The organism is Streptomyces sp. NEAU-YJ-81 (assembly GCF_017592595.1).
In the GTDB taxonomy this organism is placed as follows: Bacteria; Actinomycetota; Actinomycetes; order Streptomycetales; family Streptomycetaceae; genus Streptomyces; species Streptomyces hygroscopicus_B.
In genome coordinates this window covers 115,344-171,781 of record NZ_JAGFNO010000015.1, presented here as the reverse complement: position 1 = coordinate 171,781, position 56,438 = coordinate 115,344, and the positions used below count along the sequence as shown (strand labels likewise).

Below are 56,438 nucleotides of genomic sequence, written 5' to 3'. Positions count from 1 at the left end.
GAAGTGCTCCTTGACCGGTTCGGCCAGCCAGCCCCGCAGCGCGTCGTCGCCCGCCTCGGTGATCGTGTAGATCTTGCGCCGCCGCCCGGTGTCCTCCTCATGCACATCCAGGAGCCCTGCCTCCTGAAGCCTCTTGGGCTCCGCATACAGCTGAGCGTGCGGGAAGTTCCAGAAGTAGCCCACAGACCGGCCGATCGCACGCTTGAGGTCGTAGGGGGTGGACGGGCCACGCATCGCGATCATCCCGAGAACCACGTACGACGTCGTCGAGAGCCGGAGTGTTGACATGGTCTGAATCGTACCGTGCACCCCCCGCGGCCCCTCCGAGAGGAGGCGAAGCCCGGAGCCCCCCGGGCGCGCGCGGCGCGGGATGGAAGACGATCGACAGCACGGGACCGGCGAGCGAGCCCCCCGGGCGCGCGCGGCGCGGGAAGAGCGCGAGGAGAAGCCGTGACCGGCGTCCGGGCGCCAGACGTCGGAACCCCGCAATAGACGGCGCTTGCAATGAACGGCGTATGCAATTATTTTCTCGGAGTCACGCCCAGTGGGCGGCGCGCTTTCCCACCGACCGGGAGAGCGCATCACATACCTGAGAACGGAATGGTTGCAGCGATGACCCGGACGCCCGAACAGATCTTCCACGACCACGGCCAAGCGCTCGGCTCAGGAGACTTGGACAAGATCAGCGCCAACTACGCGGAAGACGCGGTCTTCGTCACTCCTTCCGGCGTGCTGCGGGGGCGCGACGGAGTGAAGCAGGGCATTGGCACCTTGCTCAGCGATCTCCCGGACGCCGCATGGGACTTGAAGCCTCAGTTCGCCGATGACGTGCTCTTTCTCGAATGGTCGGCCGCCACCGCCCATGCGCGAGTGGAGGACGGAGTCGACACCTTCGTCTTCCGTGACGGCCTCATCCAGGCCCAGACCGTGCGTTACACCCTGGTCACCGAAGACGGCTGAGCTACGGGGCGGGGGCGGCGCGGAGCGCGGTTCCGCGCCGCGATGGATGCGGTGAGTGGAGAGGTGAGCGGCTCCGCCGTGCAGCCGGTAGCGGTGCGACATGCGGCCATCCCTGGGGCCGGTCAGGGCCCGATACCTGAACGCAGGGATGAAGGCACGGATGCCGTTTGAAACTTCAAGAATACCGGGATACAGTACGACGGCTCCGCTCCCCCACCGCATTCGACATCCACGCCAAGAGGTGGTTGACATGCGCGCGTCGCATTTAGGTGAAGGTTGTACGGTCCTGATAGAGGATCAGGCGCTCGATGAATTCCTCGAGGTGGCCGTCGGTGAATACCGACGCATCACCTCCGAAACACCACTGCCGTGCTTCGCTCTCCTCGTAGGTTCGGCAGACCATGCGGCATTCACCGTCGAGCGCGTCGCGTTCGGCCGCAATGCCCGTACCACCGACCCGGCCGCGCGCCGTGAGTTCACCGAGTCGATCGTGCCGCTCTTCGGCCCGGCGTACGAGAACGAGACACGTGGCTGGTGGATCGACTCCCACGACCTGCTGAGGGCCTCGCGCGAGGCCGAGGCCGACGGTCTGGAGATCCTGGGGTCCGTGCACATGCACCCCGACTGGCATCGCATAGGCCCGCCGGAGGAGCGGAAACTCATCCTCAGCGAGCGCCCCACCCCGATGGATCAGCACGTCTTCGGCAACACCGGTTGGCCCGTCAACCTCATCTGCTACCTGGAACGTCGCGGCGATGTCATGTACCACGCCCTCGCCGCCTGGGCGCCACCCCCACCCGAGAACCCTCACCAGCCGTGCGTTGAACTGCCGCTGCGGATACGGACCAACGCCGTGGTGGGGGTGTGAGGCCGGTGACCGCGACCGACGACGAGCGGATCCAGGGGCTCTGGGATGCCATGGCGCGCGGCTGGGCCGAGGGCGACGCCCACTCCTTCGCCGCCGTCTTCGCCGAAGACTGCGACTTCACCACAGTGCGCGGTGAGAAACCACCCGGCCGAGCTGGTATCGCCGCCGGTCACGACCAGCTCTTCCGCACCGCGTACCGCTCCACTCGTCTGGACGCGCGGGTTCAGTCCATCCGCTATCCGCGCCGGGATCTGGCCACGGTCAACGTCGAATCGACCGTCGTCGCCTCCGACGGCACCAGCCTCGCCCGCACCCATGCCCTCGCCGTCGTGGAACGGGACGCGGCAGCGGGCGCCGACGGCACCTGGCGGATCACCGCTTTCCACAACATGATTCCTGCCCCCCGACCGGCCACCCCGCCGGCCTCCGAGAACTGAGGGAATTACCCATGTCTGACGCGTCCACCCCGGGCAGGCCAAAACTGCGGCATCTGGCGCTCGTTGCCCGCGACCCCGAGAAGCTGGCCGAGTTCTACAGCGAAATCTTCGGCATGGAACTCTTCCACCGGGACCCCGACGGCAGTTGCTTCCTCTCCGACGGGTATCTGAGCCTCGCCCTGATCAAGCATCAACTCGACGGCGACACCCCATTGGGCATGAACCACTTCGGATTCCACGTCGCCGACACATCCGAGATATCCGCCGCACTGGTCGCCTCCGGCGCCGAGGAGCCCGCGGAGCGCTTCACCAACCGCCCCTTCGCCGAGTATCGGGCCATGGATCCGGAGGGCAACTGGTTCGACCTCTCCGCGCACGGCTTCGGCGGTCCCCGCCCGGCCGCCGAAGCGGGCGAGTAACGGGGCCCAGGGGCGGGGGATTCACCTCCTGCGTCCCCAACCGGCGTATGCGAAGCTCAGGGGCCGTTTCCGCGCGGACGCGGGGGCGGCCCTCCGGCATGAGGTTTCGCCTCACCGCTCAGCACACGGCCGGACGGGCGGGTCCCGCAGGATGGGGATGAGGTGGTCTCAGGCTTCGGGGAACATCCAGCGATGGAAGAACGACTCGCGGAAACCGTCTGGATGGTGCGCCGAGTCCCAGCGCAACGGCACCGCCGGACCGCTGCCACGGTGCAGTTCGCCGGTGAGCGCGTAGTCGGGGTGTACTCCGTCGTCGCTCATCGTCGTGGTGAACTCGAACGCGAACCGGTCGCCCGGCCGCACCGGCAGGCCCTCCTCCGACAGCGCGGCGTAGACGGGGGTCCAATTGCTCCACTCGAACAGTGAGTCGATCGGCACGTCGTCCTCGGCCACCCACAGCCGCATGCCCAGCGCGAGCCCGGAGAAGCTGCCCGGCCGGGTGAACGTCAGCTCGGCGGTGTCGACGCCCTCCGGCCGCAGATCGCCGTTGAACTCCAGCGGCTCCACCTCGACGGCGCCGGACAGATACGACCGCTCCCGCACCTTCGGGACGTCCTGCAACCCCGCGAGACAGACCCGCAGGTCGAAGGGGCGGCCCACCGCGGCGAATATCTCTTCCACGAAGCCGAAGGCGGCGGGCGGAAAACCGGGCGGTTCGCCTCCTGTCGCGCTGCCCAGGTCCAGGGCGACGGCCGTGGTGACGCTGCGGTGCGGAATGAACATCCCACCGGGCTTCACCAGGCGCTCCCGCGCGTCCCGCAGCACCGGCCCCGCACCCTCCGAGCCGCCGAGCGTGCCGATGATCTCGGAGACACACATATCGACGCGTTCGGGCAGCTCAACCTTGGTGGACAGCCCCTCGACCACCGTGATCCGGTCGGCGAAACCCGCCTGCTCGATGTTCTTCCGGGCAATCCGCGCGGACTTGGGGATGACCTCCACGGCCCATACATGCCGCGCTCCGGCACGGGCTGCGGCCAGCGCCCACACCGCGTCCTGCCCCGTGCCGATATCGAGCACCGTCCGGCCGGGAGCAAAGCGCCGGACAGCCCGGGTGTACCGGCTCATCCGACGCTCGTCCGCGAGCATCACGTCGTACACGAAGTCGCCGTAGACCGGGTACTCGCCGACCGAGGGGAACAGCCATATCGGTTGACTCGGCTCGTCGACGCAGGCACGCACCGGCACCTTGTGACCGGGCGCGGCCAACTCTGCCACGTAGGAACGTTGCATCCTCAGTCCTTCGCCAGATCCGCGGCCGGAGCGCCGCGGCTGCTCCGAACGCTACGGATGTGGCGGCCCGAGATCGTCACCGCACGGTGGACATCTGCGCGTAGCTCGCACGGGGGACAGACCCTGATGTTTTCCCAGGTCATGACGGTCGAACCGAATCCCGGGGCCCTACAGACCGAAGGCGCCGCCCTCGATCAGGATGAGCAGGCCGAGGGCGATCAGCACCAGCGGCAGCAGAACGTGGCCCCACCGGCTGAGCGCCTTGGCGATGACCGGGCGGCTGGCGAAGAACCGGCCGACAAGGCACCACACGCCGACCAGGGCGAGGAAGACGACCGCGTACACGCTCATCCCGCCCGCTCCGGCGGTGGCGAACACGGGGACGTAGACACCGATGTTGTCCCCGCCGTTGGCGAAGGTGACCGCGGCGACCTCCAGTGCTCTGGGCCCGCCGCCCTCCGCCCCGTGACCATCCTCGTCGTCGCCCTCGCCCCACTGCTTCCATGCCTGCCAGGCCGCCTTGAGCCCGAGGGCGAGGGGCAGCAGGCCGAGGTAGGGGATGGCCCTCTCGGGCAGGAAGGTCGCGCCGAACGCGGCGGCGGCCGCGACGGCGAGGATCGCGGCGAAGCCCAGGTACTGGCCGAGCACGATCCGGCGGGCCGATCCGCGGTGGCGGGCGCGCTGGGCGAAGAACAGGGACAGGATCAGGATGTCGTCGACGTTGGTGACGGCGAACAGGCCGACCGCCTGCCCGACGATGCCCGGATTCACGGATGGATGACCTCTCGCTCGGCTGCCCGGCGACAGTATCCGGCACGCACCGCTCCCCGTATGCCGCAGGCCACTTCACCCCGGCCCCGGGGGCCCAAGGACGCCAGGGCGGGCGCATGGCGGCTAGCGGCTCTTGCCGCACAGGGCCGCGTCCACCGCCCCCTGGAGATGGCGCAGGCTTTCGTCCTCAGCCGCCCACGTCGTGGTGTAGACGGTCATGGTGCCGCGGCCGGACGTGGCCCGGCCGCCGGCCACTGAGTCGCCGGGCAGATCGCCGCCATGGCCCCAGTAGACGCCACCGCGGCTGAGCGGGATCGAGGCAATGCCGTAGCCGTAGGGGCTACCCGCCGGAGGTCCCCGGGTGTGAAGACAAGCCCGCCGGATGCGCCGAACTCGTAGTACCCGGGGAGCTCGGTCACATCCATCCGTCCGGCCTCCGGATACGCGGGGTGCACCCTGTAGTTGCGGGCGTGGGTCCCGCGCAGGGACAGTTCGCCGGGTGCGGGCCAGTAGGTGTCGTTCAGGCGCGGTGGACGCAGAATGGTGCGCTCGATGTATGTGCGGAAGTCGACCCCCGATGCCTTGTCGATCACCATGCCGAGCACCGGGTAGTTGGTGTTGGAATAGCCCCAGTCGGTGCCGGGCTCGAAGGCGGCCTTCTCCTTGAGAGCGAGGGCCGGACAGTCCTCGGGCGTGCCGGGCCGGTTCCAGTCGGCCGGTGCGGAGTACTCCGGCAGTCCGCTGGTCTGCTGGAGTAACTGCCCTACGGCGATGGGGTGTTCGGTGAGCGGTGGCACGTAGGTGCTCGCGTGATCGTCGAATCGGCTGGTGCTCCTGGACGACAACACACACAGCAGCTACGACTCCCGGGAGACCGGCTACTTCCCCGCAACCCACGTCCTCGGCACCGTCATCAGGCCCCGTCCCCGACCCCGTCCGACGTACGCATAGGACGCGGGGCCACTGCGAGGTCCGGGGCGGCACCCCGCCACCTCACGCGCCACCCTGGCAGCGGTGCGGCGTCACCGTACACAGCCTGGACTGGCCAGGTACCGCGCGAGATATGGGACGGGTCCCGGCACGGATCCGTACGATGACGGGCATGGTTCGCATGACGCGCCGCAGCATACTGGTCGGTGTGCCGACGTCGGCCGGCACGGTTCCAGGAGATGCTCATGACGCGACAGTGCTGGTTCTGCGCAAGCGATACCACGGCCACGCGGCACGATCGTGTCGTCGGGTTGCACAGGGATGTGCAGTCCAACCCGACCTGGTATTTGGGCATCCGCACCAAGTGGCAGAGCAACAGCGTCCGTGTGCCACGCTGTGAGCGGTGCCATCACGGCCACATCTTCGAGCAGTTCATGATGGCGCTCTCCATCGCCGCGCCGATCGCATACGCCGCCAGCGGTCAGTTGGACACGCTTCTCAGGATCCTGCCGAGCACATCGGCCGGCAGAGTCAACGCGGTGATATGGGCGGTGGTGGCCTGCCTTCCCACACCGGTGTGGATCGCGACCCGCCAGGCGTGGCTGCCCTGGAACCGCCTCGGGCCCCGCCATCTGCGCCACGCGCGCCGCCACCCCGCCGTTCAGCAGCTGAGGGAGGACGGCTGGCATTACCGGCCGGGGCCCTTTCCGTATTGGCAGAACGCCAAGGACCCGGTCCCCGAGCGCCTGTCCGGGCCTTCTGCCCGTCCTCGGCGGATCCTCGGCCGCGTCACCGGCCTGCTCGGGCTCGCCTCCTCCGTCGTCACCGTCGTTCTGTACCTGCGGGACAGTGAGTTGGCGGCATTGTTCCTGGTGCTCGCTCTCGGCCTGTTCTTCCTCTCTTCGAAAATCGACCCCGAAGTGTGAACGCGGTCGGGACACGTTCGGATGCCCGCTGGAGGCACGGACACCCGTGAAGTGGCTGCGAACCGGCCCCTGCTCGCTGGTGGGATGGCCCCCATGGATATCACTGCGCCGGAATGGAACCACTGCGCTGACGGGGCCACAGAGGACGAGCCGGTCGGATGCACGGGTATCAGGATCGGCGGATTCGAGCGGTGAGCTGCTGGACGCACTGTGCCGGCCCGGCGAGGAGCGACCGCGCTTCGGACGGGCTCGATTCGACAAGGCGGTCTTCACGGCGGCCGACCCGTGAAGGCACGCAGGGCCAGCTCAATCCTGATCTCCTCGGTGTCCAGCAGCGACTGCAGTCGGCGTAGAACGATGTCGTCGATGCTGCGCTGGTCCCGCAGGCGGATCAGGGCGCTGCGTTCGACGCCGATCAGGGCGCGGCGCAGTTCGAGCCCGGCCCGCACACCGGTGTCGTCGGTATCCGGTGGTTCCGCCTTCTCGGCGGCGTACTGGCGCAGTTCGCTCAGGATGGCGTCGGCGGTCTCCGGCGGAGTTTTCAGACGCCTGGCGTGGTCGGGAAGTGCCTCCAACGCGGCGGCGATGATCTGACGATGGGCGCGGCGTTCCTCGGCGGTCTCGTCGGGATCGCCGTGCAGTCCCGACCAGCGGATCACCGCGCGCATCGTCGTCCCCTGGAGGACCAGCGTGACCAGGATGACGGTTACGGCGGTGAAGACCAGCAGGCCGTGTCCCGCGAGCGGCCGGCCCGCGGCGGTGGCGGTCGGGACGGCGAGTGCGGCCGCGAGCGAGACGGCACCGCGCACCCCGCTCCAGGCGACCGGGAACCTCTGCCGGGCGCCGTAGCGCAGCGTGCGCTGGACCGGGCGGCGGTCGACGGCGCGGATGATGTAGGGCACCGAGTACAGCCACAGCAGTCGGGTGGCGATCACTACACCGCTGACCAGCGAGGCGGTGATGACCGCGTGTCCCGGGGAGACGGAGCCGATCCCGCTGACGATGGCGGGCGTCTGGACGCCGACCAGGACGAAGAGGGCGCTGTTGAGGAGGGAGGTGCTCACCTCCCAGAAAGAGATGATCTGCACTCTGGAGCCCGCACTGATCACCTTGGGCCCCGCCTGGCTGAGGATGAGACCGCAGGTGACCACCGCCAGGACGCCGGAGACGCCCAGCACTTGCGCGGGCAGATAGGTGGCGAACGGAGTGAGCACGCCCAAGGCGTTTTCCACGCTGCGGTCACGCAGCCGCCTGCGCAGAGCGACCACGACGGCGGCGCATCCGCAACCGATCGCGGCCCCGCCCGCGTAGGCGAGCAGGAATCGCACGGCGGTGTCCGTCCAGGTGACGGCCAGCCCCTCGACGGCGACGCCGATCACCACGGCGTAGAGGGTGAGCGCGGTGCCGTCGTTGATCAGGCTCTCCGCCCGGAGGATGGTCCGGATCCGGCGGGGCAGCCCACGGGCGACCGTCGCCACGGCGATGGCGTCCGTGGGGGCGACGACGGCACCGAGGACAAAGGCGAGCGGCCAGGAAAGACCCAGCGCGTGCCCCACCGAGGCCACGGCGGCGGCGGTGGCCAGCACCAGACCGGTCGCGAGCAGCACAATGCCGCGCACGTTCGTCCGGATCTCACGGAGGGAGGTGGTCAGCGACTCCCAGTAGAGCAGTGGGGGCAGGAACAGCAGCAGGACCACCTCGGGCGGCAGGGCCGGCCCGCGGAAGTCGGGAATCAGGCCGATCAGGCAGCCGCCCGCCACCAGCATGACCGGCTCGTTCCAGCGCAGGCGGCGAGCCAGCCACGTCATGGTCAGTACCGCGGCGAGCACCACCACGATGACTTCGAGGCCATGCATCCGGTACCGCCTTCCCGCTGGGAGCGTGGTACGGGCCACGCCCCGGGAAGCCTGCCACCTCGAATCCGATCGGGGTCGCGCCTGACCACCGCCGAATGAGTACTCCGACGTGCGACTTCCGCCAACCGGAGCACTCGCTCACACGAATGTGTGACTGAGTGCGGGGAGATGGACGCGTCGGTCGTGCTGTGGTTCGAGGGGCACCAGCTTGGACAGCCGGGATGGCCACCGGGCCGCGATCAGCGCCGAGAGGAAGAGCACATGACCGCCTCGTACGAAACCATCAGCACCAGCCTGGACGGCAATGTCCTGTCCGCCACCTTCAACGCCCCGCCGATCAACCTCATCGGTCCCGAGGTCGTGCGCGACCTGGTCCAACTGCTCGAAGAACTCTCCCAACCGACGACCGCACGAGTGGTGGTCTTCGACAGCGCGGATCCCGACTTCTTCTTCCCGCACGTCGACCTGACCAAAGTGCCCGAATACACCGCCGAGGCCGCGAAGGCCGGAGGTCCGGGCGACGCCTCGCTGGGAATGCTGTTCCGCAGGCTCAGCGAGGTACCGGCCGTCACCATCGCCAAGCTGCGCGGCCGAGCACGGGGGGCGGGCAGCGAGTTCCTCCTCGCCTGCGATATGCGCTTCGCCTCCCGGGAGAACGCCGTCCTTTCCCAGCCCGAAGTCGGCATCGGCACCCCGCCCGGCGCGGGAGCGATCCAGCACCTCACCCGGCTGCTGGGCCGGGGCCGGGCACTCGAAGCCGTGCTGACGTCGGCCGACTTCGATGCCGAACTCGCCGAACGCTACGGCTGGATCAACCGCGCGGTGCCCGAAGCCGAACTGGACGAGTTCGTAGCCGGCATTGCCGCGCGCATGGGAACCTTCCCCCGCGACGCACTGATCGCGACCAAGGCCGCCATCAACGCCATCAGCCTGCCGACTCCCGCCCACGTACGCGCGGATGCCGCTCTGTTCCAGCAGCTCGTCCGCAGTGCGGCAACGCAGCAACGCACGGCAGAGCTGTTCAAGCGGGGCTTCCAGACCCGTGGCCGCACCGAGCTCGAACTCGCAGCCATGCTGGGCGACTTGAAGGCCGTCGACTGATGGGGGGCCTCCTTCAGCTCCGGGGTGATGGTGCGGGCGGCGGCGTCGGCGACCCGTATGCCGTCCGCTTCGGGAGCGCGCGTCACCTCAAGACCCGATGCCCTTGCCGGCACCGGTCACCACTGCGAAGGCCGACCGTGTCGCGTTGCTGGCGTCCTGTGCGATGCGGGCAGCCATCGGATCGTGCGCCGCCCGTTCCACGATCGCCCCCACGAGGGCCGAGGTCGTGCGGTTGCTCGCCTCCGGCCGCACCCGGGCCGTCAACGGTGCCGACTTCGTCGTACCGGGCTGGGGCATTCAGCGGCAGGTCGGCCTCCTTTCGGGTTGCGGGTCTGTGGGCGGGAATCCGTTGTGCGGCTGTGCCGGCCGATGGCCGGTTGACTTTGCGAGAGAGGGAGACGATCGCGTCTCCGGAGCGCTTCTTGTGAGGGCAGCCACGTTGATCAACAGGCGGAACGTACTGCGGGCGGGCACTGTGGGTGTTTGGGGCACGGAGGTGGCGGGCCTGCCATCATCGCCCGCCGCTGCCGCGCCACCCACCGAGGTGGCGGACCGGGTCAGCGAACGGGACTGGGAGCTGCTGGCTCAGGCGCTGTCGTCCCGTTCCACCCTCTATCGGCCGGGAGATTCCGGCTACCCGCCGCTGGCGCTTCCGTTCAACCACCGCTACGCCGGGATCCGCCCCGCGGGGATCGTGGCGTGCGCCACGACCAGGGATGTCCGTGCGTCGGTCCGCTGGGCCCGCGCGGTGGGGCTGCCCGCCGTGCCTCGTTCCGGGCTGGGCCACAACTACGCCGGGTACTCCGCCACCACCGGTCTGCTGCTCAACATGGCCCGCATGAAGAGCATCGTCTCCACCCCGCTGCCGGGTGCCCGCTCGCGGACCCGGACCTACGGACGGATGAGGGTCGTTCACGACGCGGGCACCCTCACCGTGGGAGCCGGCGTCACCAACGCCGACCTGCACCCGATGCTGGAGGACGGCGGCATGTTCGTGCCGACCGGCCGCTGCCCCACGGTCGGGGTGGCCGGGCTGGTGCTGGGCGGCGGTATCGGCTTCAGCGACAAGATGTTCGGCCTGACCTGTGACCGGCTGGTCTCGACGACCGTGGTACTCGCCGACGGCCGCGTGGTGGAGGCCGGTCAGGACTCGCACCCCGATCTGTTCTGGGCCTGTCGCGGCGGGGCGGGGAACAACTTCGGTGTCAATACCTCCTTTACGTTCCAGTACGAGCGGTTCCAGGGCGACGTGGGCTTCTACGAGCTGCGCTGGAGCCTGGACTCGGTACTGCCGGTGATCGCCGCCGCGCAACAGATCGCCGTGCACACCCTGGAGGACAAGCGATTCCATCTCCGCGTCGGCATGGGGACCCACGGGCTCACCAGGGAGGAGATCCGCGCCAACGCGGGCGTCAATGCCATCGGCCAGTACTACGGCGACCTCGAGGAGTTGCGCACCATCCTGGCTCCGCTGCTCGCCATCGGCACGGCGGAGGAGCGCGCCCGCAACAAGGCGTCCGTCCGCGAGGTCACTCCGGGTCAGGCGAGCGCGCTGCTGAGCGCGACCACGCCGGTGCAACAGTTCGCCGCCAAGTCGGCGGTTCTCACCTCCCGGACGCTCCTGACCGATGAGCAGATCGGTGCCGCCGCCGAGCAGCTGCTGGACTGGCCCGGCAGCGACAACGAGGACGGGGCCGGGTTCGCCATGTTCGCCCTCGGTGGCGAGATCAACCAAGTGCCGCCGGACGCGACGGCGTTCGTGCACCGGAACGGGGTGTTCGTCCTCGCCGCCGAGACCTCCTGGGCGGATTATGATCCGCCGCGCGTTGCCACGGCGAATCTTCACTGGCTCAGCGAGTTCTACCAGAGCATTTTCGGTGAAACGCCTCCGCCGCATTCCTATCAGAATTTCCCGGACCCGACATTGAAGGACTGGCGGCGGGCGTATTACGGCGCGAATTACGACCGGCTGGTCCGAGTGAATCGGACGTACGATCCGACCAATTTCTTCAGCTACCCACAAGGGATCGGCACCTGACCTTCGCGAACCGGCGCCGCGTTGCGTCGGATGCCGGAGCGGTGCGGTCCGCCTCGGGATCGCACCGCCCGCGTCCGTAGGCTTGACACGCTGTGCGGGCACTTCATATGTTGCTCGTCTTGCCCTTTTCGGGGTGGGGTCGCATGAGACGTGGTGCGGCTGGGACGTCCCCGAAAGGGCTCTGCTGTGCGCGCATGGCTTCCCGACGCTCGTGGCCACCGGCGCCTGTTTTCCGCGCTGTCCATCGATGCCCTGGGCACCGGCCTCTTTCTGCCGTTCTCGATCCTCTATTTCACCGCGACGACCGAGCTGACCCTCGGCAGGGTCGGACTGGCCTTGTCCATCGCGGCGCTGGTCCGCATTCCGGCGACCGCGGGCGCCGGAATGTTCTGCGATCGGTTCGGCGCCCGCGGCACGGTGATCGTCTCCAATCTCATCCAGGCGGTCGGGTTCTTCAACTACCTGTTCGTGGGCTCCTTCGGTCACCTGCTCAGCGCCGCGGTCGTCGTGCAGCTCGGCAACTCGGCGTTCTGGGTGGCCTATCCGGCCCTGGTGCATGATGTCGCCGAGGGGAAGCGCCAGGAATCCTGGTTCGCCCTGATCACCACGCTGCGCCATGCGGGTCTCGGCGTCGGCGCTCTCGGCGCGAGCCTCGCTGTCGCGATCGGCGGGGTGAACGGATACACCACGATCGCCGCCGTCAACGCCCTGTCGTTCACCGTCGCGGCGATCCTGACACGGCTCGACTCCTCAGGCGGTGCGCACGCCGTGGGCGTCAGCGGCGCGCCAGAACACGACGACTCGCCACAACACACCGCCAAGGGGGGCTGGGCGAGCACGCTCCGGGACCAGCCCTTCCTCGGGTTCGTCGTGCTCAACTTCGGCCTCGCCCTGCTCTCGCTCGCCTTCGGCCTCGCCGTTCCCGTCTTCCTCGTCAACACGGTGCACTTGCCGCCGTGGATACCCGGCACCATCCTCGCGGTCAACGCCGTACTCGGCGCGCTGGGCGCCACGCCCGTGGGCGCCGCGATCACCGGGCATCGGCGATGGAGCAGCCTGATGGCATCGCAGGCCATCGTCGGCGGTGCGTTTGTCGCGGTGCTGTGCTGCGCGTATGTGCCGTCGGCCCTCAGTATCTGTCTCGCTCTCGTCGCGGTCGTCCTGGTGACCGTCGGCGAGCTGATCCAGAGCCTGATCGTGTCGCCCATCGTCAACGACTGTGCCACCGCGGCGAGTCGCGGCCGGTACAACTCGCTCTCCCAGATGGCCTTCAGCATCGGTGACGTGGTCACGCCCGCGCTCATGGCCGTGCTTCTCGCCCATGGACCGGCCGCCACTTGGATACCGATGGCGGCCCTCGCCATCGTCGACATGCTCGGTATCGCCCTGCTCGCCGGCCACCTCCCCGCGATGCGGCGACGCGTCAATCACCCCGGCCTCACCGGACCCGACGCCCTGTAGGTAGCCATTGCCGTTCGTGGGCCCACTGCCCGGTCAGTCGTCGGCCAGTCGTGTCCGCCAGCTCGGTGCCGAGGGCTTCCAGTTGAGCGCCTGCCGTACGCGGTCGTTGGCCGCGCCGCGCATGGCGGTGAGCTGGTAGCTGGTGAGCCAGCCCAGCAACCGCTCGGCCAGTTGCGCCGGCACCGTACGGGGCGGGGGCGCTCCGAGCAGGCGGGCGTACTCGGGCAGCCAGACCGCGGCCTGTGCCGGGTCGTCATCGGCCACGTTGAACACACCGTCGGTATCGGCTTCGACGGCGCACACCGCGGCCCGTGCGGCGTCCTCGATGTGCAGGAACGAGGTGACCCCGGCGGCGGACTCCGGCAGTGGCAGCCTGCCGCGCGCCACCGCGCCGCCGATCGCACCGCCGCGGTGGTAGAGGGTGCCCGGCCCGTACAGGGTTCCGTAGCGCAGTACGGTCCCGGAGAGGTGTGCGGCGCCCAGCACCCGGCGCTCCAGTTCGGCGATCGCGCGCGTGGTGAGCGCCCAGCCCGGATCCGGTGCGTCGACATACAGCGGTGCGTCCTCGGTGAGCACCGGCCCGCCGCGGGGAGCCGTGGCGAACGCGATGCTCTGCGCCACCATCCGTTCCGCCCCGGCCGCCTCGGCCGCCGCGATCAGATGCGCGGTGGCTTCGGTGCGCAGCCGGGCGGTCCGCTCGAGGCCCTCCGCGGTGGGGCCGCGCAGGGCGGTCAGCTGATGCACCACCACCTCGGGCCGGGCCGAGAGCACTGCCGCGCGCACTGCCTCGGCTTCCAGCGCGTCGGCCACCACGACGCCGTCCAGGGCCAGCCCGGCCGCCCGGGACGGCTCCCGTACCACCGCGGTCACATGATGGCCGCCGGCCCGGAGCAGCGGAACCAGTGCACGGCCGATCACCCCGGTGGCTCCGGCGACAAGGACACGAGCGGTCATACCGGGCTCCCGACCCGCATCAGGAGCCGGCAGGCGGGGTCGCCGTCCCGCAAACACGCGGTGGCGCAGTTGCGGGTGAGTTCGACCCCGAGCCCCTCCGACCAGCCGGCGTGGATGTCGGTGCACGGGCACTTGTAGCCGTCGAGCGAACCGGCCATCCGGACCATCACCACGGCGAAGTTCTGCCGCATGGTCAGCTCGATCTCCCCGTCCGGGAGCACCGCGGTCGCCCCGTCCCGCAGCTCGCTCGGGAACATCCACTCGGAACAGGCGTCGTAGCGGCGGCGGAGCTCCTCAAGGTCCACCGCGGGCTTCCCGCCGAACTGACGGGCTACCCGTTTGCCCACCTGGACGGCCACATACCGCAGCGCCTCGGCGTTGATCTCATTGGCCACCGCGTGTCCGAACCTCTTCGCCACCCCCTGGTACCAGCGTGCGTCGTGCAGCCACCACTGCCGGTACACGTCCATGGTCCTGGGCCGGGGGCTCGTACCGGGACTGGTACCGGGACTCGTACGGTCGATCGCGGTCATCGCAGCTTCCCGTCCAGCTCGCCGGCGGCCACCCGGGCCCGGAAGCGTTCGCGCATCTCCCGCTTGAGCACCTTGCCGGTGGCTCCCTTCACCACCTCGCTCGCGTCCATCCGGAGCGCTCCGGTCAGCTGCGGGAAACCCGCGGCGACCAGCACCTGGTTGACCTCGGCCGTCCATCGGGCGTCATCGGTCTCCGTGTCCGCCGCGTCCGCGCGCACCTGCAGGAGGGCGTAGGCGTCGGCGGTCCCGTCGCCGTCCCAGTCCGCTCGTACGCCCTCGGGCGCGACCGCCACCACCGTGCAGTCGTCGAGCCCGGGCATCTCGCGCAGCAGCAACTCCTCGGTGCGGGTGCTGAACACGATGCCCGTGGGGGTGCGGATCGCGTCCGGCGCGCGGTCCAGGTGGTAGAAGTTTCCTTCCTCGTCCCGATAGGACAGATCGCCGGTGAGCCAGTAGCCACCGAGCCGCAGCCGGTGGAAGGTCAGCGAGTCGTTCCAGTATCCGGGGGTGAGCGTGGGCGAGCGCACGCCGAGGCGGCCGATCTCGCCGGGCGGCAGCGGTGTGCCGTCCTCGGAGAGCACCGCCGCCTCGGCGAAGCTCATCGGTTTCCCGACGCAGCGCGAAAAGGACGACCTGCCGGGCTTGTGTCCGTTGTGGAAGAGCGAGTAGCCGGTCTCGGAGGAGCCGAGTCCGTCCGTGAAAACGGAGCCGGGGACCCGGCACCGCTTCAGGTCCCGGCCGACCGTCTCATGGCTGCCCTGCTCGATCAGCGCCTTGATATGGGTCTCGTGCGCCGCGTCCCCGGTGTTGTACCACGCCTCCACGCTGGACAGATCGCGGGCGGAGAGATCCTGGGCCGCCATCTCCCCGTAGGTTCCGGCGAACGCGAACACCGTGGTGGGGCGGAACGACTCCATGGCGTCCAGGACGTCGATCCCCCTCTGGCTGGACAGCATGGATACGGGCGAGCGCAGCAGGAAGCCGAACAGCATGACCGAGATGGCGGCGTTGTGCGAGCCGGGCAGCGCGACCAGCAGCCTGCCCATCGCGGAGCCGACCGACAGCTTCAGCCGGTGCAATTGCGCATACAGCAGGGTCTGATGCGTGTGCGGAACGGCCTTGGGCATCCCGGTGGTGCCCGAGGAGTGCGAGATGATGATCGGATCGGTGGCGTGGTGGGAGTACGGATAGGCCGCGGGGACGGGCTCGCGGTCCTCCGCGCGGATGTCGGCCGCCGTGACACAGAAGCCGAGGCCCAGTTCGGCACGGCCGGGGGCGAGGACCGCGTGATGGGCCCGGTCGGTGACGGCTCCCACCGCGCCCTGGCGCCGCACATACTCGCGGGCGATCTCCGGGCGGAGGTTGCCGTTGACGAAGGAGGGGATCGCGCCCAGGGACGTGAGGGCGAGGAAGTTGATGGCGAACTCGGTGCTGGAATAGGTCTGGATCGCCACCGGGTCGCGGGGCCCGACGCCCTGTGCGTGGTACCAGCTCGCGTAGATCTCCACGGCCTCGTGCAGCTCGCCCAGGGTCAGCACCTCGGGGTGGCCGCCGTCCGGGGCCTGCCAGGTGGCGTCGGTCCACAGGACCTGCTCGTCGAGGGATCTGCCGTACGCCTTCAGCCGGTGGATCACATTCCCGGCCCCCAGAGCGGCGTCCTCGCTGATCCGCGCGCGTTCCTGCTTGGTGATCATGATGTGGTTCCTTGGATTCGGGCGGCCAGCTCGACCAGGCCGCGAAGGGTGCCGTACTCCCCCGAGGGGGCGGGCGGGATGTCGGACGGGAGGCTCGGGACCGGATCGTCCCGATCCAGCACGATCGCCACGGCCAGGTCCGCGGCGGGTGGGCCGGTACGAAGCTCGCGGTACGCCGCCGTGGTGCGCTCGGTGCCGGTCAGCTCGACCCCGATGAGCACGATCCGGTCCAGCTCCTCGTCCTCCAGCAGCAGTTCCGCGGTGGCCAGCAGTTCACCGGCCGGGTCCGCCACGGTGGACAGGCAGAGCAGCGGTCCGGTGATGGCGAACTCGCGGCTGAGCCGGCCGAGGACCGCGTTCGCGGTGGACTGCATGAACAGCAGCGGATTGTGCACCTGCCCGGCCACGAGCAGACGGCTGCCGAGATCGAGGGTGGCGGCATCCCCCATCGTGCTGGCCAGGACCATGGCGGTCCTGGAGCCGTCGCCCGGCCGGGCGGTCAGACATCGCTCGACGGCCTGGTACACCATCGGGTTGAAGGCGGACTCCACGAAACCGGCGACTGGCGGCGCGGACGGACCGGATATCGCGGCGATCATGCTCGCTCCAGTACCAGCGCGGTGTTGGCGCCACCGAACGCGGCGTTGACGGTGAGCGCGCGCCGGAGTTCGGCCTTGTGGGGGCGGTTCGGCACATAGTCGAGATCGCAGTGTGGATCCGGTTCGGTGAATCCGGCGGTGGGCGGCAGGACCCCGTCCCGCAGCGCGAGCAGGGTGATCACGAGTTCCACCGCTCCGGCCGCCTCCAGCAGATGTCCCGTGGTGCTCTTCGTCGAACTCACCGGCGTCCGGGCCGCGTCCGCGCCGAAGAGCGTGCGCAGTCCGCGCGTCTCGGCGGGGTCGTTGTGCCGGGTCGCGGTGCCATGCGCGTTCACGTAGTCGATCCGCGGGCCGCCCGCGCGCTGCAGGGCCCGGCCGGCGGCCGCGACCAGCCCGGCGCCCTCCGGATGGGGCCGCGCGATGTGGTGGGCGTCGCCGGCGGCGCCCCAGCCGGTCAGCGCACCGAGCGCACGCGCCCCCCTGCGCCGGGCGCCGTCGACGGATTCGAGCACGATGGCGGCGGCTCCGTCCCCGAGCAGCAGACCGCTGCGGTCGGCGCAGAACGGCCGCACCATTCCGTCCCGGGAAAGGGCGAATCCCGAGTCGAACTTGGCCAGGTTCTCCTCCTCCACCAGGTACGCCCCCGCGCAGATCGCGGTGTCGGCCCGGCCGGAGGCGATGAGCTGGCAGCCATGCGCGATCGCCGCGGCCGAGGCGACGCACGCGCCGGTGAACGCCAGCCGGGGGCCACGCACGCCGAGCGCGTCCGCGAGGGCCTCGGCCTGCCAGGCGGGCACGGTCTCCGCGGTGCCGCCGGAGGCCGCCGCGCCGGGAGAGCCGGGAGAGCCGGGTGAGTCGGGTGAGCCGGGAGAGTCGAGGGCGCGCCAGAAACGGGTCAGGCCGGTGAAATCGCCCGCGGTCCCCACCAGGACGGCGGCCCGCGCACCCGTCGGCAGCCCGGCCATGCCGACCGCCGCCGCGGCGACTTCGGCCAGCACGTCGCGCAGCGGGGCGGCCTGGCCGTAGGTGGCGGCCAGGCCCGTTCGGTACGGGCCGATGTCGAAGCGGGTGATCGGCGCGAACGCGGGTCTCCCGTCGAATACGCCCTCCCGCAGTGCGTCCGCCCCGGCACCGAAGGCCGTACGCACCCCGAATCCGGTCAGCAGCACCTCACGACTCATGGACGTCCACCAGGTAGTCGGTGATCCGGCGGATCGAAGTGAACTCGGCGAGGAACGCTTCCGCCGGCTCGATCTCCAGGCCGTACCGCAGCTCCAGTTGGTGCAGGAACCACACCAGCCCCAGTGAATCCAGGGCGAGTTCCGCGTCGTCGTCCAGGCCGGGCGGTAGTTCGGCGAAGATCTTGGGGTCGGACAGCAGCTCCCGCACGGCGTCGGTGGTGATCCCCGGCCGGGTCTCGGATTCCGCGGTCATGCCGTGGCGCCCCGCCCGACGACCTCGTTGATCAGGTCGCCCAGGTTCATCGCACCGGCCTGTTCGATGTCACCGTCGGGGAATTTCACGTCGAACCGGCGCTCCAGGCGGAGGAGCAGCTCGATCAGGCCCAGTGAGTCGATGTCGATTCCGCCGGTGCCCATGGGGCTGTCATCGCTGATCTCGTCCGCGTCGAGCGGATGGTTCATCTCCTCGCTGATCGTGCTGAGCACGAAGTCGCGGATCTCCTTCTGCAACGCCGTCTGCATGGTGAGCAACCTTTCTGTGCCACGGGAATCGATGGGGGTGGGCGGCAAGGGGCGGTCGGCGTGTCAACGGTCGGGAGCGCGGGCGAGCAGGGCGTCGCGGCGCCTGACGAGCTTGCCGTTGGAGGTGCGGGGCAGGTCCGCCAGGACGTGGACGACACGGGGCACCTTGTAGTCGGCCAGCCGGTCCCGGCACCAGCGCAGCAATTCCCCCGACGAGGGGCCATCCGAGGCGACGGACACATAGGCTTCGGTGGCGCCGGCGTGCACGACCACAGCCCCGTTGACCCCGGGGTGCCGGCACAACACGGCTTCGACCTCGGTCAGATCGACCTTGAGGCCGCCGATGACCACCAGGGAGTCGCCACGGCCCAGCAGCCGCACGGCGCCGGAGGAATCCAGCTCGGCCCGGTCATGGGTGCGCAGCCAGCCGTCGGCGTACCGGTCGCCGCCGGAATCGTGCAGATAGGGCGAGCCGTCCGGCAGCCAGACGTCCAGCTCCCCCTCGCGGATGCGCAGCCGCACGCCGGGTGCCGGCCGGCCGACCGAGGGCCTCGAGGCGCCGCTCACCTCCATCGCGATGACGCCGGTTTCGGTGGTCCCGTACGACTCGCCGACCCCGGTGCCGAACCGGTCGGCGAACCGCACGGCGGTCTGCGACGGCATGATCTCCCCGCCCGAGACCGCCGCACGCAGGGCGGGCAGGGCGGGCAGGTCCCGGGCGGTGCTCAGCAGGTCGTAGTGGAACGGCGTGCCGAAGATCATGTGGACGTCGTGACGCGCGGCGGCGGCCAGGATGTCCTTGGCCGACACCCGTCGCGCGAAGACCGCCGAGACGCCCGCGGCGAGGGAGTGCAGCACCCCGGCGATCAGGCCGAAACTGTGCGCGGTCGAGCTCAGCAGCAACACCCGCTCGCCAGGGGTCGGCATCCCCTCGATCCGGGTGAACCTCTCGATCTCGGCCGACAGGGAGGCCGCGGTCCGCCCGATCACCTTGGGCAGCCCGGTGGAACCCGAGCTGAACTGCACCAGCCGGTGCTCGGTCGCCGCCGGGCGACCGTCCGGATACCGGGAGGTGACCACCTCGTACCTGGGCTCGAATCTGAGCGACGAGCGGCCCGCCGTACCCGCGCCGACCATGAACTGCGGGTGGCACAACGAGCGCAGGGCGTCCACTTCCGACGGTTTGAGCCGGTGGTCCACCAGCATCACCTGGGCGCCCAGCCGCCACAGCGCGAGCAGTACCTCTATCTGGGTGCAGCTCGGTGGTATCTGGAGCATCACCGTATGCCCCTCGCCGACGCCGTGCCCGGCGAAGACCGCCGCTTCCACGGCTACGGCGGTCCGGACCTCTCCACGGCTCACCGGGTGTTCACCGTGGACGAGGTAGGGCACGTCACCGGGATGGGCGTCGAACAGCGTGTCAAGGAGCTCCCGCATATGGGCGCTCATCAGTGTTCCTTGCAGAATTCGCCGATAGGAAAGCCCACATGGCGCTGGTCCGTGGCCAGGTAGCCGAGCAGTTCGTCGCCGCCCCGCAGCTCGGTGACGTTGTGGACCTTGCCGCCGGGCCCGAGCACCCGCACATGCCAGTCGTCCTGGACGGTGAGGCTCACCACGATGCCGTCGGCCGACCTCGCGGTGATGGTCAGCAGCGGCCGGGACTCCAGCTTGGCCCGGCCGACCGTAACCGGCCGGGTCCGGCCCTCGGCGTCGACCGCCAGGGTCGTGCTGCCCGAGCGCAGTTCGCTCAGGTAGTTGGTCCGGTTCTCCGGGCCGAGCACATAGGAGTGCAGGGCGCCGGCGTTGACCCGGAACGGGCGGGTCGGCATGTACGGCAGCGGATGGGTCTCGCTGCAGCACAGGATGAAGCCGGTCGAGTACGAACCGACCAGGATGCCCTCGTCCTCGGCGAAATGCGTGCAGGTGTCCACGCACACCCGGTCGCCGAGCCCGTGGTGCTCGATGCGCTCGACGGTCAGCGTGGTCAGCTCCAGCGGAGAGGTTCCGGCTTCGAGCAGCCGGGCCAGCGCGAACACCTCGCCGGCGTCGGAGGGAGCCAACAGGACTCCGTCCGAACCGCGTTCCAGCACTTCCAGGACGGTGGCGGCTTCTTCCAGATCGGCGCAGACGGTGATCAGCTTTCCGGCGGAGCGGTCCGCGGCGGCGAGCACGATCTCCAGGGGGATCTTGGTCGGGTCGGCGAAGCGGACCACGGTGAAGGGCAGCACGACGGCGGCCTCGCACGCCAGCCGCAGCGAGGGTTCGTCGTGTACGTCGACCCACGCGGCGGTGTCGGCGCCGAGGTCGTACAGCTCCTTCTCCTCGGTCACCACCGTGGTGGTGACTCCGGTGACGGTGGGGGGCAGAGCGGTGAGGACGGATTCGTCATCGCAGAGCACACCCTGCATCCGCGTGTGGATGGCGGCGTCGACGATGGACTCGAGCTGGGTCTGCGGAACGGCTCGGAGATCGATCCATGCGAACTTCATGCGGCTCCTGTCGCGATCGTCGGGGGGTGGGGGGTCGTTCCGGCATCGACGGCGTGCACGACGGCGGCGAGCCGCGCCACCAGCGAGGAGGGTGAGGGCGAGGAGAAGATCCGACGGCCGACCGCGAGGCCGCGGCAGCCGGCGAGCATCAACGAGGTCGCGTGACTGATCAGGTCCGAGCCGTCGGGCGGGCCACCCGCGGCGAGGACCGGCAGCGGACAGCTGTTCACCACCTCGGCCATCCGGTCCATCGGCAGCGCGATCGACGTCTTCACCAGGTCGGCGCCGAGATCCGCGGCGATGTTGACCGCGTGTGCGAGCAGCGCGGGATCGTGCGGATCGGCGATCCGCGGCCCCCTCGGGTAGATCATCGCGAGCAGCGGCATGTTCCAGATGTCGCACGAGGCCGCGACGGCCCCGAGATCCGTGAGTTGCCGGTGCTCGGTGTCCGATCCGAGGTTCACATGCACGCTCACCGCGTCCGCGCCCAGCCGCACGGCCTCTTCGACGTCGCCGACGAGCACCTTGGCATCGGTGTCGGCCGCGTGCGCAGTACCCGCACTCAGGTGAACCACCAGGGCGCAGCGGCGCAGGATGTCCGGTGGGATCGCCCGCGCCCGGCCCTTGTGGACGACGACCGCGTCCGCGCCGCCGTCCACCAGCGCCCTCAACAGCCCGTTCCAGCGGGCCTGGGACACCACCGGCCCATCGGACACACTGTGGTCGAGCGGGACGAAAAGATATCTTCCGTCACCGACGACCGAGAGCCTCCGCATCCGGAATGATTTACCAATATCGGTCATGTGCCAGGCACACCTCTCCCAAGGGGCGAACCACGCAGGGGGATTGCTCGGCCAGAATGGCACGTCCACGCAGAGCCGAGCGGATATCGAATCTCCATCACTCTGCGGTTATGCGACTCTGAGGAATTTCTGAGATTGCTCTGACAGGCTGTCCGACGGCTATTCCGCCGGAGCCGAAACCGCGTTTTCGAGGAGGCTGTTTTGACCGCCTTGACCGACCCGGTACGCATCTCGATCGCCTGTCACGGCGGACGTGGTCACACCGCCAGGCTGGGGGAGGCCGTACGAGCCGGAGCGAGCCGGGTCCCGCACACCGAGGTCGCCTCCATCCAGGTCGACCGGATCACCGATCAGGAATGGCATCGGCTCGACGACGCCGACGCGATCATCTTCGGCGCGCCGACCTATATGGGCACGGCCTCGTCGGCCTTCCACACCTTCGCGGAGGCGAGCGCCAGACGCTGGCTCACCCGCCGCTGGCAGGACAAGCTGGCGGCGGGTTTCACCAACTCCGGCTCGATGGCCGGAGACAAGGCCGGCACCCTGAGCTATTTCGCCACCCTCGCCGCACAGCACGGCATGCTCTGGGCCAGCCTCGGCCTGCCCCCCGGTTGGAACTCCTCCTCCGGCAGCGAGTTCGACCTGAACCGGCTCGGCTTCTTCCAGGGCGCCGCCGCGCAGTCCGCGGTGGACGACAGATCGGGTGCGGTGCACAAGTCCGACCTCGCCACCGCGGAACATCTCGGGCACCGGGTCGCGGAACTCGCCCGGACCCTTGTCGCGGGCAGACGAGCGCTGGAGCCGTGAGACACCGGCCCGCGGTGCCGGCCGGGGGCGAGGGTCGCGCCGTGGCCACCTCTGCCCGGCAGTGGTGGACCGTGGCCGTGGCGGTCCTGGCGCAGACGCTGGTCCTGCTGGACAACACGGTCCTCAACGTGGCGATGGAAACCCTCGCCGATCCGGTGCACGGGCTCGGGGCGAGCTCCGCCGACCTGGCGTGGGCCAACGCCTCGTACTCGCTGGTCTTCGCCGCGGGCAGCTTCGCCGGAGGCGCTCTCGCCGACCGCTACGGTCCGCGCCGCATCCTGGTCACCGGGCTGGTACTGCTGGCCGGCGCCTCCACACTGGCCGCGTTCTCGGCCGGGGCCACGGAGCTGACCGTCACCCGTGGATTCATGGGCGCGGGCGGGGCGCTGATCACACCGGCGACGCTGGCGATCGTCACCCGCGCCAGCGCGCCGGCCGACCGGACCCGGGCGATCGCGGTCTGGGCCTCCGCGGGCGGCGCCGCCGTCGCGCTCGGACCGGTGGTGGGCGGTGCGCTGCTGACCCGGTTCTGGTGGGGCTCGGTGTTCCTGGTCAACCTTCCGGTGGTGGCGGTGTGCCTGCTCGGCGTGTGGCTCCTGGTGCCCGGGCTGCGCTACGCCGAGCGCAGGGTGCTCGACCCACTGGGCCTGGCGCTCTCCGTACTGGGGCTGGGTCTTGTGGTGTACGGCGTCATCCGGGGCGGCCGCCCGGCCGGCTGGTCGAGCCCGGCCGCGCTGCTGCCCATAGCGGTCGGTCTCGCCCTGCTGGTGACGTTCGTGATGTCGCAGAGCCGCCGAGCCACGCCGGGTTTCGATGTGCGCCTGTTCACCGAGCCGCGCTTCGCCGGCGGCACCGTGACCCTGCTGCTGCTCTTCTTCGGCCTGGCGGGGCAGCTCTTCTACTGCGCCTTCTATCTGCAGGGGGTGCACGGACTGTCGACGCTGGCCGCCGGGGCCGTGATGTCGGCCGCCGCGGGCGGCATCGTGCTCGGCAACCAGATCTCCCCGACGGTGTCCCGGCTGCTGACCGTCCGCTGGTGCGCGGTCGCCGGGATACTCCTTTCCAGCATCACCTTCGGCAGCTACGTGTTCTTCGACGCGGGCACTCCGGTGGCCTGGATCGCCGGGGTGCTCTTCGCGCAGGGCACCGGCATCGGCCTGGTGGTGGCGCCGATGACGACGGAGATGATGGCCTCTCTGCCCCCGCGGTACACCGGCGCCGGCGCGGCGATCAACGCCGCGGCCCGGCCGGTGGGCAGCACCCTCGGGGTCGCGGTGCTCGGCTCCCTGCTCGCCACCGCCTACCGCGGGGCCATCCGGCCCTCGCTCACCGATCTGCCTCCCGGGCCACGGGAGAAGGCCCTGGACTCCGCGGAGGCCACCCGGACGGTGGCGCGATCGCTGAACCACCCCGATCTCCTCGCCGCCGCGAACCGGGCCTATCTGCACGCCATGTACGTCACCGCCGCGTGGACGGCACTGCTGTCCCTGGCCGGTGCCGTCCTCGTCATCGGATATTTCCGGCCGCGACCATCAACGACGGAGGCAGGAAGTGGATATGGGGCTGCGCCATCTTCGGATCGTGCTCACCGTGGCTGAGTCGGGCAGCATCAGCCATGCGGCCGCCACTTTGCAGATCGCCCAATCCGGCCTGTCCACCCAGCTCAGACGCATTGAGCAGGAATTCGGCGGGCCGCTGTTCCGCCGCCGCCCGCACGGTGTCGAGCCGACCGAGCTCGGCGTCCATGTCCTGGGCAGAGCCCGGCAGTTGCTCGACGAGTTCGGTGATCTGCTCTCCACGGCACGGACACTGGCCCAGCCGGCCGAACCGCCGCAGGCCGTCGGTCTTGGCGGGGTGGACAACCCCTGGGTGCCCCTGATCGCCGTGCTCATCCGGGAGCGGCTGCCGCACCACGAACAGCTCACCTATCTGGAACCCTCCTCCCAGGCCGTGCTGGAGCTGCTGCGCACCGAGAAGATCGCGCTCGCGGTCATCAGCGAGTTCCCCGATGTCGTGCCGCCCCCGGTCCGCGAGTTCACCGTCCGCGACCTCGATACCGAACCGGTGCTGATCGGCCTGTCCCCCGGCCACCGGCTGGCCCATCGGCAACTGATCACCCTCGAAGAACTGGCCGAGGACACCTGGGTCGCCCCCGGCGACCGCTCCGACGGTCTCGGCCTGAGCCTGAGGATCGCCTGCGAGCGTGCGGGGTTCACCCCTCGGTTCCGGTATTTCGGCGCCGACCAGACGACCGCGGCGGCCATCGTGAGCGCCGGGAACGCGATCGGGGCCTTCTTCGCGCCGGGCGATCACTGCCCCGGGGTCGCGCTGAAACGGCTGGCGAACGGCCGGCTGTGGCGCCGGACACGGCTGGTGTGGGACGCCGAGTCGCCGCTGTCCGGGCTCGCCGAGGACCTCGACAGCGGTGCGCTCGACTGGCGCCGGCCGCAGGCATCATGAGCCGGGCCCTGGCCCCGATCGCGTCAGTGCCCGGAGATGTCCGGCCGTCTGCCTCCCGCGGAGAGACACGAGGCGATCGTCCGTTGCCGTGGGATGGTCTCCCCCACCCGCGCCGCCGGCAGCTCCACGGTGAACAGCGCACCGTGCCCCGGCCGTCCGTTGGCGGTGATCCGCCCCCCATGGCTTTCGATCACCTCGCGGGCCAGCGCCAATCCGAGCCCGAACCGTCTGCCGCGGCCGGCGGTCCCCCTGGCGAACCGCTCGAACATGCGCGTGGCCTCCTCCGGTGCGAACCCCACGCCGGTGTCGCGTACGGACAGCGACACGATGCCCGGAAGCGGGGCGTCCACGGACACCACGACCTCCCCACCGGGCGGAGTGTGCCCCATCGCGTTGTCGACCAGCGCGGAGATCACCCGGCGCAACGCCGACGTGGTGCCCATCACCACATGCCGCCCCGGCCCGCACCGAAGACGCACGGTCAGCCGCATCGCATGGGCTCTGGCGTCCTCGGCGGACACCGCCTCCTCGGCGAGCGTGGCCAGGTCGACCGGATCGCGGGATCCCGGCGACTGGGACAGCCGCGCGGACAGCAGCAGGTCGTCTATGACGTCACCGAGCTGCCGAGTTCCGGTCACCAGGCGCCGGAGGTCGGTGGCGAGCTGCTGCGGGGTGGCCGAGCCGGAGCGCCGGACCAGCAACTGGGCGCGGGTGTGCAACTGGGTCAGCGGGGTGCGCAATTCATGACTGGCGTCCGCGACGAACCGCCGCTGCCGGTCCAGTGCCTCGGAGAGCGGCCGCATCGCCCGTCGCGCGAGCATGCCGCTGGCGACGGCCACGAGCAGCAGACCGACTGCCTCGGCCGCCGCGAAGGCGAGCAGCAGATGGTTGCGGTCGGCGCGCTGGAACCGTTCACCGTAGGCCGCCTGAACGACCTCCGCACCACGCCATGCGGTGCGCACCGTGTACTCCTCGCCACCTCGCCGCACCCGTTCCAGCACCGCGGGAGCGCCCGCGCGGACCGCGGCCAGGCTGGATCTCACGGGTAGCCCGGCGGGGGTGCCGGGGGTGCTGCTGATCACTCCGTTCCGCTCCACGGTCATCCACACGCAGACCGGCGGGCTGTCGATGGTGTTGTGGTCGATCCCCCACTGGGTTTCGCGCTCCGCGTCGGCGCGTTGGGCGAACAGCATGACGCCATAGACGATGACCCCGATGATCAACATGATCACCGACATCACCAGCGAGATGCGCCGGGTTATCGTCCACTGGGCGGAGGAGAGCCTCCGCCGCTCGGGGCTCGGCGCCGTGCGGCGGGGGAAACGGATCGGAATCGAATTCACAGCGTCCCCATCTGGTAGCCGCGCCCGCGCACGGTGCGGACGACGGCGCGGCCCAGTTTCCGCCGCAGGTAGTAGACATAGGTGTCGACAATGGACTCCGCCGAGGTATCGGGAAACACCCGCTCGCGAAGGTGTGAACGGTCGTGCACGATCTTGGGACCTTCGGCGAGCGCGTGGAGCAGGCCGAATTCCCGCAAGGACAGTTCGATGCCCGTGCCGTCGGCAAGGCGGACCTCGCGGCGCCGCAGGTCCAGCTCTCCGTCGCCGAGCGGCAGGATTTCGGCGCCCGAGAGGTCGCGCCGGTGCAGCGCCCGCACCCTGGCCAGCAGTTCGTCCACTTCGAAGGGCTTGACCAGATAGTCGTCCGCGCCGGAATCGAGGCCGGTGACCCGCTCGCCGAGTTCGCCCAGCGCGGTCAGTACCAGGACCCGGGTGGTAACACCGACCCGCCGTAATCGTTTCACCAGGTCCAGGCCCTCGATGCCCGGAAGCATGCGGTCGATGACCATCACCTGATGTCTTCGGCTGAGACCGAGATGAAGCCCCCGGTGGCCGTCGAATGCCACATCGACGTCGTAGCCCTCTGAGCTGAACAATTCGGCCAGCATGTCTGCGGTTTCCCGGTCGTCTTCGATCAGTAACAGCCGTTGCTGATCCGCAGTCGACCGGTCTATATCGGCTGGGTAGATCATTCGCTCATCTTGACAGTCCGGATGTGGGCGCAGCGCGTCGTATCTCGGCCGTCGGGCGACGGGTCCAAAGGGCTTCAGATCCCTCGCGATAGGGCCGAAGTCACCGCAATCGGCGCCGGTGCGACATCAGGGGTTGCTGAACAGGGTGCACGCCCGGATCCGCGAGATGGTTATGGCTGGTGATGATCAGCCGCCTGCCGCCGCTCCCCGGGGTCAGGCTGCGGACCTGGGCGACGGTCCACTCGACGGTGTCCGTCGCCGATGGCTAGAACCGCGGCATTCCGGAGGGCGGTTCCGGGATCGCGCGCCGCGCCGTCACCGCCTCGATGAACTCTCGTGGCGGGAGGTAGCCGTGGGCGATGACGTAGTGGAGGACGAGATTGGGGGCGATGAGCCACCTGCCGTCCCGGGCCAGGACCCTGATCTCGGCGCTGCCGAGGGTGACCTCGGTGCCGCCGACGTCCACCACGACGGGATAGGGCGGCTTCCCCTCGGGATGCGCAAGTGTGCAGTTCTGCCAACCCCTCGTGCGATGGGTGGAGTTGTCCCGGCACAGGACCGCGAGCGCGTGGACGAACTCCGTGGGCACCTGACCGCGGGGGAACTCGTCCTGATGCTCCAGCCACCCGACATTGACCGCGTGGAAGCCCTGGGGCACCCCGATGCCGGGGGTGTATGCGTAAGGGGATCCGTCCTCGTACCGCACCGCGTGTTCCTCTCGTGCTCGAAGGGCCCGGTGGCCGCTATCCCGGCGACGGTACGGTGTGGATCCCTTCCACCGCACACCTCACACCTCACACCGCACACCGCGCTACGGCACCCCGCACACCGACCGGGTCAGCGCGCCAGCCGCCCCAGCAGCGAGGAGGCCGCCGTGATACCGGCCGCGGCGGCCAGGACCAGGACGGCATAGTCGAGCGCGAGGTGGTCCGGAGTGCCCAGCAGCAGCCCGCGCAACGCATCGACCTGGTAGCTCAGCGGATTGGCGGTGCTGACGGCCTGGAGCCAGCCGGGCATGAGCGCCACCGGGTACAGCGCGTTGGAGCCGAAGAACAGCGGCATGGTGATGGCCTGCCCGATGCCCATCAGCCGGTCGCGGGTGAGCACGATCCCGGCGATGGTCATCGACAGGCAGGAGAAGAAGGCCGAGCCCAGGATCACCGCGACGGCCACCCCGAGGAGCCGCAGCGGATTCCAGGTGAGCGCCACTCCGAGCAGCGCCGCGATGGCGATCACCACGACCGCCTGGATCAGCGCCTTCACCCCGGAGGCGAATGCCTTGCCGGTGATCAGGGCGGCTCGCGGGGTGGGGGTGACCAGCAGTTTGGTGAGGATGCCGGCGTCCCGCTCCCAGATGATCTGGATCCCGTAGAAGATGGCGATGAACATCGCGGACTGGGCGATGATGCCGGGCGCGAGATAGTCGATATACGGCGTGCCACCGGTCGGTATGGCCTTGAGCCGGGTGAAGGTCTCGCCGAAGATCAGCAGCCAGAGGGCGGGCTGGATGGCCCGGGTGTACAGCTCGGTGCGGTCGTGCCGCAGCTTCTGCAGCTCGACCACGCACATCGCGACGACCCGCGCGGGCAGCACCCGCCAGCCGGTGCGGGCGCGCGGCGGGGTCAGCAGCGGATCGGGCCGTCCGTCCGGGACGAGCCCGGCGGCATCAGCCGACCCGGGACGCGGTGCGACGGGTGCTTCGGACATCGCGGAAATCTCCTCCCTGCTCGTCGAGGCCGCTTCCGGCGACGTCCCGGAAGACGTCCTCCAGAGTGGGCTTCGGATCGGCCTCGCCCTCCGCCCGGCGGCGGCCGGCCAGCTCGGAGCGCAGCTCGCCGGGCGTGCCGAGTGCGTGAATCCGGCCGCGGTGCATCAGCGCGACCCGGTCGCAGTACTGGTCGGCCTCGTCCATGTAGTGCGTGGTGACCAGCACGGTCATCCCGGTGGCCGCCCGTACCGCGTTGATGTGCTCCCACACGCTGGTCCGGGCGATCGGGTCCAGGCCGATCGTCGGCTCGTCCAGCATCAGCAGCCGGGGCGCGCTGACCAGGGCCTGGGCCAGCTCCAGACGGCGGACCATGCCGCCGGAGTACGTTTTGGCGAGCCGGTCGGCCGCCGGGGTGAGGTCCACCGCCTCCAGCACCCGCGCCACGCGGTCGGCCCGCTCCCGGCGGGTGACGTCGAAGACGCGGGCGAACAGCTCCACGTTCTCCCGGCCGGTGAGCCCGGCGTCGGCGGACAACTGCTGCGGTACGTAGCCCAGCAGCCGGCGGACCGCCATCCGCTCCTTCGCCGCGTCGTGCCCGAATACCCGCACCATGCCGGCGGGGACCGGCAGCAGTGTGGTGATGCAGCGGATCGCGGTGGTCTTGCCCGCTCCGTTGGGTCCGAGCAGCCCGAAGACCTCGCCCGCCCGGACCGACAGCTCCAGGTCGTCGACCGCCTTGGTCTCCCCGAACGCGTACCGCAGACCCTCGCAGACGAGCGCGACCGGAGCCGTGCTCTCCGGGGCGTCGGTCATATCCCTTCCACCTCCTCATGCAGGTTCTCGGCCAGTTTGCGCAGCGCCGGAACGGCCGCGGCCAGCGCCGCCCGGTCGCTCTCCGACAGCCGCGCCACCTGCTCGCGGACCAGTGCGCCACGCCGTGCCTGCCACTCCCGCAGCCGGGTCTCGGCCGCGGCGGTGGTCGTCAGCCGCGCGGAGCGCCGGTCCTCGGGATCGGTCTCGCGGTGCAGGTAGCCCGCCTTCACCAGCTGGTTGACCAGGGTGGAGACCGAGTTGCCCGCGAGGTAGAGCTCCTTGGCCGCGGCCGACACCCGGATCCCGGGCTGGGCCATGACCAGCCGCAACAGCTCCACCTGGGCGCCGCGCAGCCGCGGCTCCGCCATCCCGGCCCGCAGCCGCCGCCGGATCAGCCGCTGGACGCCGCCCAGCACATCGGCGAACGAATCAGGGAACTCCTCTGTGGCCATGTCTCCACTTTACCTCTCAGTGAGAGGTAATTTTCAAGCCCCCGAACCAGTCGAGGTCCGGCAGCTCACCTCACAAGAAGCACACAAAACCATCCCCTACCGTCTGCCGTGCCCGCAGAAGTGAAGATCGTCCAGGGATGGCGCCGTTCGCCAACTCGACGCCGGACGAGATCGCCGACTGGGTGGCGTACATGAACGCACCGCAGGGGACGACGTCAGCGCTACTGGATGAGCGCCGATGGCCCTCCGCCGCGGTCAGCAACGCCGAGGTATCCACTCGGGAGACACCGCTGGGCTCCTCCTACGAGGAACTGGCGACGAATGCCACCGTCGACAGGGACGGAATTCTCAACGTCCTCGTCGTCAATCGCTCACCGGAGTCCCACGCCACGGCCCATGGCGACTCCCTGACCTGGACGTTCCTGGCACACTCGGTCTCGATACTTCGATTCTCACCGGAAAAAGCAGCAGTGACATCGAGTGATAGGAAGAGGACTTCCCATGTGTGACCCCGCCATGCTACCGACCATCGATTTCACCCATCACGACTTCGAAGCCGAAGCCCTTGTCGTACGCACGGATTACTCGGACGACGCAGCGTGGCGGACAGTCGTCGACCTGCTCAACCAGCTCGACGACAACGGTTTCGAGGTGCGCACCTTCCTGGTCGACGACCGTGCGTTCGCCGGGGCGAGTCCGGACGACGTGCTATCCGCTGTCGCCGTCGAACCCGCGCTCGAAGTCGTGTTCTTGGCCGATGCCGCCACCATGACCGGCGACCACCCCCTGCTCGCGGTTTCGACCAGAAGCCAGGAGCTGGAGGACGGAGACATGGCGCTCGACCGCGAGTTCCGCCTTTCGCCGCCGGATGTCAATTTGATGCATGTGAACCTGGCCATCGGACATATGGACTTCTGGGAATTCGCCTATCACGCGGCACGCTCCGCGGATCGCATCCTCCGCCTGTGATCGCGTCCGGCCCATTGCCGGATGCCCCTCACACACAGACTCGGCAGAGGGCGGTAGCGGCGCTGAAGGAGCGCCTGCCTGCCGATCGGGTCATCACCGCGGGTCCCGAGTACGCGGCATGGCCGGGCTGACCCTGGGCGGCGGATACGGCCCGCTGGGCGGCCGATTCGGCCTCGTCGCGGACAACTTGACGGGCGCCGAGGTCGTGCTGGCCGACGGATCCGGTGAAGGACAACGTCGACCCGGACGCCATGTTCCAGGGGATTCCCCTGCCGATGACGGCCCCCGGGCGCTGAGCCACACGTGACAAATGACCGGGTGTCCCTGGTAAGCGGCTGACGCCAGGGTCCGCTCCCCACCCACCCCACGGCCCGGACGGTCGACCGTCCGGGCCTCCACCCAGGAGGTCCACCGAGCCCATCTCACCGACGACTTCGTGGCCCGGTTGACCGGAGTGCCGGACGCCGAGCTCTCCAGGACGGGACCCTTGTGGAGCTGATCCAGCCTCCGGGCCCGGGTGCCGACAGCTGACGAGGCGCCTGAAGGCACGTCACCACCGTGTTGCGGAGAGGTTTCCCGCCGTGTCCGGCGAGGAGGATGCGTTACGGCCCCGCGTCATATCCATCCAACGTATTGACATAGCAATTGGTTGAGATCACTCTCTTCGCATGGCCGAACGTGACCTTCCGCTGTACGAACAGATCCGCAGGGAGCTGGAGGGAAACATCCGGGACGGCCGGTGGGCACCCGGGACCCGGGTGCCCACCGAAGCCGAGCTCGGAGAACGGTTCGGCGTCTCGCGAATCACCGTGCAGCGCGCGCTGCGCGACCTCGCGGACGCCGGGCTGGTCGTCCGGTACCGCAGGCACGGCACGTTTGTCGCGCAGACCACCGATGAGGAGAATCTGCTCCGCTCCGCGGGCGTGCTGACCAGCGGGCCGGAAACCCACGGCGACCACCGGGTGATCAGCGCCAAGGTCCTGCCCGCGGGCGGCGCGGCCCTGCGGCTGCCCGGCCTGGACGACAACGACGCCGTCGTACAACTCGATCGCCACAAGCTGAGCGCGGACGGCAGCCGCGTGACCGGCACGGAACTCGCCGTGCTGCCCTTCCGGTTCGCCCCCGACCTGCTGGACCAGGACCTGGTCACCATCACGAGCCATATGTACCTCCGCGACCGCGGAGTGCCCCTGCAACGCTCACGGCTCTACGTGGAGCCGTACTCCCTGGACGAGGAGCACGCCGAGCTCTTCGGCCTGAAACCGGGTACCGCGGTCTTCCGCTGGCTGCGCGTCACCTGGACGGAGAACGACGAGGTGGTCGAACACCTCGAAATCATCCTGCCGACCGACACTTCCCGCTTCTACGTGGAGACCTCGCTCCCCGGCCCGCTCGGCTGACCCCGTTCGCCCCCGTACCCCGCTCTCACTTTCCTCGCCCCCTCGCGCTCCGCGCTACGCCCCGGCCCCCCCATCGATTCACCCTCCCTCCCGCCTCCTCCGGTCGCGGGAACGGCACTTCCATCCCTCATCCCAGGAGGTAGCCATGGATTCACCCCGATCAGCCCTGCCCGCCCTGTGCGCCATGTCCAGTGCCCTCGCCCTCACCGTCGCCCTCACCGGCTGTGGCTCGCCCAATCCCTCCGCCGGTGGCGGCAAGGGGGGCGCCCTGGTGGTGGCCGGCTACGGCGGCTCGTTCGAGACGGCGTTCCGCGACTCGGTGCTGCCCGCGTTCGAGAAGAGCTGCGGTTGCAAGGTCACCTATATCCCCGGCTCCTCCACCGACACCGTCGCCAAGCTCAAGGCGCAGCGCGCCAACCCGCAGATCGACGTCGCGCTGGTCGACGACGGCCCCCAGGCGCAGGCGCTGGAGGCCGGACTGCTCGCGTCGATCGACACCAAGGTGGTGCCGGTGGACGATGTGGTGCCGATCGCCCGGATGGAGAACAACTCGGGGGTCGGGTTCGGGCTGACGGCCACGGGCATCGCCTACAACCCCGAGTGGTTCGAGGATCACGGCATCCCCAAGCCCACCACCTGGGAGGACCTGGCCAACCCCAAGCTCAAGGACAAGGTGGTCCTCCCGTCGATCACCAACACCTACGGGGTGGGGCTGCTGGTCGGCGCGTCCAAGGCGAACGGCGGCTCGGAGAAGGACGTCGACCCCGGCCTGACGGCCGTCAAGAAGATCGCCGCGAACGCGGCGACGTTCGACACCACCGCCGATGTGTCCAACTACTTCCTCCAGGGCCAGGCCGCCGCCTCGGTGTGGGGGGTGTCGCGGACCTCGACGCTCGCGGAGAAGGACTTCCCGATCGAGTTCGCCTACCCGAAGGACGGTGCCATCGGCCTGGTGACCACGGCGAACGTGGTGAAGAAGGCACCGCATGAGGAGGTGGCCCAGAAGTTCGTCGCCCATCTGCTGGAGCCATCCGTCCAGCAGGCGCTGGCCAAGGCGACCTACGACGGTTCGGTGGTCCAGGGCGTCAAGGAGGACCCCGCCCTGAAGAACAAGGTCGTCAGCGCCGACAAGGCGGACTCCCTGCTGAGGCTCGACTGGAAGACCATCAACAAGAACCGCTCCGCCTGGACCGACAAGTGGAACAAGCAGGTGGAGAGCAAGTGACCGCGGGGACGGAAACCGTGGGCAAGGAGGCCCCGCCGGCCGGGCCGGACACCGCCACACGGGCAGCGAGCACCCGCGGGCGGCTGGTCCTGAAGGGAATCCACAAGGCGCTGGGCGGTAAGGAGGTCGTACGCGGTATCGACCTGACGATGGAGCCCGGTGAGTTCCTCACCCTGCTCGGTCCGTCGGGATGTGGCAAGAGCACCACGCTGAACATGGTGGCGGGCCATCTGCTGCCCGACTCCGGCGTGGTGGAGGTGGACGGCCGCGACATCACCCGGCTCCCCGCGAACCGGCGGGCCATGGGCATGGTCTTCCAGTCCTACGCCCTGTTCCCGCATATGACGGTGGCGGAGAACATCGCGTTCGGCCTGCGGATGCGCAAGGTCGGGGCCGCCCAGCGCAGGCGCAGGGCGGCCGAGGCCCTGGAGCTGGTGGGGCTCGACGGCATGGGCGAGCGCTATCCGCGCCAGCTCTCCGGCGGGCAGCGCCAGCGCACGGCCCTGGCCAGGGCGCTGATCGTGGAACCCGACCTGCTGCTGCTCGACGAGCCGTTCTCCAACCTCGACGCCCAGCTCAGGGTGCGCCTGCGCGAGGAGGTCGCCGCCCTCCAGCGCCGGGTGGGCACCACCACGATTCTGGTGACCCACGATCAGGACGAGGCGCTCGCGGTGTCGGACCGGATCGCGGTGATGGCCGAGGGGACGATCCATCAGCTGGACGCCCCCGAGACCGTGTATCTGCGTCCGGCCACGGACTTCGTGGCGCAGTTCGTCGGCGAGGTCAACGTCCTCGATGGGATCGCGGCGGGGGCGGTCGCCGATGGGCACCGCTGCCGGATCGGTGACACGCATCTCGTCACGGCGACACCGGTCGGCACCGCGCCGGGCGACGGCGAGGCGGTACGGCTCTATGTGCGGCCGGAGGCCGTGCGGGTGCTGGCCGTGCCCGAGAAGGGCCGCTCGGACAGGACACCCATCGACAACGCGACGCAGCCGGGACTTCCCGGCGCCGTCGAGGCCACCCGCTTCCTCGGCACCCGCATCCGCTGCGTCGTGGCCACGGCCGCGGGACGCGTCGAGGCCACGCTGCCGTTCGGTTCCGAGGTGCCCCGGTTGGGCGAGGAGGTGATCTGCGCATGGCAGCCACAGCACGCATCGCTGACGGCCCGGCCCTGAGGCCCGACGGCGCCACGCCGACCCCGAAGGTTTCCCAGCCGGTCAAGGCGCGCGGCCGCTGGCGGACCGGACTGCTGCTGGCCTCCCCCGCCATCGCCGTACTCGCCCTGCTCTTCATCGCACCGCTGTTCATGCTGGTGTACAACAGCTTCCGCACCCAGGCGGGCGATCCCACGCTGCAGAACTACACACGGTTCCTCGGGGACTCCTTCTACCGGGACGTGCTGTGGCACACCCTGTGGATCGGCGCGCTGACCACCCTCGGCTGCCTCGTCGTGGGCTACCCGTTCGCCGTCTATCTGCGCGGACGCTCGCCCCGGGCGCGCAACTACCTCTCCCTCGTGCTGCTGTCGCCGCTGCTCATCTCCATGGTGACCAGGGCGTACGGGTGGCTGGTGCTGCTCGGGCCGAAGGGACCGATCGCGGACGGGTTCCACGCCGTGGGCCTGGACGCGCCGAAGATGCTGTACAACGACACCGCGGTCGTCGTCGGCATGGTGCATGTGATGCTCGCCTATATGGTGCTCCCGCTGATGGGCAGCCTGGACCGGATCGACCCGGCCCTCACGCCCGCGGCCAAGGGCCTGGGGGCGAGCGGCTGGACATGCTTCTGGCGGATCACCGTCCCGCTGTCCTTGCCGGGGATGCTCGCCGGTTCGCTGATCGTGTTCAGCCTGACCGTCTCCAGCTTCGTCACCCCGGCGATTCTGGGCGGGCCCACGGTGAAGCTGATGCCGTACTTCGTCTACACCGAGGCGACATCCAACCTGAACTGGCCGTATGCGGCGGCGATCGGCTTCGTGCTGATCGTGGTGACGACGATTCTGACGGCCGTGTACGCCCGGCTGCTGCGCGGGCGTGGTGGCAAGGAGGTGTTCGCGTGAACACGGCAACGGCAACCACATCGGCGACGAACAAGGCGGCGGCCGGGGCCGGGGACAAGCCGATCGCCGCGGGCGTGGGCGAGCGCGCGAGGCGCCTGCTCGGAGCCGCGTTCGCCGCGCTCGTCGGGCTGTTCCTGCTGGCGCCCGTACTGGTGACCATCGCCTCGTCGCTCACCACGACCAGCTATGTCACCTTCCCGCCCAAGGGGCTGACCCTGCACTGGTACGCGGAGCTGCTGAACCGCCCCGAATTCCTGGACTCCTTCCTGCTCAGCATTGGTGTCGCGGCAGGAGCGGCGGTGGTGTCCACGGCGCTCGGTCTCGCGGCGGGGCTGGCCATTCACCGCTACCCGTTCCCGGGGAAGTCGGTGCTGGACAGGCTGTTCTCGAGTGCGTTCGCCGTGCCGACGATCGTGCTCGGCATCGGGCTGCTCCAGTGGTACGCCCAGCTCGGCATGGCGTCCAGCCCGCTCACCCTGCTGCTGGCACACCTGGTGCTGACCGTCCCGTACACGGTGCGCCTGGTCCTGGCCGGTCTCGCCGGGCTCGACCGGTCGGCGGAGCTGGCCGCCGCCGGTCTGGGCGCGAAGGCGCCGCAGGTGTTCTGGCATGTGACGCTGCCCGCCGTGCGCGGGCCGCTGATCGCGGGGGCGTTCTTCGCCCTGATCACGTCCTTCGACGACCTGACGATCGCGCTGTTCGTGGTGACCACGGATATGCAGACCCTGCCGGTGCGGATCTTCAACTACCTCCAGTACAACTACGACCCGACCGTGACCGCCGTCGGCACCGTGATGGTGCTTTTCGCCGCGGTGGCCGTCGTCATCATCGAGCGCGTCGTCGGCGTCGCTCATCTCTTCGGGGCCGACCCCGAGCAGTGACCTCGTGTAGTGACCCTGTGCTAAGGAGGATTCCCGTGCGAGTTGTGGTCATCGGAGCCGGAGTGGTGGGCGCGGCCGTGGCGGCCGAACTGGCCGCGCGCGGCGCCCACGTCACCGTGCTCGAAGCGGATCACCCCGGAGCGGGCACCACCGCGAACTCGTTCGCCTGGCTCAACAGCGCGAACAAGGAGCCGGAGCCGTACTTCGCGCTCAACCTCGCGGGTATGCGCGCACACTACGAGCTCGCCGGAGACGGCGCGCCGTGGTTCTTCCCTACCGGAAACCTGGAGTGGGCAGTGACGGACCGGCACAAGGAAGTGCTGGCCGAACGGGTGGCACGGCTGAAGGCCAGGGACTACCCAGTGGAGTGGATCACCGCGGAACAGGCCGGGAAGCTGGAGCCGGACCTCGCTGCGGCACCGTCGCACGCCGTGTTCACTTTCTTCCCCGAGGAGGCGTACACGCTGCCCGTGCTGCTGCTGTCCCGGCTGCTGGGCGGAGCCAGGGACCTGGGCGTGACGGTGGTCGGCGGCGCCAGGGTGACCGCGATCGAACACGGCCCGGCGGGAACGACCGTGATATGCGCCGACGGCGGCCGCTACCCGGCGGATACGGTAGTGAGCTGCGCGGGCCGGTGGACGCAGGGAGTGGCCGAACTGGCCGGTGCGCACGTCCCCATGGCGGACCCGGATCTCGCGGGCTCGGCGACGGTCGGCTTCCTCGCCACCACCGCACCGACGGCCGCGCGCCTGTCCCGCGTCCTGACCGGCCCGCGGCTCAATCTCCGCCCCGACGGCGGTGGCCGCCTGATGCTCCAGGCCCTGGACCTGGACGCGTCCGCGGACCCCGCCAAGCCGTACGCGCCCGACGGCGAGATCGCCACCGACATGCTGGCCCGTCTGCCCGAGGTGCTGAACGCCGCGGAGGGCACCGTCGTGGAGAAGGTCCGGGTCGGCCAACGCGTCATGCCGGGCGACGGTTTCACGGTGGCGGGCTTCCCCGCTACCGACGTTCCGTTCTACGTGGTGGCGACCCACAGCGGCATCACCCTGGCCCCATTGCTCGGCCGCCTGGTCGCGGACGAGCTCTACGGCCATGAGTCCCCCTTGCTGAAGGATTTCCGGCCGGGCCGCTTCACCTCCGGCGAGGTCCTGCCCCCGCCGCCTCCGGCACGCCGCCCGGGCGAGCAGTGAGACGGGCGCGCCGGTCCTCCGCGACGGCAGCGGCATGACCGGCGCATCCCATCGAGCCGGGTGGCCGGGCGCGGTGTTCCACCAGCCGCGCCCGGCCGCCCACCGGCCCGTGTTCAGCCCGTGGAGCGCCGGCCCTTGTTCAGCCCGTGGAGCGCGGGCCGCCTGCGCAGTCGAGTGCCGTGAGGTCGACGGCGTCGGCCATCGCCTGCATCCCCTTGTCGTTGGGATGCAGATGGTCGCCGTTGTCGAGGAAGGGCAGCACCCGCTCGGGGTCGTAGGGGCTGCGCAGGACGCGGTCGAAGTCGGTGACCGCGTCGAACTCGCCGCTGCTTCGGACGAAGGCGTTGACGTCCTGGCGTACCCGCTCGGCGGCCGCGTCCCATTCGGACCAGCCCTTGAAGGGGCCCACAGTGGCGCCGACCACGCACTTCCCGGCCGCGTGCGCCCGGGCGATGATCTGGCGGTAGCCGTCGATCATGTCCGCGGCGGTGACGCCGGTGTGTGCCTTGATGTCGTTGACCCCCTCGAAGAGGAACACGGTCCGCACGCCCGGGAGGGACAGGACGTCGCGGTCGAGCCGGTTCAGGGCGCTCTGCCCGGCGCCGTCGGCGAGGACCTTGTTGCCGGAGATCCCCTCGTTCGCCACTCCCCTGACGCCGGTGGCCGCCTTCTGCAACCGGCGCGCGAGGTAGTCGGGCCAGCGGCGGTTGAGGTCGGTGGTGGATTGCCAGCCGTCGGTGATGGAGTCGCCGAGCGCCACCACGGCACCGGTGGCGGCGGATGTGCGGACGGTGACGGCGTCGAGGTAGAACCAGGAGCCGGTGGTGTCCGTCCAGTGCGTGGCGCTCTCCTCTCCCGTGTGATCGCCCTGGGTCGTGTACGACGTCTGCATCGCCATCCCGTGCCCCGTGGCCGGACCGGCGGCGTCGGGGGTGTGGAGGCTGACGACCAGGTTGGTCGCGACGGGCAGACCGCCGGGCAGGGCGTCGCTCAGCACGGTCTCGCCCGCCGGGATGGTGACGGAGTGCCCGCCGCCGAAGGTCAGCCGCCGGTTGCTGCCCGGCTTCAGCTCCGCACCCGACTTCTGGACGCCGGCGTAGACGCTGTCGAGGGTCAGCGGCCGGTCGCCGAAGGCGTTGGAGAGGCGGATGCGCAGATCGCTCCCGCCGACACTGGTGTGCACGACCATCCGGTAGCCGCGGTCCGGTGTCCCGTCCCCCAGCCGATCCGCGCTCGCCGCCCAGGTGACGACGTCGGGCCGGCTGCCGGCCGCCTCAGCGGGGGTGGCGTGGAGGGCGGCGGCCGCGAGCAGTGCGGCGGCCACGCCGCCGAGGGCGGCGCGGCGAGCCGTCATCGGGCGAACCCGTTCAGCGTGCGGGACTCGCCGGGCGCCAGGCGGATCGTACGGGAGGTGCCGCCGTGGGCCACCGTCGTGGTGTGGCCGCCGACGCTGTGGATCCGGACCGACGTCGGCACCCCTTGCTTCCAGCGCAGATCGACGACGAAGCCGCCGCGCGCGGCCAGTCCGGTGACCGAACCGGACGCGGCCCAGGCGTCGGGCAGGGCGGGGAGCAGCTCCAGGTGGCCGGGGCGGGAGTACAGCAGCATCTCGCTGATGGCGGCCGGGGTGCCGAAGTTGGCGTCGATCTGGAAGATGCCACGGCCCTTCTCGACCTCGTAGATGTCGAAGAGGTTGAACGCGGTGCCGTTGCTGCCGTCGGTGGAGGGGCGGAGGTTGTTGGCGATGAGCTGGTATGCCTTGTCGGCGTTCTTCAGCCGCGCCCAGCACAGGGCGCGCCAGGCGTTGGCCCAGCCGAAGCTGTTCATGCCGCGCGCGGTGAGCAGGGCGGTGGCCCCGTCCACGATCTCCTGGGGAGTGGAGCCGTCGGGGCGGATGCGGTCGCCGGGGAACAGGCCGATCAGGACGGAGAGATGGCGGTGGGTGGTCTCGCCGAGGTTGTCGGGGGACATCCACTCCTGGAGCCATCCGGTCTTCGGGCTCACCTCCGGCAGGTACAGCTTCTCGCGCAGCGAGGTGATCGTGTCCGCGTAACCGCTGTCCTTCTTCAGCTCGGCGGCCGCGGCGGCGAAGTTGCCGAACAGCGCCCACACCAGTTCCTGGGAATAGGTGTTGCCCTTGGCGTCCTGCGGGCCGTGTTCGGGCGACCAGTCGCTGTCGTCGATCAGCACCTCCTTTGAGGTGCCGGGGAGGGTGGTGGTGAGCAGCCGCGCCTCCCAGAACTCACAGGCGCCCTTGAGCAGGGGGTAGATCTTCGCCAGATACGCCCGCGACTGGGTGTACTCGTAGTGCTCGTACAGGCTGTTGCTCAGCCAGGCATTGCCCGCGGGATGCCACCACCAGCCGCTTCCACCGTGGATGTTGGTGGAGAAGGCCACGGCCCAGCCGCCGACCTTCCCGGTGGAGTTGCGGTAGCGGTTGCGCGGGTCGTTGAAGAGGTCGTGGGTGAGCTCGGTCCAGGACGGGAGCTGGGCGAGGCAGTAGTCGGCGAAGGCGTCGAAGCAGGAGGACAGGCCCGTCCGGTCGGCCATCCAGTAGTTCATCTGGATGTTGATGTCGGTGTGGTAGTCGCCCATCCAGTCCGGGTCGTTGCCGTCCAGCCACAGGCCCTGGAGGTTCAGGGGAAGGCTGTCGCGCGAGCCGGAGATCATCAGGTAGCGGCTGTACTGGAGGTAGGCGGCCTCCAGTTCGGGGTCGGGCACACCGTCCCGGGCGCGTACTTTGAGGCGCTCCCAGGTGTCCATCGATCGCTGGGCGTCCGTGGAGGTGCCGAGTGAGAGGGTGAACTTCTCGTACAGGCCACGGTAGTCGGCGATGTGGGTGCGCCGCAGAGTGTCCGCCGAGTGCCGGGCGGCGGCGCGGACCTTCGTGCGGGCCAGTTTCTCGGGGTCGAGGGAGGGGTCGCGGTACTCACGGTCGGCGTCGGGCACGTAGTTGGTGCCGCCGCTGACCACCACCGTGAGGTCCTCGCAGCCGGAGAAGTCGATGCGCGTGCCGTTGACGCGGACCCGGCCGCCGCTGCCGTATGCCGTGACCGCCGCGCCGTACCGCAGGCCGTTGGGGAAGGACGCGCCGAACGATTCGGCGTTCGAGGGCTTTTCGCCGTGGGTTCCCCCCAGGGTGACGGTGCCGGTGTAGTGGCCGCCGCCGCTCTGTGTGAAGTGCAGGACGATCGCGTCGTCGGGGTGGCTGGCGAAGACCTGGCGCCGGTAGGTGACGCCGGAGCGGACGTAGGAGCTGGTGACCAGTCCCTGTGCGAGGTCGAGGGTGCGGCGGTAGCCGTTGACACCGGACAGGTCGTGGTCGGGGATGTCCACGGTGAGCCGGGCGAGCAGGGTGAAGGAGCCGAAGTCGCCGCGTCCGTACGGGAATTGGCCGTCGGCGTCGAGGGTTTCGTTGAGGCCGCCGGTCCACATCGTGGCGTCGGTGACCAGCAGCAGTTCGCGGCCGGGGTCGTTGCTAGCGAGGGCGCCGAGGCGGCCGTTGCCGACCGGCAGGCCCTGCTCGATCAGGGAGCCCTCGTCACCGGGGGCCAGCCACCACAGTTGGTCGTGTGATGTGCCGGTGAGCGGCGGGGTGTCGGCCGGGCGCCGGGGCGCGGCGGAGGCGGTGAAGGCGGGCAGGGTACCGAGGGCGGCGGTGAGTCCGGCCGTCGCCGCGAGGGACAGCGCGGTTCTTCTGCTGGGGTCACTGCCGGGGGCTCTGCTGGGGTCACTTCCGGCGTCGGTCGGGCGGGGGTTCATGGCGGCTCCAGGCGTGTGAGATCGGCACGGGGGCCCGGCCGGGGCCGGGCCCCGGGGGTTCAGGAGGACTTCGGCACGTCGATCCGGTCGATGTCCGGCGCGTAGCCGGAACCGCTGTCGAAGGTGATGGTGTTGGAGCCGGCCGTGAGCGCCACCGGTACGTGGACACTGCTGACGGTGGACCAGTCGCCGGTCGAGGGGAACGCATGGCTCGTGGCGCCGCCGCCGTTGGCCGAGACGGCGACGGAGCGGGCGTCACCGCTGATGTAGGCGACCTTGATCTGGTAGGTGCCGGCCTTGTCGACGACCACGTTGTTGAGGGTCAGCTTGCCGCCGGTGTAGAGGTTGCCGACCTTGTGGCCGTCGGAGCAGGCCGGGCAGTCGGCGACGGAGGCGTTGCCGCTGAGGGTGTTCGCGGACGACTCGGCCTCGATGCCGGTCCAGGTGAGCGCGTCGCCGCGCGGAGTGACCGTGAAGAGGCGGGAGCCGTGGGCGGGCAGGGCCTGGGTGATCTTGTCCTTGTGGCTGCCGAGGCTCTCGTGGTTCCACAGATCCCGGACCGCGGCCTTGCCGGTGAAGCCGAGCGTCGACCAGTCGGCGGTCACCGAGGCCGGTTTGTCGGCGAGGTTGAACAGGGCGACCGTGTAGGTGCCGTCGCTGTTCTTCGCCGCCCACACCTGCTGTGGGTCGGATGGCGTGACCGGCTTCGCGGGCGCGTTGCCGCCCTGGTTGACGGCGATGACCTCGCGGTTGGTCAGCAGGGACAGGCCGTAGGAGTCCAGCCTGGTCAGGTCGTCGCCGGTGTACAGCGGCGACTTGGCGATGGCCCACAACGTGGCGTAGCTCTGTCGCTCGGCCTTGGTCAGGCCGTCCATCTCGCCATTGCCCACGTCGAGGGAGTCGAGGTCGTTCCAGCCGCCGGGACCGGCGTGCCGGGTCCAGGCAGGGGCGTCACTCCAACGGTCGTCCACGGAGTTTTCCCAGCTGACGAGCGTGTTGCAGTAGCACTCGACGTCGGTGTCGATGCGCCAGCCGTTGGAGTACTTCTTCCAGTCGGCGGCGTGCCCGATGTCCAGGGACCAGGACAGCTCCAGGTGGATCGGGCGGCCGGTGGCGGCGATCGCCTTCTGCCAGGCGGCCACGTCGGCGACGTTGTTGTAGTTGTCGCCGCTCTTGAAGGAGCCCGGGCCCACACCGTCGAGCTTGAGGAAGTCATAGCCCCAGTCTGCGAACATCCGCGCCTGGGAGTCGATGTACTTCTGTGCGCAGGGATTGGAGAAATCAATCTTGTACGCGCTGTCCCAGCCATTGGTGGTGCGCAGGTCGTCGTAGACGATATCGGCCGTGGTGCAGCCCTCGGCCTTCCAGATCGGCACCTTGCCCCCGCCGTACGCCTCCTTCTCCAGGCCGACGGGCAGGTAGATACCGGCCTTGAGACCCTTGGAGTGGATATGGTCGGCGACCGACTTCATGCCGCTGGGGAAGCGCACCGGATCGGCCTTCTGCCGGCCGTACTCGTCGAACTCGGGCGTCCACGCGTAGTTGCGCCACCAGCCCGCGTCGATGTTGACGTACTCGTAGCCGTACTTCTTCAGCTTGGTGGCCATGGCGTCGGTCTGCTTGAGGACGTTCGCCTCGGTGAGGTAGCTGTAGTCGCCGTTCGGGTTGAGGCCCGGGTACTTCGATGACTGCATGCTCCAACTGGTCCAGCCCATATAGGGCTTGGCTGCCACGGTGGCCGGGCCTGCCGTAGATGCCGGGGTGGCCTTGTTGTCGTCGGGCTGTGCCTGCGCCGCCGGGACGGCGGTGGCGAAGCCCGCGGCGAGGGCCAGGACGACGACGGTTCTCAGACCGCGTACGGGCATGAGGGCGTACGAGGATGACCGCATGGGTCCTACCTCCTGGAGGTGTGGAACGGGGAAGGGGCGGCGGGGAGACGTGGCGGGGTTCGGGGATACGGCGGCGAGGGCTCGGCCTTGCCCGAACCGACGGTGAGTGCGCCGATGAACGGGCGCCTGGGCAGGCGACGTGGTGGGGCTCGCGGCCATTCGGGGAACGACAGCGCGATCGAGGCGGTGGCGGGCAGCCGGACGAAGACCGGCGGGACGATCAGCGGCGGGTGATGACGACCCGAGGGAGAGGCGGTCGCCGCGTCCGCGACGGGAGCGGGAGCGGGTCGCGGAGGGCACGGTGTTTCTCGGTGCTGTTCAGGCGGGCTGCGTCATGGCTGCTCCTCGTATGTGCTGGTTCGCGTCCGACCTGATGAAGGACTGGATGGCGGTTGCCGCGGCGCCGCGGGCCCATTCGTCGAAGGGCAGCGGCCTGGTCTGCACATCGCACTTCGCCGCGGAGCCGAAGGCCGCCGCGGCGAAGGCGGCACGGATGTGATCGGCGAACAGGTCGTAGGCGGCCAGGCCCTCGCCGGAGATGATCACGCGTTCGGGGCCGAGCAGATTGGCCACGGTGGCGATGCCACGGCCGATGGCGTCGCCCGCCCGTGCGTAGATCTCCCGCGCCCCGGCGACGCCGTCGTGGGCCAGTCCGGCGGCCTGGACCGCGTCGGCCACCTGGGCCCCCGTGGCCGCGCGCATCTGACGGACGATGGCATCGTCGCTCGCGATGGCCTCCACACAGCCGCGGTTGCCGCAGTGACAGCGGGGGCCCGCCGGGTCGACGGCGACGTGGCCGATCTCGCCGGCCACACCGTGGGCCCCGGCGACCACCCTGCCGTGGACCACGAGGCCGCAGCCGATGCCCGCGCCGACCGTCACGACGGCGAAGCCGGACAGCCCCACGCCCGCCCCGAACCACTGCTCCGCCACGGTCAGCGCGCGCACGTCGTTGTCGACGGTGACCGGCAGCCCCGTGGTCATGGCGACGAGTTCGGCGAGCGGCACATCGCGCCATTCCAGGAAGGGTGAGTAGCGCACAACGCCCTCGGCACGGTCCACGTCGCCGGAGACGGCCATGCCCAGACCCGCGACGCGCACGCCGAGGCCGTCCGCTTCGATGAGCAGCTCCCGTACGAGTTCGGTGGCCGACCCCAGCACCGCCTTGGGGTCCCGGGCGGCGAGGGGGATGTGCCGGGCGACCAGGATCCGGCAGCACAGGTCGGTGAGCACTCCGATGATCTTGTCTCCGGTCACCTTGACCCCGATGAACAGCGCACGGCCGCCGTCCACCCGCACCAGGTTCGCGGGCCGCCCGAGTGCCGGGCGCGCATCCTCGTCCACGTCCTCCACCAGGTAACCGGCCTCGATCAGGGGGCGGACCGCCTTGGTGACGGCAGCGGCCGACAGCCCCGCCCGCCGGGCCACTTCCATACGGGTGAGAGGGCCCTGGGACAGGACCGTGGTGAAGATCTGCGCGGCGGCCGACGTGTTCGCGGGGAACGACTCGACCGCAGGGGGCGAGGACATGGCCGGGAACCTAGGCTCCTTATTTTCCGCTGTCAATGAAAGAAGCAGGAATCTCCTGAGGATTGCCTGTGAGCCTCGATCTCGGCTCCAAAGCCAGCCACACACGGGGTGTTGACATGTGATCGAAGGTCTCGTTGGCTTACGGGGCGACCCTCATCGCACGCACCGAGCGCTCCGCATCCGCGGGCGGCACCCGCCACTCCCCCGTCGTCTCCCGAACGTGAGGCCCGATGCCGACGATCTCCCGTGCCCCGGACACCGGGGTCTGGCTGCTGACCACTCCCCGTACGTCGTACGCCCTGCGCATCGACGAAACGGGCGCGCCCTGCCACCTCGCATGGGGGCCGCGGCTGACGCTGCGGGAGGCGGAGGAGCTGGCCGTGCCCGCCGGGGAGGCGGCGAGCAGCTTCGAGGGACGGCCCGCGGTGGGCGAGGAACTGCCGGTCGACGGCGGCACCCGCTACGGCACGCCCTCCCTCCAGGTCCGCTACGCGGACGGCTCCCGCGCCTTCGAGTGGCAGCCGACCGGACACCGCGTCCGCACGCCGTCCGATGGCATCCGCGAACTCTCGCTGGAATTTCGCGACCGCCACTACCCGCTGCGCGTCGCCCTCCACTACAGGGTGCGGGAGGACACGGATGTCATCGAGCGCTGGACGGTGCTGAGCAACGACGGTGACCAGCACCTCAGCCTGGTGCGGGCCGACTCGGCGGCCTGGTCCCTGCCGGCGACGGCGGACTACCGGCTCAGCCATGTCACCGGCCAGTGGTCCGCGGAGAGCCAGCTGCGCCGCGAACACCTGCCGTACGGCGAGACCGTGCTCACCAGCCGGCGTGGCGTCACCAGCCACCACGCCGCTCCCTGGGTGATGGTGGACGCGGGTGACGCGGCCGAGGAGCACGGCCGGGTGTTCGGCGCGGCCCTGGCCTGGAGCGGGAGTTGGCGCATCACCGTCCAGCGCACACCGGACGGACGCGCCGGGTTCTCCGGCGGCGTCGGCCACGAGGGCACCTGCGTGCCGCTCGCACCGGGCGAGGAATTCATCACCCCCGTGTTCGCCGGACTGTTCACGGACGGCGGGTTCGGCGCGGCGAGCCGGGCCTGGCACGCGTACACGCTGCACCACGTCCTGCCGCACGGGCATGAGGTGGCGCCCCTGCTCTACAACTCCTGGGAGGCCACCGGCTTCGACGTGGACGAGGCGAACCAGAAGGCGCTGGCCGAGCGGGCCGCCGCGCTGGGCGTGGAGTTGTACGTCGTCGACGACGGCTGGTTCGGGGCCCGGCGCAGCGACCACGCGGGGCTCGGCGACTGGACCCCCGCCCAGGACCGCTTCCCCGAGGGCCTCGGCCCCCTGGCCGACACGGTGCACCGCCTGGGCATGCGCTTCGGCATCTGGGTGGAGCCGGAGATGGTCAACCCCGACAGCGACCTGTACCGCGCGCACCCCGACTGGGTCCTGCACACCCCCGGCCGGGCCCGCAGCGAGCTGCGCAACCAGCTCGTACTGAACTTCGCCCGCGACGACGTCGCCGACTGGGCGTACGGCTGGCTGACCCGGCTGGTCGCGGACCACGGCATCGACTTCCTCAAGTGGGACATGAACCGCGCCTTCAGCGAGGCCGGCTGGCCCGGCCCCCCGGACGGCAACGACCGACTGTGGACGGGCTACGTGGCCAACCTGTACGGCGTCCTCGACCGGCTGCGGGCCGACCATGCCGGGCTGCGCATCGAGACGTGCAGCGGCGGTGGCGGACGCGTCGACCTCGGCATCCTCACCCGCACCGACCAGGCGTGGGTGTCGGACAACACCGACGCCGTCGACCGCCTGGTCATCCAGCACGGCTTCGGTCAGCTCCACCCGGCGCGCACGATGTCCGCGTGGGTGACCGACGTACCCCATCAACTCACCTCCCGCACCGTGCGGTTGCGGTTCCGCTTCCACGTGGCCATGTGCGGGCTGCTGGGCATCGGCGGCGATCTGACCCGCTGGTCCGAGGCGGAACTCGCCGAGGGTGCCGAGCTGGTGGCCGAATACAAGCGGGTGCGCCACCTCGTCCAGCACGGCGCCCTGTACCGGCTGTCCGGGCCGCACGGCGAGCTGCCGACCGTGGTGCAGTACGCCGCCGAGGACGCCACCGAGACCCTGGTACTGGCCTGGCAGCGCGGCCCGCGCCACGGTGTCCCACGGCTGCCGGTACGGCTGCGCGGGCTCACCCCCGGCGCCCGCTACCGCGACACCCGCACCGATGAGGTGCACCATGCCACCGTGCTCGCCGAGTACGGATTCCACCCGGACCTCCGGCCCGGCGACTGGGCCAGCACAGCCGTGCACCTGGTCAGGATGGAGCACGACGATGGCTGACACCGCTCGCGTGGCGCACTGGCCGTAGTCGGTGACCCGCCGGGGGCTCAGTCGCGGTAGGCCGCGATGGCGATCTGGACGAAGGAGCGGATCAGTGGGTTCGTGTCGTCCTCGTTCCACGCCGCCACCACCCGGCTCGGGGGCATGTCGATCAGCGGCACCACGGCGAGCCCCGCCGCCGGTTCATGGTCCACGAGGGTCATGCCGACCGTGCCGTTCCACAGAACGGCCTGCACGCATTCCTGGACGGCGCGCACCACCGGGCCCACGCGGGGTTCCCCGCCGTTCCAGTACGCCTGCCAGAGCGGGTCGGTGCCCGCCGGGAACCGGAACCAGCGGCGGTCGGCGAGGTCGGCCAGTTTCAGGCTGTCGTGGCGGGCCAGCGGATCGTCGCTGCGCAGCAGCGCGCCCACCGGGTCGGTGCGCAACTCGTGCACGGTCAGGCCGGTCTCGTCGAACGGCCCGCGGGTCAGGGCGATGTCGACCAGTCCGGCGTGCAGCCCGCAGGTCGGATCGGTCAGGTCGGTCTCGCGGATGTGGACCTCGACGCCCGGGTGCCGCCGGGAGTAGGCGCCGGCCAGCCGGGCCGCGCCCGGGTCGGCGCTGTCGCCCAGGAGGCCCACGGTGAGGGTGGCGGCGCCGGCCGCGGCGGCCACGCGTACGCGTACCCGGTCGGCCTGGTCGAGCAGGGCGCGCGCCTCATCCAGCAGCACCGCCCCCACCGGAGTGAGCGCGACACCGGCGGACGATCGGCGAAGCAGCGCGGCACCGAGCTCGGCCTCCAACTGCTTGATCGCCCGACTCAGTGGCGGCTGGCTCATATGCAGTCGGATGGCCGCCCGGCCGAAGTGGAGTTCCTCGGCGACCGCCACGAAATAGCGCAGTGTCCGTAGCTCCATGGTGGAACGATACCCATGCGGTATCGACTCCACAGCATGGGTCTTGGACAGTCGCCGTGCCCGGGCACTGGAATCGACGTGTGACTGATGAACCGAAGACCAGCGAGCCGATGGCCGGCCCCGCCGTGTCGGTGGTCGGCCCGGGCGACGGCGAGATGATCGTCCTGGGCACCACGCGACTGCGCATCCTCGAAGACGGCCGTAACACCGGGCACCGCCTCGGGATCGCCGAATCCGTCCTCGCGCCACACACCCCCGGACCGCCGCAGCACCGCCACGCCGAGCACGACGAGGGTTTCTACGTCATCTCCGGCACGGTGCGGTTCACGGTCGGAGAACAGGACTACGACGCGACCGCGGGCACGCTCGTGATGGTCCCGCCCGGCGCCCCGCACACCTTTGCCAACATGACCGGCCAACCGGCCGTCATGCTCAGCACGTTCACACCAGACCTGTATGTGCGGTACTTCCGGGACCTGCGGGACATGATCGCCGGCGGCCAGGCGCTGACCCCGCAGGCGAACATCCAGGTGATGCGCCGTTACGCCACCGAGCCCGCCACCGACTTCGCCCGGAAGACGGAGTCGGCATCGTGAACGTCGCCTATTGGATCGTCGCCGGTCTGCTCGCTCTCTTCTACCTCTACGGGGGCGGGGTGAAAGTGGTCCGCAGCCGTGAGCGGCTCCGGCCGATGATGGCCTGGGTGGACACGACGCCGATGCCGGCCGTCAGGGCCATCGGGGTGATCGAGGTGCTCGGCGCGATCGGGCTGATCCTCCCGCCGCTGACCGGCATCGCGCCCTGGCTGGCCCTGGCCGCGGCCATCGGGTTCGTGGTCCTCCAGATCGGGGCGACCAGGGTCCATCTGAGCCGCGGAGACCGCCAGATCGCTCTCAACATCACGCTCGTTCTCGCCGCGGCCGTGACCATCTGGCCGGCGACGGCATGGCTGTGAGCCCGGACAAGGTCGGCGAACGATGGGCCGTACCGCGGCGTTCGCGTAACGCCGCCGCGCCGCAATTGGGCCGGGGTATTGGACGGCGGCCCGTACTGCCGAGCTTTCGGACAACGGCTGCCCCATGTCACATCGGAGCCATGGCGCAAACCGCCCACATCCTCACCATGGGACACCTCGTTGTACCGGCAGGATCGGAGGTTCCGCTATCAGAACGCCCCGAGAGATCGGGGCCTTCGGTCGGAGATTTTCATATTTCTGAACAGCCGGAACAGTGGTGCGAATAACACAAATTTCACCCTCGTCGTGCGTCCGAACCCTACAGAAAAACACTATCCTCGATCCGGTCGTTGACTGGGCGGAGGCCGGAACAGCGACGCTGCCCGCAGATCCGCGCGGTCAACGATGAAGTAGAGCAGGCGTGGTTCTCCACGTCTGGTGAGGGCCGCCGCCCCTGCTCCAACTGCCAGGAAGGGAGGGGCGGCGGTTTCCGGCCATGGCAGTCTTTGTTCATCGCTTCATCCACGCCGTTCGCACTCAATTTGCATTCGCGATCTCATCATTGCGTCCGGCATGGATAGTCCGCCCGGGCAATCACTTAGCCGACCTGCAGAAAACTGCCAAACCGAGTGGCAATGAGCGGACATCAGACAGACCGCCCGTACCGCCTCGAACCAAGACGCGAATAGGACGGCCGGTCGGCCTCGTGGCCTGAAAGCCCCGCCGTATCCGCCTCGTTCGCACACCGGGCGCAGGGCTTACGCGAAGACTCCCCGGTGATGCGTGGTAGGTCCGGCTTTGGGTGCTTCGTCGCCGACTGGAGTGTGGCGTTGGCCATACCGGCAGGAGCTCAACTGGCGCGTTAAGTGAATTTACGCGCGCTCCCTATCGCAAACTTGCGAAATACCCGCCGGTAAGTTTAGTCACTATGGTCGGCAATAGGAGATAAGCCACTCAATGTCCGCTGCGCGAAGCGCGATTGTAGTGCCTCCCTCCGACAGATCCTGGCTGACGCTTGGTCAGCGGTTACTGCGGGTTTAGTTGCGTATGGGGACGTGGCTGCGTTAACTACACGACACCTGTCGACGCACAGGCGTACTTCCCGACGTGGTGTTCCACCCTTCCTGGCAGTTGGAGCCGGACACCTCGTCAATCCCTCACCAGACAGGCCCCGGCACGTCACCGCGGGCCCCGAAGACTAAGGAGATACCTGCATGGCCGAAGCACATCTCGGCCCCGGTGGAACCGGTGACGGCCGCGATGAGAGCCATCCTCCTGTCGCGGCCGACCAGCACCTGGCCAACGGTGGAGACCACGACACCCCTTCCGCACCCGACCGAAGCCGCCGACATCAGCGACGCCTTGAGGTCAACGTCGACGAACACGTCAGGTTCGCCCTCCTCGTCTCGCCCAAAGCGCTGCGGTGGGCCGGGGCCATGTGCCTCACGCTGGGCAGCGCCGGCTGGTACACGCTGACGCACTGAGCCCGGGGCTCCGGGGGACCCCAGGAGGCCCAGAAGGGCCGCTGGAGCCCCCGGAGCCCTCGGTCAGGAGGACATGAAGTCGCGCACCGGAAGTGCCCGGTCCACGACGCGCACGTCGCCGATCCAGCCATGCATGATCTGGTCGATCTTCCCGCCGTACTCATAGCCGCCCAGCAGCCAGGGCAGCCCGAGAGTGGTGAGGCCGGTCGCCGGAGTCGAGGGATTGCGCGCCACCGGGCAGCCGTTCATATACAGCGTGGTGTGTCGTCCGTCGTTCACCACCGCCGCATGCCACCAGGTGTTCAGCGGCAGCTCATGGCTCCAGTTGGTGACCGCGCCGTCCTGGTTCAGCGGATAGACGGCCCACTGGAGCGCATGGCCGTCGGACAGCGAGAGGGTGACCACCGGCTCCTCCATGTCACCGCCGGTCTTTCCGGCGTCGCCGCTGCGGCCCCGCCGACTGAGCAGCGCGGACCAGGCGTTGCGTCCGCTGTCCCAGTCGGCGGGCATTTTGAGGAACGCCTCGACGGTGTAACCGGAGCGGAAGGAGGCGCCGTTCAACGGGGCGCCGTCGGCGGTCCGCAGATAGGCGCCGCGCAGAGGGGACTTGTCGCCGTGGAAGACCAGGCTGCCGTGTCCCGGCTGGTCCGGGTGGTGGTCATCGGACCAGGTGAGGGCGTCGGCGGGGCTGCCGGGGACGGTGACCTTGGTGAGGTGGTTGCCACGCCCCGAGTGATCGGTGATCCGGACGGCGTCCTCGACGGGCGCGCCGTCCCGGCCGCCCTGGTCGAACCGCCAGTAGGCCACCGTGCCGGGGATCACCAGCCGGGAGGCGGGCCGGGCCGGACGCGGTGCGACGGGGGCGAACCCGGCGAAGCGCTGCTCGAAGTCGATCGGGATGCTGAAGTAGTCCTGGGGACCGGTGCGTTCGATCTCGCCCCGCTCCAGCTCGTTGAGGTGGTCATCGGCGCGGTCCAGGATCCACGGGGAGAGCGTCCGGACGTCGATGGTGTGGCGGGCGAGGTCGAACTGGTAGAGGCGGATCATCCCGGCGCCGCCGTAATAGCGGTCCTGGTAGTTGGTGATGTGCAGATGGACGTCGTGGCCCACGGTGTTCTCGCGGATGGTGCGGGCCGGCGGCCAGTAGTGGCCGTTGAGGGTCAGGAATATCTGGTCGTGGTCGGCGATCAGTTCGTCCCACAGCCACTGCCCATGGTCGGAGAAGCTCGCCTCCTCGCCCTCGTGGTCCGCGTAGACCAGCTCATGGGTGGTGAGGATGACCGGAGTCCTGGGGTGGTTCGCGATGACCTCCCGGGCCCAGGCGATGCCCTTCGCGGAAGGGCGCCAGTCCAGGGCGAGCACCAGCCATTCCCGGCCCGCGGCGGAGAAGGTGTGGTACGTGTTGTAGCCGTCCGGGCTGGCGCCGCGGAACGAGGGCGAGGAGCGGAACCGCCGGGGGCCGAAGGCGTCCAGGTAGGGCGTGCGGCCCCGCTGATCGTCGGTGGACGAGTCGAGGTCGTGATTTCCGGCCACCACGCTGTAGGCGGCGCCCCGCTCGTCCAGGAGGCGGAACGCCCGGCCGATCGGCCCGAATTCGGTGACCTTCCCATGCTCGGTGAGGTCGCCGAGGTGGGACAGGAAGACGATGTTCTCCTCACGTGCGTGGCTGAGGAGATAGCGGAAGGACGCCTCCACCGGCGCCGGGTGGATGCTCTCGCCGTCGAAGAGGTACTGGGTGTCCGGCATGACGGCGAGGGTGAATCTGGGGCTTTCGGGGTCGGGGTGCCAGGCGGGTGCGCCCGCGGCGCCGGATGCCGGTGCGGCAGCGGCGGGCGGCGCCACCTCCAGCCCGGTCATGGCCACGCCCGCGCCCGCGAGTCCGGTGGTGCGCAGAAAGGTACGGCGGCGGGTTCCGGGCTGCTGCTCATGGGTCTGATGGGGGCTGCACATGCGCTTGCTCCACACGGTGGGACGGAGGGGATCGAGCGCACGTTATGAGGCCCATGAGTGCAAACACAGGAAGATGTCCGGCAACGGACGGGGAAGAGCACATGAATGGCCTCCCCTCCGTGTGTGGGGCCGGGCAGCGCCGAGCGGCTGCCCGTCGCGGGCGTCAGTGGTGCAGGTCCTCGGCGGTGAGGGTGTCACGGGTCTCCGGCGCCCATCCCAGGCTGACCACCGTTCCGAACAGCAGCACCAGCGCCATCCAGCCCATCGACCACCCCGCGCCGAAGTGGCTCAGGCTGACCGGCAGGACGAAGGTGCCGATGGCGGAAGCGACCCTGCTGGTGCCGTTGAGGAAGCCCACCCCGGAGCCGCGCAGCGCGGTGGGGAAGAGCTCGGCCGGATAGACCTGGGTGATGGTGGAGGCACCGGCCATGACGAAGGTGTAGATCAGGAAGGGGACCATCAGTGCCCCGCTGGAGGCGCCGCTGAGGACGGCCATCGCCGCCAGACAGAGCGTGAGGATCGCGAAGGTGCCGATGGTGAACGGCCTGCGGCCCAGGCGCTGCACCGGCCACAGCCCGATCACGCCGCCGAGCAGCAGGGCCAGGTTGAGCACCAGGTTCTGGGTGTCGGCGCCGGAGATCTGCAAGGTGGCCAGGATCTGCGGCATGAAGGTGTAGATGGCGAAGTAGGGCAGCACCTGGGCGCTGTAGAAGATGACGCCGAACCAGGTCTTGGTCGCCTGGCCGGGGGCGAAGAGCTCGCGGTACCGGGCGGCGGGCGGCTGGTCGGCGGCCGCGGCCTCCGCGTCGGCGGTGGTGGCCTCGGACTGCCCCAGGTAGGTGCGGCGGATCCGCGCGGCCTCGGCGTCCCGGCCGCGGGCGGCCAGCCAGCTCGGGGATTCCGGGATACCGATCCGTAGCAGCAGCACCAGCAGGGCGGGCACCGCTCCGCTGGCCAGCAGCCAGTACGCGGTGGTGCCGTTGATCGGGATGTAGGTGCCCAGGACGTTGGCCAGTACGTAGCCGACGGTCCACAGCACGGTGAGTGAGCCCAGGAGGACGCCGCGCAGCCGGCTGGGGACGAACTCGGAGAGCAGGGTCGGGCCGACGGCGTAGTCCGCGCCCAGTCCGAAGCCGATCGCCAGCCGGAGCAGGAAGAGGACCAGCGGGCTGTGTGCCCAGAACTGGGCGGCGGAGGCGACCGCGATCAGTACGAAGTTGTAGAGGTACAGCTTCTGGCGCCCGATCACATCGGCCACCCGCCCCAGCAGGATGCTGCCGAAGAACAGGCCGATCAGGGCGGAGGCGCCGAGCAGGCCCTGCCAGACGCCGGACAGGTGCATGCCGGTGCCGAGCGCGGGCAGCACCGCGCCGATGACGCCGAGCGCGTAGCCGTCGGAGAAGTTCGCCCCGAAGGTGGTGGCCGTCACCCGAATGTGGAAGCCGGTGAGCGGCTCCTTCGAGGCGGCGCCCGGCACAGGCGCCGCATCCCGGTCCCCTGCCGTCCGCGCGTCCGCCGCCTCCGTGTGCACTGCCACGCCTGCCTCCCGACCGTTCACATTCGGACGGCGCCAGCATGCATGAATTCATGCAGTCAAACAATAGGTTGACTGTAGATTGTCATTCACGTAGGAGGAAGATCCATCTGGCGACCTGCTGGTCGGGCGGTGACACTGAGGGCAGATCTGGAGACAGGTGGGCCATGAACACCATCGAAGAGACGATCGAGGTCGCGGTCCCGGTACGCACTGCCTACAACCAATGGACCCAGTTCAAGAGCTTTCCGCGGTTCATGTCCACGGTGAAGCGGGTCGAGCAGATCAGACCCGCGATCACCCACTGGTTCATCCGGTGCGGCCCGGTGCTCTGCGCGTTCCAGACGGAGATCGTGCACCAGCGGCCGGACTCCTCCGTGATGTGGCGTTGCCTTCAGCGCCGCCCCTCCCACTGGGGTGAGGCGTCGTTCCGCCCCACGGCACCGGACCGCACCCAGGTCACCGTGCGCATAGAGAGCACTCCGGGCAGAGTCGCGTCCCTCCTCACGAACGCCTCCTCCGGGCTCACGCGCCGTGTGGTCCAAAGGGAACTCGGGCACTTCAAGGAGTTCATCGAGGGCCTGGGCCAGGAGAGCGGGGCCTGGCGGGGGTCCATCCACAACGGACACGTACAGCCGACGGAACCGGAACCGCCAAGAAGCCGGGTTGCTCGCTGGCCCGTGGGCTGACCCTCGTCCAAGAGAGCGAGACACACCTGATGAAGAAGGCGCCGAGACACGAGCCGGATGAGCGACTCTCCACCACGCCGCCCAAGAAATGGGCGGCGGGAGTGCCCGCGGTGACCCATGCGCTGGAGTACTCCCTGGAGGAGACGACGGTCCGGCGCACCGCGACGACGCTGCTGACCATGAACCAGGTGGCGGGTATCGACTGTCCCGGCTGCGCCTGGGCCGACCCCGACCCCGGCCACCGGCACCGCAACGAATACTGCGAGAACGGCGCCAAGCACATCAACGACGAGGCGACGGCGCGGCGCGTCACCGCCGACTTCTTCCGTACGCACGCGGTCTCAGAGCTCGGCCGCCAATCCGACCTGTGGCTGAACCAGCAGGGCCGGCTCACCGGACCGATGGTCAAGCGGCCGGACTCGGACCACTACGAGCCGATCAGCTGGCATGAGGCCCTGAAGCTGATCTCCGCGGAGCTGACATCGCTGGACTCCCCCGATGAGGCGGTCTTCTACACCTCGGGGCGGGCCAGCAACGAGGCCGCCTTCGTACTGCAGCTCTTCGCCAGGGCCTTCGGCACCAACAACCTGCCGGACTGCAGCAATATGTGCCATGAGTCCAGCGGCTTCGCACTGCACGAGACGCTGGGCACGGGGAAGGGCACGGTGAGTCTGGACGATCTGCATCAGGCCGACCTGATCTTCCTGGTGGGCCAGAATCCCGGAACCAACCATCCGCGACAGCTCTCCGCGCTGGAGCAGGCGAAGATCAACGGTGGCCACATCATCGCGGTGAACACGCTGCCGGAGGCCGGACTGCTGCGGTTCAAGAACCCGCAGCGGGCCCGCGGGGTGATCGGACCCGGTACCCGCATCGCCGATCGGTTCCTCCACATCCGCAGCGGCGGCGACCTCGCGCTGTTCCAGGGCCTGAACCGGCTGCTGCTGGAGGCGGAGGACGCCCGGCCGGGCACCGTACTCGACCACGATTTCATCCGCTCCAGCACCAGCGGGTTCCAGGAGTTCTCCCAGCACGTCCGCACCATCGCCTGGGACGACATCCTGACCGCGACCGGGCTGACCCTCCAGGAGATCGAGCAGGTCCGGGACGCCGTCCTGGGCAGCAAGCGCATCATCGTCTGCTGGGCCATGGGAGTGACACAGCAGCGGCACGGTGTCCCCACCATCAGGGAGATCGTGAACTTCCTGATGCTGCGCGGAAACCTCGGCAGGGCCGGAGCCGGGGCCTGCCCGGTGCGCGGGCACAGCAATGTGCAGGGCGACCGCACGATGGGCATCTGGGAGCAGATGCCGGACTCCTTCCTGGACGCGCTGCAGCGCGAATTCGGCTTCGATCCGCCTCGCGCCCACGGGCTGGACTCGGTGAACTCGATCAGGGCCATGCGCGAGGGCCGTATCAAGGTCTTCCTCTCGCTCGCGGGCAACTTCGTCCGGGCCGCTCCGGACAGTGCGGTCACCGAGGAGGCCATGCGGCGCTGCCGTCTCACCGTTCATATCTCCACCAAGCTCAACAGGTCCCA

Annotated in this window: 54 protein-coding genes (2 of these 54 cut by a window edge); 26 read left to right on the top strand and 28 right to left on the bottom strand. The window is 69.7% G+C overall.

Translation table 11 applies throughout. From position 1 onward, the window contains the following. Positions 1–288: the beginning of a PadR family transcriptional regulator gene (locus J5X86_RS28645; protein ID WP_137969355.1), read on the bottom strand. The gene continues 288 nt to the left of window position 1, outside the view; only the first 288 of its 576 coding nucleotides appear in the window; its start codon is at positions 286–288; its stop codon lies off the left edge, out of view. A 324-nt stretch (positions 289–612) separates the two neighbouring features. On the opposite strand from J5X86_RS28645, the gene J5X86_RS28640 reads away from it, so the two are divergent. The 4 genes from J5X86_RS28640 to J5X86_RS28625 all read left to right on the top strand — a co-directional run bounded on the left by J5X86_RS28640 (position 613) and on the right by J5X86_RS28625 (position 2,684). Continuing rightward, a complete protein-coding gene (locus J5X86_RS28640) occupies positions 613–960 on the top strand; it encodes a nuclear transport factor 2 family protein (RefSeq protein WP_243981695.1) in 348 nt (115 codons plus the stop codon). Between the two features lie 250 nt (positions 961–1,210). After that, a complete protein-coding gene (locus J5X86_RS28635; RefSeq protein ID WP_208519593.1) occupies positions 1,211–1,828 on the top strand; it encodes a hypothetical protein in 618 nt (205 codons plus the stop codon). Between the two features lie 5 nt (positions 1,829–1,833). Then, entirely contained in the window at positions 1,834–2,265 is a 432-nt protein-coding gene (locus tag J5X86_RS28630) for an SgcJ/EcaC family oxidoreductase (protein WP_208519592.1), read from the top strand. Positions 2,266–2,276: 11 nt separating this feature from the next. Continuing rightward, positions 2,277–2,684, top strand: coding sequence for a VOC family protein (locus tag J5X86_RS28625; protein WP_208519591.1), 408 nt, complete (start codon positions 2,277–2,279; stop codon positions 2,682–2,684). A 168-nt stretch (positions 2,685–2,852) separates the two neighbouring features. On the opposite strand, the gene J5X86_RS28620 is transcribed toward J5X86_RS28625, so the two are convergent. From J5X86_RS28620 to J5X86_RS28610, 3 genes are all read right to left on the bottom strand, one after another. Further along, the gene (locus J5X86_RS28620) at positions 2,853–3,977 is read right to left on the bottom strand and encodes a 50S ribosomal protein L11 methyltransferase (RefSeq protein ID WP_208519590.1); all 1,125 of its coding nucleotides are present in this window, start codon (positions 3,975–3,977) and stop codon (positions 2,853–2,855) included. A gap of 168 nt (positions 3,978–4,145) precedes the next feature. After that, positions 4,146–4,748 carry a cadmium resistance transporter gene (locus J5X86_RS28615; protein ID WP_208519589.1) on the bottom strand — a complete coding sequence of 201 codons (603 nt, stop codon included), beginning with the start codon at positions 4,746–4,748 and terminating at the stop codon, positions 4,146–4,148. A 215-nt stretch (positions 4,749–4,963) separates the two neighbouring features. Further along, the gene (locus J5X86_RS28610) at positions 4,964–5,593 is read right to left on the bottom strand and encodes a serine hydrolase (protein WP_243981693.1); all 630 of its coding nucleotides are present in this window, start codon (positions 5,591–5,593) and stop codon (positions 4,964–4,966) included. Between J5X86_RS28610 and J5X86_RS52995 the strand changes: the two genes are divergently transcribed. Together J5X86_RS52995 and J5X86_RS28605 are read left to right on the top strand one after the other, a co-directional pair. Beyond that, positions 5,577–5,699, top strand: a complete 123-nt coding sequence (locus J5X86_RS52995) for a hypothetical protein (RefSeq protein WP_374229302.1) — start codon at positions 5,577–5,579, stop codon at positions 5,697–5,699. The genes J5X86_RS28610 and J5X86_RS52995 overlap by 17 nt on opposite strands. A gap of 224 nt (positions 5,700–5,923) precedes the next feature. Further along, positions 5,924–6,604, top strand: coding sequence for a hypothetical protein (locus tag J5X86_RS28605; protein ID WP_208519588.1), 681 nt, complete (start codon positions 5,924–5,926; stop codon positions 6,602–6,604). A 269-nt stretch (positions 6,605–6,873) separates the two neighbouring features. On the opposite strand, the gene J5X86_RS28600 is transcribed toward J5X86_RS28605, so the two are convergent. Then, entirely contained in the window at positions 6,874–8,460 is a 1,587-nt protein-coding gene (locus J5X86_RS28600; RefSeq protein WP_208519587.1) for a Na+/H+ antiporter, read from the bottom strand. 261 nt (positions 8,461–8,721) lie between these two features. On the opposite strand from J5X86_RS28600, the gene J5X86_RS28595 reads away from it, so the two are divergent. The 3 genes from J5X86_RS28595 (at position 8,722) to J5X86_RS28585 (ending at position 13,060) form a co-directional block, all read left to right on the top strand. Then, positions 8,722–9,561 (top strand): enoyl-CoA hydratase/isomerase family protein, encoded by an 840-nt coding sequence (locus J5X86_RS28595; protein ID WP_208519586.1) that lies wholly within the window; start codon positions 8,722–8,724, stop codon positions 9,559–9,561. A gap of 496 nt (positions 9,562–10,057) precedes the next feature. Further along, positions 10,058–11,599, top strand: a complete 1,542-nt coding sequence (locus J5X86_RS28590) for an FAD-binding oxidoreductase (protein WP_308124762.1) — start codon at positions 10,058–10,060, stop codon at positions 11,597–11,599. A 186-nt stretch (positions 11,600–11,785) separates the two neighbouring features. Continuing rightward, positions 11,786–13,060 carry an MFS transporter gene (locus J5X86_RS28585; protein ID WP_208519584.1) on the top strand — a complete coding sequence of 425 codons (1,275 nt, stop codon included), beginning with the start codon at positions 11,786–11,788 and terminating at the stop codon, positions 13,058–13,060. A 33-nt stretch (positions 13,061–13,093) separates the two neighbouring features. On the opposite strand, the gene J5X86_RS28580 is transcribed toward J5X86_RS28585, so the two are convergent. From J5X86_RS28580 to J5X86_RS28535, 10 genes are all read right to left on the bottom strand, one after another. Then, positions 13,094–14,014, bottom strand: coding sequence for an NAD(P)-dependent oxidoreductase (locus J5X86_RS28580; RefSeq protein ID WP_208519583.1), 921 nt, complete (start codon positions 14,012–14,014; stop codon positions 13,094–13,096). Beyond that, positions 14,011–14,547 (bottom strand): hypothetical protein, encoded by a 537-nt coding sequence (locus J5X86_RS28575; RefSeq protein WP_243981690.1) that lies wholly within the window; start codon positions 14,545–14,547, stop codon positions 14,011–14,013. The genes J5X86_RS28580 and J5X86_RS28575 overlap by 4 nt, the downstream gene beginning before the upstream one ends. Next, positions 14,544–16,241 (bottom strand): class I adenylate-forming enzyme family protein, encoded by a 1,698-nt coding sequence (locus tag J5X86_RS28570; RefSeq protein ID WP_243981686.1) that lies wholly within the window; start codon positions 16,239–16,241, stop codon positions 14,544–14,546. The genes J5X86_RS28575 and J5X86_RS28570 overlap by 4 nt, the downstream gene beginning before the upstream one ends. Then, positions 16,238–16,840, bottom strand: coding sequence for a hypothetical protein (locus tag J5X86_RS28565; RefSeq protein ID WP_208519582.1), 603 nt, complete (start codon positions 16,838–16,840; stop codon positions 16,238–16,240). Before J5X86_RS28565 ends, J5X86_RS28570 begins: the two co-directional genes overlap by 4 nt. After that, on the bottom strand, positions 16,837–18,021 hold the full coding sequence (locus J5X86_RS28560) for a beta-ketoacyl synthase (RefSeq protein ID WP_208519581.1): 1,185 nt from the start codon (positions 18,019–18,021) through the stop codon (positions 16,837–16,839). The genes J5X86_RS28565 and J5X86_RS28560 overlap by 4 nt, the downstream gene beginning before the upstream one ends. After that, complete coding sequence (locus J5X86_RS28555; RefSeq protein ID WP_119993863.1) at positions 18,011–18,274, bottom strand: phosphopantetheine-binding protein; 264 nt, start codon at positions 18,272–18,274, stop codon at positions 18,011–18,013. The genes J5X86_RS28560 and J5X86_RS28555 overlap by 11 nt, the downstream gene beginning before the upstream one ends. Then, complete coding sequence (locus J5X86_RS28550) at positions 18,271–18,543, bottom strand: phosphopantetheine-binding protein (protein ID WP_078646301.1); 273 nt, start codon at positions 18,541–18,543, stop codon at positions 18,271–18,273. Before J5X86_RS28550 ends, J5X86_RS28555 begins: the two co-directional genes overlap by 4 nt. Positions 18,544–18,606: 63 nt before the next feature. Further along, the gene (locus J5X86_RS28545) at positions 18,607–19,992 is read right to left on the bottom strand and encodes a class I adenylate-forming enzyme family protein (RefSeq protein ID WP_208519580.1); all 1,386 of its coding nucleotides are present in this window, start codon (positions 19,990–19,992) and stop codon (positions 18,607–18,609) included. Next, a complete protein-coding gene (locus J5X86_RS28540; protein ID WP_208519579.1) occupies positions 19,992–21,032 on the bottom strand; it encodes a 3-dehydroquinate synthase II in 1,041 nt (346 codons plus the stop codon). The genes J5X86_RS28545 and J5X86_RS28540 overlap by 1 nt, the downstream gene beginning before the upstream one ends. Further along, positions 21,029–21,835, bottom strand: a complete 807-nt coding sequence (locus J5X86_RS28535) for a 2-amino-3,7-dideoxy-D-threo-hept-6-ulosonate synthase (protein WP_078646299.1) — start codon at positions 21,833–21,835, stop codon at positions 21,029–21,031. The genes J5X86_RS28540 and J5X86_RS28535 overlap by 4 nt, the downstream gene beginning before the upstream one ends. 210 nt (positions 21,836–22,045) lie before the next feature. Here J5X86_RS28535 and J5X86_RS28530 point away from each other — a divergent pair, with 210 nt between their 5' ends. From J5X86_RS28530 to J5X86_RS28520, 3 genes are read left to right on the top strand one after another with little or no spacing between them, the layout of a single operon-like run. Further along, the gene (locus J5X86_RS28530; RefSeq protein ID WP_208519631.1) at positions 22,046–22,642 is read left to right on the top strand and encodes a flavodoxin family protein; all 597 of its coding nucleotides are present in this window, start codon (positions 22,046–22,048) and stop codon (positions 22,640–22,642) included. Between the two features lie 41 nt (positions 22,643–22,683). After that, a complete protein-coding gene (locus J5X86_RS28525) occupies positions 22,684–24,240 on the top strand; it encodes an MFS transporter (protein ID WP_208519578.1) in 1,557 nt (518 codons plus the stop codon). Continuing rightward, positions 24,224–25,102: a LysR family transcriptional regulator gene (locus tag J5X86_RS28520; RefSeq protein ID WP_208519577.1), complete on the top strand. Its 879-nt coding sequence runs from the start codon at positions 24,224–24,226 to the stop codon at positions 25,100–25,102. The genes J5X86_RS28525 and J5X86_RS28520 overlap by 17 nt, the downstream gene beginning before the upstream one ends. Before the next feature lie 23 nt (positions 25,103–25,125). Here J5X86_RS28520 and J5X86_RS52565 read toward each other — a convergent pair whose 3' ends face one another. The 6 genes from J5X86_RS52565 to J5X86_RS28490 form a co-directional block, all read right to left on the bottom strand. Continuing rightward, positions 25,126–26,445, bottom strand: coding sequence for a cell wall metabolism sensor histidine kinase WalK (locus tag J5X86_RS52565; protein ID WP_208519576.1), 1,320 nt, complete (start codon positions 26,443–26,445; stop codon positions 25,126–25,128). Then, a complete protein-coding gene (locus J5X86_RS28510) occupies positions 26,442–27,137 on the bottom strand; it encodes a response regulator transcription factor (protein WP_208519575.1) in 696 nt (231 codons plus the stop codon). Before J5X86_RS28510 ends, J5X86_RS52565 begins: the two co-directional genes overlap by 4 nt. A gap of 265 nt (positions 27,138–27,402) precedes the next feature. Beyond that, positions 27,403–27,843: a hypothetical protein gene (locus J5X86_RS28505; RefSeq protein WP_208519574.1), complete on the bottom strand. Its 441-nt coding sequence runs from the start codon at positions 27,841–27,843 to the stop codon at positions 27,403–27,405. Positions 27,844–27,974: 131 nt separating this feature from the next. After that, complete coding sequence (locus J5X86_RS28500) at positions 27,975–28,844, bottom strand: ABC transporter permease (protein ID WP_078646294.1); 870 nt, start codon at positions 28,842–28,844, stop codon at positions 27,975–27,977. Beyond that, positions 28,804–29,658 carry an ABC transporter ATP-binding protein gene (locus J5X86_RS28495; RefSeq protein ID WP_208519573.1) on the bottom strand — a complete coding sequence of 285 codons (855 nt, stop codon included), beginning with the start codon at positions 29,656–29,658 and terminating at the stop codon, positions 28,804–28,806. The genes J5X86_RS28500 and J5X86_RS28495 overlap by 41 nt, the downstream gene beginning before the upstream one ends. Beyond that, positions 29,655–30,110 (bottom strand): MarR family winged helix-turn-helix transcriptional regulator, encoded by a 456-nt coding sequence (locus J5X86_RS28490; RefSeq protein ID WP_208519572.1) that lies wholly within the window; start codon positions 30,108–30,110, stop codon positions 29,655–29,657. Before J5X86_RS28490 ends, J5X86_RS28495 begins: the two co-directional genes overlap by 4 nt. A gap of 137 nt (positions 30,111–30,247) precedes the next feature. Between J5X86_RS28490 and J5X86_RS28485 the strand changes: the two genes are divergently transcribed. The 8 genes from J5X86_RS28485 (at position 30,248) to J5X86_RS28450 (ending at position 37,840) form a co-directional block, all read left to right on the top strand. Next, on the top strand, positions 30,248–30,619 hold the full coding sequence (locus tag J5X86_RS28485; RefSeq protein WP_208519571.1) for a hypothetical protein: 372 nt from the start codon (positions 30,248–30,250) through the stop codon (positions 30,617–30,619). 7 nt (positions 30,620–30,626) lie between these two features. Then, positions 30,627–31,079 (top strand): hypothetical protein, encoded by a 453-nt coding sequence (locus J5X86_RS28480; RefSeq protein WP_208519570.1) that lies wholly within the window; start codon positions 30,627–30,629, stop codon positions 31,077–31,079. Between the two features lie 668 nt (positions 31,080–31,747). Beyond that, entirely contained in the window at positions 31,748–32,479 is a 732-nt protein-coding gene (locus J5X86_RS28475; RefSeq protein WP_208519569.1) for a GntR family transcriptional regulator, read from the top strand. Positions 32,480–32,624: 145 nt separating this feature from the next. Continuing rightward, a complete protein-coding gene (locus tag J5X86_RS28470) occupies positions 32,625–33,704 on the top strand; it encodes an ABC transporter substrate-binding protein (protein ID WP_208519568.1) in 1,080 nt (359 codons plus the stop codon). Next, a complete protein-coding gene (locus J5X86_RS28465) occupies positions 33,701–34,882 on the top strand; it encodes an ABC transporter ATP-binding protein (RefSeq protein ID WP_208519567.1) in 1,182 nt (393 codons plus the stop codon). The genes J5X86_RS28470 and J5X86_RS28465 overlap by 4 nt, the downstream gene beginning before the upstream one ends. After that, on the top strand, positions 34,843–35,766 hold the full coding sequence (locus J5X86_RS28460) for an ABC transporter permease (RefSeq protein WP_208519566.1): 924 nt from the start codon (positions 34,843–34,845) through the stop codon (positions 35,764–35,766). The genes J5X86_RS28465 and J5X86_RS28460 overlap by 40 nt, the downstream gene beginning before the upstream one ends. After that, on the top strand, positions 35,763–36,647 hold the full coding sequence (locus J5X86_RS52560) for an ABC transporter permease (protein ID WP_208519565.1): 885 nt from the start codon (positions 35,763–35,765) through the stop codon (positions 36,645–36,647). Before J5X86_RS28460 ends, J5X86_RS52560 begins: the two co-directional genes overlap by 4 nt. Before the next feature lie 35 nt (positions 36,648–36,682). Next, positions 36,683–37,840, top strand: a complete 1,158-nt coding sequence (locus tag J5X86_RS28450) for an FAD-binding oxidoreductase (protein WP_208519564.1) — start codon at positions 36,683–36,685, stop codon at positions 37,838–37,840. Between the two features lie 139 nt (positions 37,841–37,979). Here the strand turns inward: J5X86_RS28450 and J5X86_RS28445 are convergent, their stop codons facing one another. The 4 genes from J5X86_RS28445 to J5X86_RS28430 all read right to left on the bottom strand — a co-directional run bounded on the left by J5X86_RS28445 (position 37,980) and on the right by J5X86_RS28430 (position 45,021). After that, positions 37,980–39,194: an SGNH/GDSL hydrolase family protein gene (locus tag J5X86_RS28445; protein ID WP_208519563.1), complete on the bottom strand. Its 1,215-nt coding sequence runs from the start codon at positions 39,192–39,194 to the stop codon at positions 37,980–37,982. Next, positions 39,191–41,602, bottom strand: a complete 2,412-nt coding sequence (locus J5X86_RS28440) for a glycoside hydrolase N-terminal domain-containing protein (protein ID WP_208519562.1) — start codon at positions 41,600–41,602, stop codon at positions 39,191–39,193. The genes J5X86_RS28445 and J5X86_RS28440 overlap by 4 nt, the downstream gene beginning before the upstream one ends. A gap of 59 nt (positions 41,603–41,661) precedes the next feature. Next, positions 41,662–43,491, bottom strand: a complete 1,830-nt coding sequence (locus J5X86_RS28435; protein ID WP_208519561.1) for a CBM35 domain-containing protein — start codon at positions 43,489–43,491, stop codon at positions 41,662–41,664. A gap of 318 nt (positions 43,492–43,809) precedes the next feature. Next, positions 43,810–45,021 carry an ROK family transcriptional regulator gene (locus J5X86_RS28430; protein ID WP_208519560.1) on the bottom strand — a complete coding sequence of 404 codons (1,212 nt, stop codon included), beginning with the start codon at positions 45,019–45,021 and terminating at the stop codon, positions 43,810–43,812. Between the two features lie 230 nt (positions 45,022–45,251). Here J5X86_RS28430 and J5X86_RS28425 point away from each other — a divergent pair, with 230 nt between their 5' ends. Then, on the top strand, positions 45,252–47,387 hold the full coding sequence (locus tag J5X86_RS28425; protein WP_208519559.1) for an alpha-galactosidase: 2,136 nt from the start codon (positions 45,252–45,254) through the stop codon (positions 47,385–47,387). A gap of 47 nt (positions 47,388–47,434) precedes the next feature. On the opposite strand, the gene J5X86_RS28420 is transcribed toward J5X86_RS28425, so the two are convergent. After that, the gene (locus tag J5X86_RS28420; RefSeq protein ID WP_208519558.1) at positions 47,435–48,286 is read right to left on the bottom strand and encodes a LysR family transcriptional regulator; all 852 of its coding nucleotides are present in this window, start codon (positions 48,284–48,286) and stop codon (positions 47,435–47,437) included. A gap of 110 nt (positions 48,287–48,396) precedes the next feature. On the opposite strand from J5X86_RS28420, the gene J5X86_RS28415 reads away from it, so the two are divergent. From J5X86_RS28415 to J5X86_RS28405, 3 genes are all read left to right on the top strand, one after another. Continuing rightward, entirely contained in the window at positions 48,397–48,882 is a 486-nt protein-coding gene (locus tag J5X86_RS28415; RefSeq protein WP_208519630.1) for a cupin domain-containing protein, read from the top strand. Continuing rightward, positions 48,879–49,241 carry a DoxX family protein gene (locus J5X86_RS28410; RefSeq protein ID WP_208519557.1) on the top strand — a complete coding sequence of 121 codons (363 nt, stop codon included), beginning with the start codon at positions 48,879–48,881 and terminating at the stop codon, positions 49,239–49,241. The genes J5X86_RS28415 and J5X86_RS28410 overlap by 4 nt, the downstream gene beginning before the upstream one ends. Positions 49,242–50,455: 1,214 nt before the next feature. After that, entirely contained in the window at positions 50,456–50,725 is a 270-nt protein-coding gene (locus J5X86_RS28405; RefSeq protein ID WP_208519556.1) for a hypothetical protein, read from the top strand. Positions 50,726–50,788: 63 nt separating this feature from the next. Here J5X86_RS28405 and J5X86_RS28400 read toward each other — a convergent pair whose 3' ends face one another. After that, the gene (locus J5X86_RS28400) at positions 50,789–52,675 is read right to left on the bottom strand and encodes a LamG-like jellyroll fold domain-containing protein (RefSeq protein ID WP_208519555.1); all 1,887 of its coding nucleotides are present in this window, start codon (positions 52,673–52,675) and stop codon (positions 50,789–50,791) included. 163 nt (positions 52,676–52,838) lie between these two features. After that, entirely contained in the window at positions 52,839–54,212 is a 1,374-nt protein-coding gene (locus J5X86_RS28395) for an MFS transporter (RefSeq protein ID WP_208519554.1), read from the bottom strand. Positions 54,213–54,376: 164 nt separating this feature from the next. Between J5X86_RS28395 and J5X86_RS28390 the strand changes: the two genes are divergently transcribed. Both J5X86_RS28390 and J5X86_RS28385 read left to right on the top strand, forming a co-directional pair. Further along, positions 54,377–54,898, top strand: coding sequence for an SRPBCC family protein (locus J5X86_RS28390; protein WP_208519553.1), 522 nt, complete (start codon positions 54,377–54,379; stop codon positions 54,896–54,898). Between the two features lie 29 nt (positions 54,899–54,927). Further along, positions 54,928–56,438, top strand: partial view of an FdhF/YdeP family oxidoreductase gene (locus J5X86_RS28385; protein ID WP_208519552.1) — the 5' portion only. The gene runs 781 nt beyond the window's last position; only the first 1,511 of its 2,292 coding nucleotides appear in the window; its start codon is at positions 54,928–54,930; the stop codon falls past the right edge of the window.

Bases quoted from the DNA above. Each gene is read 5' to 3' on its own strand.
- J5X86_RS28640 (WP_243981695.1), top strand. From the start codon at position 613: ATGACCCGGACGCCCGAACAGATCTTCCACGACCACGGCCAAGCGCTC.
- J5X86_RS28635 (WP_208519593.1), top strand. From the start codon at position 1,211: ATGCGCGCGTCGCATTTAGGTGAAGGTTGTACGGTCCTGATAGAGGAT.
- J5X86_RS28625 (WP_208519591.1), top strand. From the start codon at position 2,277: ATGTCTGACGCGTCCACCCCGGGCAGGCCAAAACTGCGGCATCTGGCG.
- J5X86_RS28620 (WP_208519590.1), bottom strand. From the start codon at position 3,977: ATGCAACGTTCCTACGTGGCAGAGTTGGCCGCGCCCGGTCACAAGGTG.
- J5X86_RS28605 (WP_208519588.1), top strand. From the start codon at position 5,924: ATGACGCGACAGTGCTGGTTCTGCGCAAGCGATACCACGGCCACGCGG.
- J5X86_RS28600 (WP_208519587.1), bottom strand. From the start codon at position 8,460: ATGCATGGCCTCGAAGTCATCGTGGTGGTGCTCGCCGCGGTACTGACC.
- J5X86_RS28595 (WP_208519586.1), top strand. From the start codon at position 8,722: ATGACCGCCTCGTACGAAACCATCAGCACCAGCCTGGACGGCAATGTC.
- J5X86_RS28580 (WP_208519583.1), bottom strand. From the start codon at position 14,014: ATGACCGCTCGTGTCCTTGTCGCCGGAGCCACCGGGGTGATCGGCCGT.
- J5X86_RS28575 (WP_243981690.1), bottom strand. From the start codon at position 14,547: ATGACCGCGATCGACCGTACGAGTCCCGGTACCAGTCCCGGTACGAGC.
- J5X86_RS28570 (WP_243981686.1), bottom strand. From the start codon at position 16,241: ATGATCACCAAGCAGGAACGCGCGCGGATCAGCGAGGACGCCGCTCTG.
- J5X86_RS28565 (WP_208519582.1), bottom strand. From the start codon at position 16,840: ATGATCGCCGCGATATCCGGTCCGTCCGCGCCGCCAGTCGCCGGTTTC.
- J5X86_RS28560 (WP_208519581.1), bottom strand. From the start codon at position 18,021: ATGAGTCGTGAGGTGCTGCTGACCGGATTCGGGGTGCGTACGGCCTTC.
- J5X86_RS28555 (WP_119993863.1), bottom strand. From the start codon at position 18,274: ATGACCGCGGAATCCGAGACCCGGCCGGGGATCACCACCGACGCCGTG.
- J5X86_RS28550 (WP_078646301.1), bottom strand. From the start codon at position 18,543: ATGCAGACGGCGTTGCAGAAGGAGATCCGCGACTTCGTGCTCAGCACG.
- J5X86_RS28545 (WP_208519580.1), bottom strand. From the start codon at position 19,992: ATGAGCGCCCATATGCGGGAGCTCCTTGACACGCTGTTCGACGCCCAT.
- J5X86_RS28540 (WP_208519579.1), bottom strand. From the start codon at position 21,032: ATGAAGTTCGCATGGATCGATCTCCGAGCCGTTCCGCAGACCCAGCTC.
- J5X86_RS28535 (WP_078646299.1), bottom strand. From the start codon at position 21,835: ATGACCGATATTGGTAAATCATTCCGGATGCGGAGGCTCTCGGTCGTC.
- J5X86_RS28510 (WP_208519575.1), bottom strand. From the start codon at position 27,137: ATGATCTACCCAGCCGATATAGACCGGTCGACTGCGGATCAGCAACGG.
- J5X86_RS28500 (WP_078646294.1), bottom strand. From the start codon at position 28,844: ATGTCCGAAGCACCCGTCGCACCGCGTCCCGGGTCGGCTGATGCCGCC.
- J5X86_RS28495 (WP_208519573.1), bottom strand. From the start codon at position 29,658: ATGACCGACGCCCCGGAGAGCACGGCTCCGGTCGCGCTCGTCTGCGAG.
- J5X86_RS28490 (WP_208519572.1), bottom strand. From the start codon at position 30,110: ATGGCCACAGAGGAGTTCCCTGATTCGTTCGCCGATGTGCTGGGCGGC.
- J5X86_RS28485 (WP_208519571.1), top strand. From the start codon at position 30,248: ATGGCGCCGTTCGCCAACTCGACGCCGGACGAGATCGCCGACTGGGTG.
- J5X86_RS28480 (WP_208519570.1), top strand. From the start codon at position 30,627: ATGCTACCGACCATCGATTTCACCCATCACGACTTCGAAGCCGAAGCC.
- J5X86_RS28475 (WP_208519569.1), top strand. From the start codon at position 31,748: ATGGCCGAACGTGACCTTCCGCTGTACGAACAGATCCGCAGGGAGCTG.
- J5X86_RS28470 (WP_208519568.1), top strand. From the start codon at position 32,625: ATGGATTCACCCCGATCAGCCCTGCCCGCCCTGTGCGCCATGTCCAGT.
- J5X86_RS28460 (WP_208519566.1), top strand. From the start codon at position 34,843: ATGGCAGCCACAGCACGCATCGCTGACGGCCCGGCCCTGAGGCCCGAC.
- J5X86_RS28445 (WP_208519563.1), bottom strand. From the start codon at position 39,194: ATGACGGCTCGCCGCGCCGCCCTCGGCGGCGTGGCCGCCGCACTGCTC.
- J5X86_RS28440 (WP_208519562.1), bottom strand. From the start codon at position 41,602: ATGAACCCCCGCCCGACCGACGCCGGAAGTGACCCCAGCAGAGCCCCC.
- J5X86_RS28435 (WP_208519561.1), bottom strand. From the start codon at position 43,491: ATGCGGTCATCCTCGTACGCCCTCATGCCCGTACGCGGTCTGAGAACC.
- J5X86_RS28430 (WP_208519560.1), bottom strand. From the start codon at position 45,021: ATGTCCTCGCCCCCTGCGGTCGAGTCGTTCCCCGCGAACACGTCGGCC.
- J5X86_RS28425 (WP_208519559.1), top strand. From the start codon at position 45,252: ATGCCGACGATCTCCCGTGCCCCGGACACCGGGGTCTGGCTGCTGACC.
- J5X86_RS28420 (WP_208519558.1), bottom strand. From the start codon at position 48,286: ATGGAGCTACGGACACTGCGCTATTTCGTGGCGGTCGCCGAGGAACTC.
- J5X86_RS28415 (WP_208519630.1), top strand. From the start codon at position 48,397: ATGGCCGGCCCCGCCGTGTCGGTGGTCGGCCCGGGCGACGGCGAGATG.
- J5X86_RS28405 (WP_208519556.1), top strand. From the start codon at position 50,456: ATGGCCGAAGCACATCTCGGCCCCGGTGGAACCGGTGACGGCCGCGAT.
- J5X86_RS28400 (WP_208519555.1), bottom strand. From the start codon at position 52,675: ATGTGCAGCCCCCATCAGACCCATGAGCAGCAGCCCGGAACCCGCCGC.
- J5X86_RS28390 (WP_208519553.1), top strand. From the start codon at position 54,377: ATGAACACCATCGAAGAGACGATCGAGGTCGCGGTCCCGGTACGCACT.